49 protein-coding genes and 9 pseudogenes (1 of these 58 running past the window's edge) are annotated in these 57671 nt (G+C 61.1%); 28 read left to right on the top strand and 30 right to left on the bottom strand.

What is annotated here, in order from left to right; all coding sequences use genetic code 11:
• Nucleotides 1-140: 140 nt before the first annotated feature.
• The 3 genes from P0D73_RS37070 to P0D73_RS37080 all read right to left on the bottom strand — a co-directional run bounded on the left by P0D73_RS37070 (nt 141) and on the right by P0D73_RS37080 (nt 1905).
• Nucleotides 141-539 (bottom strand): hypothetical protein, encoded by a 399-nt coding sequence (locus tag P0D73_RS37070; protein ID WP_408319045.1) that lies wholly within the window; start codon nt 537-539, stop codon nt 141-143.
• A 426-nt stretch (nt 540-965) separates the two neighbouring features.
• Nucleotides 966-1151, bottom strand: a complete 186-nt coding sequence (locus P0D73_RS37075; protein WP_408435125.1) for a DUF3563 family protein — start codon at nt 1149-1151, stop codon at nt 966-968.
• Nucleotides 1132-1905: a 3-oxoacyl-ACP reductase family protein gene (locus P0D73_RS37080; protein ID WP_408319041.1), complete on the bottom strand. Its 774-nt coding sequence runs from the start codon at nt 1903-1905 to the stop codon at nt 1132-1134. The genes P0D73_RS37075 and P0D73_RS37080 overlap by 20 nt, the downstream gene beginning before the upstream one ends.
• A 232-nt stretch (nt 1906-2137) precedes the next feature.
• On the opposite strand from P0D73_RS37080, the gene P0D73_RS37085 reads away from it, so the two are divergent.
• Both P0D73_RS37085 and P0D73_RS37090 read left to right on the top strand, forming a co-directional pair.
• Nucleotides 2138-2608 carry an Lrp/AsnC family transcriptional regulator gene (locus P0D73_RS37085; protein WP_408319039.1) on the top strand — a complete coding sequence of 157 codons (471 nt, stop codon included), beginning with the start codon at nt 2138-2140 and terminating at the stop codon, nt 2606-2608.
• Nucleotides 2609-2709: 101 nt separating this feature from the next.
• Nucleotides 2710-2985, top strand: a pseudogene (locus P0D73_RS37090) (IS6 family transposase); the annotation flags it as partial.
• A gap of 1 nt (nt 2986) precedes the next feature.
• On the opposite strand, the pseudogene P0D73_RS47030 reads toward P0D73_RS37090, so the two are convergent.
• A pseudogene (locus tag P0D73_RS47030) lies at nt 2987-3332 on the bottom strand (DDE-type integrase/transposase/recombinase); the annotation flags it as partial.
• A gap of 130 nt (nt 3333-3462) precedes the next feature.
• Here P0D73_RS47030 and P0D73_RS37100 point away from each other — a divergent pair.
• Nucleotides 3463-3942 carry a glycosyltransferase family 9 protein gene (locus tag P0D73_RS37100; RefSeq protein ID WP_408435146.1) on the top strand — a complete coding sequence of 160 codons (480 nt, stop codon included), beginning with the start codon at nt 3463-3465 and terminating at the stop codon, nt 3940-3942.
• A 19-nt stretch (nt 3943-3961) separates the two neighbouring features.
• Here P0D73_RS37100 and P0D73_RS37105 read toward each other — a convergent pair whose 3' ends face one another.
• Nucleotides 3962-4660: a response regulator gene (locus P0D73_RS37105; RefSeq protein WP_408319035.1), complete on the bottom strand. Its 699-nt coding sequence runs from the start codon at nt 4658-4660 to the stop codon at nt 3962-3964.
• A gap of 4 nt (nt 4661-4664) precedes the next feature.
• Nucleotides 4665-6287: an ATP-binding protein gene (locus P0D73_RS37110; protein WP_408319033.1), complete on the bottom strand. Its 1623-nt coding sequence runs from the start codon at nt 6285-6287 to the stop codon at nt 4665-4667.
• Between the two features lie 247 nt (nt 6288-6534).
• Between P0D73_RS37110 and P0D73_RS37115 the strand changes: the two genes are divergently transcribed.
• Nucleotides 6535-6903: a DUF2866 domain-containing protein gene (locus P0D73_RS37115; RefSeq protein ID WP_408319031.1), complete on the top strand. Its 369-nt coding sequence runs from the start codon at nt 6535-6537 to the stop codon at nt 6901-6903.
• A gap of 20 nt (nt 6904-6923) precedes the next feature.
• On the opposite strand, the gene P0D73_RS37120 is transcribed toward P0D73_RS37115, so the two are convergent.
• The 4 genes and pseudogenes from P0D73_RS37120 to P0D73_RS37135 form a co-directional block, all read right to left on the bottom strand.
• Nucleotides 6924-7850 (bottom strand): winged helix-turn-helix domain-containing protein, encoded by a 927-nt coding sequence (locus P0D73_RS37120; protein ID WP_408435127.1) that lies wholly within the window; start codon nt 7848-7850, stop codon nt 6924-6926.
• 951 nt (nt 7851-8801) lie between these two features.
• Nucleotides 8802-9240: pseudogene (locus tag P0D73_RS37125) on the bottom strand (transposase); the annotation flags it as partial.
• 102 nt (nt 9241-9342) lie between these two features.
• On the bottom strand, nt 9343-9768 hold the full coding sequence (locus P0D73_RS37130; protein ID WP_408319029.1) for a hypothetical protein: 426 nt from the start codon (nt 9766-9768) through the stop codon (nt 9343-9345).
• Nucleotides 9769-10525: 757 nt separating this feature from the next.
• The gene (locus P0D73_RS37135; RefSeq protein ID WP_408319027.1) at nt 10526-10912 is read right to left on the bottom strand and encodes an integrase core domain-containing protein; all 387 of its coding nucleotides are present in this window, start codon (nt 10910-10912) and stop codon (nt 10526-10528) included.
• 1143 nt (nt 10913-12055) lie between these two features.
• Between P0D73_RS37135 and P0D73_RS37140 the strand changes: the two genes are divergently transcribed.
• The 8 genes and pseudogenes from P0D73_RS37140 to P0D73_RS37175 all read left to right on the top strand — a co-directional run bounded on the left by P0D73_RS37140 (nt 12056) and on the right by P0D73_RS37175 (nt 22232).
• Entirely contained in the window at nt 12056-12424 is a 369-nt protein-coding gene (locus P0D73_RS37140; RefSeq protein ID WP_408319025.1) for a hypothetical protein, read from the top strand.
• A 276-nt stretch (nt 12425-12700) separates the two neighbouring features.
• A complete protein-coding gene (locus P0D73_RS37145; RefSeq protein ID WP_408319023.1) occupies nt 12701-13048 on the top strand; it encodes a hypothetical protein in 348 nt (115 codons plus the stop codon).
• An 80-nt stretch (nt 13049-13128) separates the two neighbouring features.
• Nucleotides 13129-15369, top strand: a pseudogene (gene bamA, locus P0D73_RS37150) (outer membrane protein assembly factor BamA); the annotation flags it as partial.
• A 164-nt stretch (nt 15370-15533) separates the two neighbouring features.
• The gene (locus P0D73_RS37155; protein ID WP_408435129.1) at nt 15534-17786 is read left to right on the top strand and encodes an LPS-assembly protein LptD; all 2253 of its coding nucleotides are present in this window, start codon (nt 15534-15536) and stop codon (nt 17784-17786) included.
• Nucleotides 17787-18325: 539 nt separating this feature from the next.
• A complete protein-coding gene (locus tag P0D73_RS37160) occupies nt 18326-19468 on the top strand; it encodes a porin (RefSeq protein WP_408319021.1) in 1143 nt (380 codons plus the stop codon).
• A 260-nt stretch (nt 19469-19728) separates the two neighbouring features.
• Nucleotides 19729-19971, top strand: a pseudogene (locus P0D73_RS37165) (IS110 family transposase); the annotation flags it as partial.
• Nucleotides 19972-20303: 332 nt separating this feature from the next.
• A pseudogene (locus P0D73_RS37170) lies at nt 20304-20620 on the top strand (IS6 family transposase); the annotation flags it as partial.
• A gap of 310 nt (nt 20621-20930) precedes the next feature.
• Entirely contained in the window at nt 20931-22232 is a 1302-nt protein-coding gene (locus P0D73_RS37175; protein ID WP_408435131.1) for an MFS transporter, read from the top strand.
• A gap of 634 nt (nt 22233-22866) precedes the next feature.
• Here the strand turns inward: P0D73_RS37175 and P0D73_RS37180 are convergent.
• Nucleotides 22867-23895 carry a bile acid:sodium symporter family protein gene (locus tag P0D73_RS37180; protein ID WP_408435133.1) on the bottom strand — a complete coding sequence of 343 codons (1029 nt, stop codon included), beginning with the start codon at nt 23893-23895 and terminating at the stop codon, nt 22867-22869.
• A 584-nt stretch (nt 23896-24479) separates the two neighbouring features.
• Between P0D73_RS37180 and P0D73_RS37185 the strand changes: the two genes are divergently transcribed.
• From P0D73_RS37185 to P0D73_RS37215, 7 genes are all read left to right on the top strand, one after another.
• A complete protein-coding gene (locus P0D73_RS37185; protein WP_408435135.1) occupies nt 24480-25334 on the top strand; it encodes an ABC transporter ATP-binding protein in 855 nt (284 codons plus the stop codon).
• Complete coding sequence (locus P0D73_RS37190; RefSeq protein ID WP_408319016.1) at nt 25331-26149, top strand: ABC transporter permease; 819 nt, start codon at nt 25331-25333, stop codon at nt 26147-26149. Before P0D73_RS37185 ends, P0D73_RS37190 begins: the two co-directional genes overlap by 4 nt.
• Entirely contained in the window at nt 26131-27108 is a 978-nt protein-coding gene (locus P0D73_RS37195; RefSeq protein ID WP_408319014.1) for an ABC transporter substrate-binding protein, read from the top strand. Before P0D73_RS37190 ends, P0D73_RS37195 begins: the two co-directional genes overlap by 19 nt.
• Nucleotides 27109-27211: 103 nt before the next feature.
• Nucleotides 27212-28540, top strand: a complete 1329-nt coding sequence (locus P0D73_RS37200) for an amidase (RefSeq protein ID WP_408319012.1) — start codon at nt 27212-27214, stop codon at nt 28538-28540.
• Nucleotides 28541-28616: 76 nt separating this feature from the next.
• The gene (locus P0D73_RS37205) at nt 28617-29285 is read left to right on the top strand and encodes a GntR family transcriptional regulator (RefSeq protein ID WP_408319010.1); all 669 of its coding nucleotides are present in this window, start codon (nt 28617-28619) and stop codon (nt 29283-29285) included.
• A 143-nt stretch (nt 29286-29428) separates the two neighbouring features.
• A complete protein-coding gene (locus P0D73_RS37210) occupies nt 29429-30925 on the top strand; it encodes an amidase (protein ID WP_408319007.1) in 1497 nt (498 codons plus the stop codon).
• A gap of 304 nt (nt 30926-31229) precedes the next feature.
• A complete protein-coding gene (locus P0D73_RS37215) occupies nt 31230-31469 on the top strand; it encodes a hypothetical protein (protein ID WP_408435137.1) in 240 nt (79 codons plus the stop codon).
• A gap of 30 nt (nt 31470-31499) precedes the next feature.
• On the opposite strand, the gene P0D73_RS37220 is transcribed toward P0D73_RS37215, so the two are convergent.
• From P0D73_RS37220 to P0D73_RS37260, 9 genes are all read right to left on the bottom strand, one after another.
• Nucleotides 31500-32999: an amidohydrolase family protein gene (locus P0D73_RS37220; protein ID WP_408319004.1), complete on the bottom strand. Its 1500-nt coding sequence runs from the start codon at nt 32997-32999 to the stop codon at nt 31500-31502.
• A gap of 39 nt (nt 33000-33038) precedes the next feature.
• Nucleotides 33039-33887, bottom strand: a complete 849-nt coding sequence (locus tag P0D73_RS37225; RefSeq protein ID WP_408319002.1) for an ABC transporter permease — start codon at nt 33885-33887, stop codon at nt 33039-33041.
• Nucleotides 33880-34734, bottom strand: coding sequence for an ABC transporter permease (locus P0D73_RS37230; RefSeq protein WP_408319000.1), 855 nt, complete (start codon nt 34732-34734; stop codon nt 33880-33882). The genes P0D73_RS37225 and P0D73_RS37230 overlap by 8 nt, the downstream gene beginning before the upstream one ends.
• Nucleotides 34735-34737: 3 nt before the next feature.
• On the bottom strand, nt 34738-35796 hold the full coding sequence (locus P0D73_RS37235; RefSeq protein ID WP_408318998.1) for an ABC transporter substrate-binding protein: 1059 nt from the start codon (nt 35794-35796) through the stop codon (nt 34738-34740).
• An 86-nt stretch (nt 35797-35882) separates the two neighbouring features.
• Nucleotides 35883-37079, bottom strand: a complete 1197-nt coding sequence (locus P0D73_RS37240; RefSeq protein ID WP_408318996.1) for an ABC transporter ATP-binding protein — start codon at nt 37077-37079, stop codon at nt 35883-35885.
• On the bottom strand, nt 37076-38434 hold the full coding sequence (locus tag P0D73_RS37245; RefSeq protein ID WP_408318994.1) for an amidohydrolase family protein: 1359 nt from the start codon (nt 38432-38434) through the stop codon (nt 37076-37078). Before P0D73_RS37245 ends, P0D73_RS37240 begins: the two co-directional genes overlap by 4 nt.
• A gap of 22 nt (nt 38435-38456) precedes the next feature.
• Nucleotides 38457-39290 (bottom strand): amino acid ABC transporter ATP-binding protein, encoded by an 834-nt coding sequence (locus P0D73_RS37250; RefSeq protein WP_408318992.1) that lies wholly within the window; start codon nt 39288-39290, stop codon nt 38457-38459.
• Between the two features lie 22 nt (nt 39291-39312).
• Nucleotides 39313-39960: an amino acid ABC transporter permease gene (locus tag P0D73_RS37255; RefSeq protein ID WP_408182492.1), complete on the bottom strand. Its 648-nt coding sequence runs from the start codon at nt 39958-39960 to the stop codon at nt 39313-39315.
• A 13-nt stretch (nt 39961-39973) separates the two neighbouring features.
• The gene (locus P0D73_RS37260) at nt 39974-40831 is read right to left on the bottom strand and encodes a transporter substrate-binding domain-containing protein (protein ID WP_408318989.1); all 858 of its coding nucleotides are present in this window, start codon (nt 40829-40831) and stop codon (nt 39974-39976) included.
• Nucleotides 40832-41258: 427 nt separating this feature from the next.
• Here P0D73_RS37260 and P0D73_RS37265 point away from each other — a divergent pair, with 427 nt between their 5' ends.
• From P0D73_RS37265 to P0D73_RS37275, 3 genes are all read left to right on the top strand, one after another.
• Complete coding sequence (locus P0D73_RS37265; protein WP_408318987.1) at nt 41259-42065, top strand: GntR family transcriptional regulator; 807 nt, start codon at nt 41259-41261, stop codon at nt 42063-42065.
• Nucleotides 42066-42572: 507 nt separating this feature from the next.
• Nucleotides 42573-43262, top strand: coding sequence for a hypothetical protein (locus P0D73_RS37270; protein ID WP_408318985.1), 690 nt, complete (start codon nt 42573-42575; stop codon nt 43260-43262).
• Complete coding sequence (locus tag P0D73_RS37275) at nt 43259-43885, top strand: hypothetical protein (RefSeq protein ID WP_408318983.1); 627 nt, start codon at nt 43259-43261, stop codon at nt 43883-43885. Before P0D73_RS37270 ends, P0D73_RS37275 begins: the two co-directional genes overlap by 4 nt.
• Before the next feature lie 340 nt (nt 43886-44225).
• On the opposite strand, the gene hydA is transcribed toward P0D73_RS37275, so the two are convergent.
• The 8 genes from hydA to P0D73_RS37315 are packed head-to-tail and all read right to left on the bottom strand — an operon-like array spanning nt 44226 to nt 52259.
• Nucleotides 44226-45665, bottom strand: coding sequence for a dihydropyrimidinase (gene hydA / locus P0D73_RS37280; RefSeq protein WP_408318981.1), 1440 nt, complete (start codon nt 45663-45665; stop codon nt 44226-44228).
• Nucleotide 45666: 1 nt separating this feature from the next.
• Nucleotides 45667-46392 carry a maleate cis-trans isomerase family protein gene (locus tag P0D73_RS37285; RefSeq protein ID WP_408318980.1) on the bottom strand — a complete coding sequence of 242 codons (726 nt, stop codon included), beginning with the start codon at nt 46390-46392 and terminating at the stop codon, nt 45667-45669.
• Nucleotides 46389-47771, bottom strand: coding sequence for an amidohydrolase family protein (locus P0D73_RS37290; protein ID WP_408318978.1), 1383 nt, complete (start codon nt 47769-47771; stop codon nt 46389-46391). Before P0D73_RS37290 ends, P0D73_RS37285 begins: the two co-directional genes overlap by 4 nt.
• Nucleotides 47768-48598 (bottom strand): SDR family NAD(P)-dependent oxidoreductase, encoded by an 831-nt coding sequence (locus P0D73_RS37295; protein WP_408318976.1) that lies wholly within the window; start codon nt 48596-48598, stop codon nt 47768-47770. The genes P0D73_RS37290 and P0D73_RS37295 overlap by 4 nt, the downstream gene beginning before the upstream one ends.
• A 31-nt stretch (nt 48599-48629) precedes the next feature.
• The gene (locus tag P0D73_RS37300) at nt 48630-49607 is read right to left on the bottom strand and encodes an NAD-dependent epimerase/dehydratase family protein (protein ID WP_408318974.1); all 978 of its coding nucleotides are present in this window, start codon (nt 49605-49607) and stop codon (nt 48630-48632) included.
• A gap of 1 nt (nt 49608) precedes the next feature.
• Nucleotides 49609-50379 carry an ABC transporter ATP-binding protein gene (locus P0D73_RS37305; protein ID WP_408318972.1) on the bottom strand — a complete coding sequence of 257 codons (771 nt, stop codon included), beginning with the start codon at nt 50377-50379 and terminating at the stop codon, nt 49609-49611.
• A gap of 4 nt (nt 50380-50383) precedes the next feature.
• A complete protein-coding gene (locus P0D73_RS37310) occupies nt 50384-51205 on the bottom strand; it encodes an ABC transporter permease (protein WP_408318970.1) in 822 nt (273 codons plus the stop codon).
• A 13-nt stretch (nt 51206-51218) separates the two neighbouring features.
• Nucleotides 51219-52259, bottom strand: a complete 1041-nt coding sequence (locus P0D73_RS37315) for an ABC transporter substrate-binding protein (RefSeq protein WP_408318968.1) — start codon at nt 52257-52259, stop codon at nt 51219-51221.
• 128 nt (nt 52260-52387) lie between these two features.
• Between P0D73_RS37315 and P0D73_RS37320 the strand changes: the two genes are divergently transcribed.
• Together P0D73_RS37320 and P0D73_RS37325 are read left to right on the top strand one after the other, a co-directional pair.
• On the top strand, nt 52388-53350 hold the full coding sequence (locus P0D73_RS37320) for a GntR family transcriptional regulator (RefSeq protein ID WP_408318966.1): 963 nt from the start codon (nt 52388-52390) through the stop codon (nt 53348-53350).
• Between the two features lie 61 nt (nt 53351-53411).
• Entirely contained in the window at nt 53412-54155 is a 744-nt protein-coding gene (locus P0D73_RS37325; protein WP_408318965.1) for an aspartate/glutamate racemase family protein, read from the top strand.
• 194 nt (nt 54156-54349) lie between these two features.
• Here P0D73_RS37325 and P0D73_RS37330 read toward each other — a convergent pair.
• Nucleotides 54350-54439 (bottom strand): annotated as a pseudogene (locus P0D73_RS37330) (chromosome partitioning protein ParB); the annotation flags it as partial.
• 197 nt (nt 54440-54636) lie between these two features.
• Here P0D73_RS37330 and P0D73_RS37335 point away from each other — a divergent pair.
• Nucleotides 54637-55326 (top strand): annotated as a pseudogene (locus P0D73_RS37335) (IS3 family transposase); the annotation flags it as partial.
• A gap of 18 nt (nt 55327-55344) precedes the next feature.
• Here P0D73_RS37335 and P0D73_RS37340 read toward each other — a convergent pair.
• The gene (locus tag P0D73_RS37340; RefSeq protein WP_408180527.1) at nt 55345-55644 is read right to left on the bottom strand and encodes a helix-turn-helix domain-containing protein; all 300 of its coding nucleotides are present in this window, start codon (nt 55642-55644) and stop codon (nt 55345-55347) included.
• 57 nt (nt 55645-55701) lie between these two features.
• Between P0D73_RS37340 and P0D73_RS47035 the strand changes: the two are divergent.
• The 3 genes and pseudogenes from P0D73_RS47035 to P0D73_RS37350 all read left to right on the top strand — a co-directional run.
• Nucleotides 55702-56163, top strand: a pseudogene (locus tag P0D73_RS47035) (IS5/IS1182 family transposase); the annotation flags it as partial.
• Between the two features lie 243 nt (nt 56164-56406).
• Nucleotides 56407-57066 carry a winged helix-turn-helix domain-containing protein gene (locus P0D73_RS37345; protein ID WP_408318962.1) on the top strand — a complete coding sequence of 220 codons (660 nt, stop codon included), beginning with the start codon at nt 56407-56409 and terminating at the stop codon, nt 57064-57066.
• Between the two features lie 115 nt (nt 57067-57181).
• Nucleotides 57182-57671 carry the 5' portion of a YncE family protein gene (locus P0D73_RS37350; protein ID WP_408318960.1) on the top strand. Its footprint extends 533 nt past the window's final position, so only the first 490 of its 1023 coding nucleotides appear in the window; its start codon is at nt 57182-57184; its stop codon lies beyond the right edge, outside the window.

Below are 57671 nucleotides of genomic sequence, written 5' to 3' on the forward strand. Positions count from 1 at the left end.
AATGAGTTGCCATTTGACGAAGCGACGGCGACCGACGATTTGTCGGACGAGCCAGCTTCATTTTCAAGCGCTGTTTCGGCAGTGGGCAGCAGGCAATTCGCACCATACCTGGAGAATTCCCGGTGCGATTCATCGATCAGTTAAATCGAGTAACACCTGTAATCCAGCATGAAACCTTCTTCTCCATAACTCGGACTAGACTGGTCCGGTCTGGCCTTTTCCGCCGCAGCGCTTTGCATTTCTCCCCGCTTGCCCGGCACCTCCAACGCTGGTTCAATTTTTTGAGCCAGCGTACCCAGCGGTAAAACGGCTGCCCGCTGCAAGCGGTTGCGAACCGCACGTACATTGAAGGAGACGTAGTTGAAAGCACGTCCGACAGCCCGTAGTGCCGGTGCGCTCGTGCACATTATTGCCGTGAGTGCGGCGGTGGGCGCAGCCATGATGTCGATCGGACCGACGGCTTTTGCGCAAGCCAGTTCACCCGTTAGTAGCAGTGTGTTCGTCCACCGGTCGTTCGACACGGGCAATAGCGCGGTCAATGAAAACTTTCAGTACATCGCGCATCCGCCAATGCACCCGGTGGGGGCGAGCGAGCCCACCGTGGCACGCGGTGGGCGCCGAGGCCGTCGCGGGCAAACGGGAACAACGGGCAGCGGCACGAACGACGCAGGGGCAGCTCCGCTACCGCAGATGCCGACGGACGTATCATCCAACGCGTCGGTGTCGCAATAGCGCCTTTTCATCAGATCAGGCCGGGCACCGTGCCTGGCGATCGATCGTGGGCTATTCTCGCGTGAGATACCCGATGATGAAGAGGTGGCTGAGGGGCAACTGCGAATGTTTGCCGTCCAGCCGGGTTGTGGGCTCGACGACGCATTGTCCTCAGAAGAGTCGCCCTCGCGGCGGGCATAGAGCGGGGCATTGGCGCTGTTATCGTGAATCGCTCGCGCTGGCGTCGGCCCGAGCTAACCGTCGCACTCTTTCATCCGACGCTCAAGCTCGGCAATATCCTTCGAAGCTGCGAGGTATCCATCACTGCGGGTCCGCTGGGTACTCCGCAGCCAGCGGTCGAGACGTTCTAATAGGAGAGTGAAAAGCATACGTATACCCGGTTCGTTCGACCTGAGCCGCTCAAGCACTGGTGCCCCCATCGACCTTCAGACTGGTGCCCGTTACGAACGCCGCATCGGGGCTTGCCAGCCAGGCGACAAGTCCCGCAATATCGTCGCCTGATCCGTACCGGCCCAGTGCAATTGAGCCCCGGATCTGGTCGGCCATCGGACCGTTGGCCGGGTTCATCACGGTATCGATCCGTCCGGGCTGGACGTTATTGATCGTAATTTCCCGACCGCCAAGATCCCTTGCCAGCGCACGCGTCATGCTGGTTACCGCACCTTTCGTCGCGGCGTAGACGGACACGCCCGGAATCGGCATGTAGTCGCTGCTGATGCTACCGATATTGATGATCCTCCCGCCTCTTTCCATGAAGCGCAGCGATTCCTGAATGGCAACAAGCAGGCTCCTGACGTTGATGGCCAGCATCCGGTCGATATCTTCCAGTGGGAAGTCGTCGATCAGACCGCGGCGGAACATCGCGGCGTTGTTCACGAGAATATCCAGTCCCCCGAAGCGTTTCGAGGTCGATCCGACCGCGGCTTTTACCGCTTCCGCGTCGGCGCAATCCGCGCGAATTGCCACGCCCCGCCCCCCGGCGCGTTCGATGTCCTCGATGACGCGATCCGCGTCGGCACTCGAGTTCGAATAGGTTATCGACACGGCCGCGCCATCGCTTGCGAGCCGTCTTGCGATGGCCGCGCCTATCCCGCGCGAGCCCCCGGTCACGAGCGCCACTTTGCCAGCCAGTTGTCCCTCAGAAAAAGTCACGTTTGCTCCTTTCAATTGCATTCTCTGCTCGTTTCAGATCGGCCACGCTTGCCTCGTATATCAGCACGCGGGAAGCATGTGCGAGCGCCGCATACCGAACCCGGTAACGCCGCGCTGCTGCGACAGGACAGGATTTGTCGTGTGAGAAATTTTAGGCAGTCTGCGCCGATCGTACGTGCCAAAATGAGCCAACGGATCAACCAGATGTGGCAACATTAGGCACATTTCTGCGTTTATTTGAGACGATGAGCCAATGAAATTGGACCGGATCGATATTGACATCTTGCAGGCGCTACAGCGGGACGCTCATGTCAAGGCTGCGGACCTCGCTGAATCGCTGGGCATTTCGCTTTCGCCGCTCTACCGGCGCATTCGTCTGCTCGAAGAGGCGGGCGTCATTACAAAATATGTGTCACTACTGGACCAGGAGAAGGTGGGATTTCCAGTCACCGCCTACGTATCGGTGGCAATTGAAAAATCCGCGGCAAAGCTGGCTGCTTTCGAGCGCGCCCTGCTGGGTTGCGAGGAGGTGATGGAGTGCTATCTGATGACGGGCGCGTTCGATTACATCGTGCGGGTGGTGGCCAGCGACATGGCGGGAATCGAGCGTTTCGTGATGACACGGCTCGCGACCATCGAGGGTGTGCGCGACGTCAGCACGTCGATCACCTTGCGGCGCGTCCAGTACAAGACCGTGCTACCGGTTCGCGAGGGCGGAGAGTAAATATCCGATCGCACCGGAACTACCCGGAGCAGACCGCTCAGGGTGCAGGCCGCATTGCGTACCTCGATTGGCTGCGGGCCTGACCGCTTTTAGGACCCGCGATCAGCAAGCTCAAGAGTCTGGACGGGCTGTTCGCCGTCCGTCACTTTGACCGTGACGTGACCATTCTTTGTGTGCGCTGGTATCTGCGCTACAAGTTCAGGCTGCCCGGTCCCGTCGAGATGACGGCTGAGCGAGGGTTGTCGCCTACTCATACGACAATCCTACGTTGGGTGCAGCACTATACGTCCGAGTTCGTCAAGCGCTGGGGCCGTCTCGCAATGCCTGTGGGGCAGTCGTGGCCGGTTGACGAGACGTGCCTGAAGATCCGTGGTAGATGACGACCGCATTCTCGACGGCGGGCGTGGTGGTATCTTTGAGGCGCAAGCGGTCCAGACCAAATTGACCTTGCGAATGCGGTTCATCAACTCAATACCGCAACGGTGATTGCGGCCTTCCCTGAAACGTTTGAAACCGAGCATCGCGTTCGCTCTTGACTTGAGATTGCGATGGTCCTGCTCGATCAGGTTATTGAATATTTCGAGGGGCGAACCATTGTATCGACTGGCGGCACGCCGCCGGCCTTCATCTCGCGCACTGCGCGATGCGTAGCCGCATGGCCATCGAGCGTGATGGTCTTCGGCGACTGGCCCTGATGCTTGGACTTGCGGAAAAACGCTTCGGCGAGGGTCTATCTTTATCGGACGGTTGATCGGGCCGGCCAGACGGTAGATTTCGCGCTTCGCGCAAAGCGTGATGTGAAGGCGTTGCTCAATGGGGTCTCGTGATCTGCTGGCATCAGCTCCGAGCTATCTATTCGCACCAGAGCCTCGCGGTGTCATCCGACCGGTAACCACGATCGGAAATTGTGGCCACGCGCGAAATTTGCCGCGCTTGCCGGAAAGCTCACGCGCCGCGGCTTCGAGCCGACCTTCCTGGTTGCGCCGGACGAAAAGCCGGCACGGCTGATGGACGAGGACATCGCGCCGTATCTGCTCTCGTTCGACAAACTCGTCGACGTGGCAGCGTGGATTGCGGAATCTGGATGCTTCATCGGCAACGACTCGGGTCTGGGGCATCTCGCGTCTGAAGTCGGCATGCCGACGCTGTCGCTATTCATGCGTCGCGGCCTCGCGCGTACGTGGCGGCCGAACTGGGGACGCGGCGCGATCGTGCTGCCGCGTAATCTGTTCGTCGTCGGCGCGTTGAAGGAGCGGTCCTGGAAGCAGGCCTTGAGCGCGAGCCGCGTGATGCACTCGTTCGAACGGTTGAGCGTCGAACTGGAGATGCGATGAGCGCTGGTTGCGCCTCCCTTCAGATTTCCAGCCGGTATCCGACGCCGTACACCGAGACGATTGGCTCGCTCTCAGGTCGCACGGTCTGCAGTTTGCGGCGCAGGTTCTTGATATGGCTGTCGACGGTGCGGTCGATGACCACGCGGTGGTCTTCGTACAGATTGTTCAGCAGGTAGTCGCGGGGAAAGATGCGTCCGGGCGATTTCATAAGCAGCACCAGAAGACGCAATTCGAGCGGCGTGAGCTTGAGTTCCTTGCCGTCGAGCAGTGCATGATGAAACTGCTCGTCGACATCGAGCCCGTGCGGTACTTGCTGCGCGCCAGGCCGGGAAGCAACTGCGGGCGCCGCGCGCCGCAGGATCGCCTTCACGCGGGCCACCACTTCGCGTGGGCTGAACGGCTTGCAGACATAATCGTCGGCGCCGATTTCGAGGCCCAGCAGCCGGTCGATTTCGTCGATGCGCGCGGTCAGGATGATCACCGGCAGCGGCGAAAATTGCCGTAGCTCGCGGCAGATATCCATGCCGTTGCGCCCCGGCAGCATGAGGTCGAGCAGCATCAGCGACGGCGGCGTCACGCGAATGAACGGCATCACGGCCTGTCCTTCGGCGATGATCGTAGTCGTGAAGCCGTCCAGATGCAGATAGTCTTCGAGTACCGCGGCGAGCTTGGGTTCGTCCTCAACGATCAGGATGTGTGAACTGTGCGCTTCGGTCATCACATCAGTCTCCTTCCGGCGGAAAGTGCGCGGTGATCCAGACGCCGCCGAGCGGCGAAGGCCTGGCGTGGATCGTACCGCCATGGGCCGTCGCGATAGCGCGGCACAGTGACAGGCCGAGACCCGCGCCGCCGCTCTGACGGCTGCGCGATTCGTCCACGCGGTAAAAGCGATCGAACAGATGGGCGAGCGCGGCCTCCGGCACGCCGGGCAGCGAGTCCTGCACTTCGAGTTGCCAGCCCTGGCCGCTCTCTGAGAGCGATACGCGCACATGGCCGCCGGGGTCGGTATAACGCAGCGAGTTTTGCAGCAGATTCTTCAGCAACTGGACGAAGCGCGCGGAATCGACCGCAAACGTCGCGTCGGCGATGGCCTGCATACAGCTGAATTCGACCGCGATCTGTTTTGCCTTGAACGATTCGCGCATGGCGTCGAGCGATGCGCGGGCAAGCTCCGCAACGTGCGTGGGCGTCTTGTAATAGCTGAGCGCGCCAACGTCGCTCAGGGAAAGCTCGTACAGGTCCTGAATGAGCTTGTTGAGCATATTGACTTCGGTTTGCAGGGACTTGAGCGAGTCGCGATCGAATTCATGCACGCCGTCTTCAATCGCTTCGAGCTCGCCGCGCAGCACGGCAAGCGGCGTGCGCAGCTCGTGCGAAATGTCCGCGATCAGGTTGCGTCGCGAGCGTTCGGCTTGTTGCAGCGAATCCGCCAATAAGTTGAAGTCCGACGCGAGCCGGCCCAGTTCATCGCGCCGGCCGGCCGAAACCCGCGCGCTGTAGTCGCCGCCGGCAAGGCTATGGGTCGCGTTCATCAGGCGCTTGACCGGCGCAAGAATGATGCGGGCGAGCATTAGCGCGACGATCGCCGCGAGCACGACGGCAACGCCCGCGATCTGCCACGTGGCGCGCATCTGCTGCGCCTGGAAGGCAATGTCTGCGGCATCCGAAAGGGTATCCGGTCCGTTGATGGCGAGCCAGCCGACTATCTTTCCGTTATAGACGACGGGCTTCATGCCGGTGTCCGGCGCGGGCTCGCGTGCGCTGCTCGCCACCAGTTCGTGATTGGAGTCGAACAGCGCGACTGGCGGACCGCTGGGCGGAAGGCTGCCGCTCATGCCGTCGTACGGCCGCGGAAGCCGCGATCTTGCATAGGCGCTGTCACTGTCGCTCGCGCGAGGGCGGTCGCGCTCTCCCATGATGGCGGAGTCCGCCGGCGGCGCGGGTGGCAACCGCATGCCCCAGTGAGGACCTTCCGATGGGCCAGTCAGCGGCCCGAGCAGTTGCTGCACGCTGCCGCTGCCGGGAAACGTCTGCCAGCTCGGCCTCTTGCCGATTTGCGCGGCTTCGATTTCCTCGCGTAAGGCATCATGGATCGCCGCGTTCAGCAGCGCGCGCCATGCATCCGGATGATCGTGCAGGAAATTCCAATTGCCGTGCGTGGCATATTCATTCGTCACTTTTGCCATCACGGCCTTGATGCGTCCTGCGTCGCGCTCGCGAACATAGTGCAAAAAGCCGTTCTCGAAGCTCACGCGTACCGCGTAGCCCATCGTCAGTGAGATGACGAGGCAGGCGATCAAGACTGCAAGAAACATTTTCCACGTGATGCCGAAGCGCATCTTCATCGGGCCGTGCCGTGCGCGCGACAACGACGTGTGTAACCGACCGACAGGTTGGGTGTGAAGAGGGGCGCTTTGCATGGGCGAATTCTAGATGATTGGCGTATGGCGTTACATGTGCCGGGAAATCTCCACAACTTCTCCATTCTTTCTTCGTCGTGGCTGCGCGATTGATACTTACGATCGTGTGGCCCTGATATGAACCCCGCAAAAAGGCGGCAAAGGGCACTTCATTCACTAGTGGGGACGTTCCATGCAACTCTCGTCAAACGTGAGCGGCGCCGCTTCATGCGATTTCCAGTCCGGCCGGAAGACGGCCGCCGACACGGCAATTGGCAGAACGCCCGCGAAACGCGTCAACGCACCGGCGGATGCCGGCAGGAACGTGATGAAGGTGCGTGGCTGCCGCATTTCGGCGCCGATCGTGGCGTTGTGGGGCGAGTCGTGCAGGATTGTCGAGTGGATCAACGCGAACGACGAATATTCGTGCATGGCCGTGCCGGGCGACGCGACCGAAGCCGAGATCCGGCAGCGGGTGCGCACGCATCGCAACGGCCAGCGTCACACGTTGACGGACGATCCGGGTTTGCCTCAGCAACGCGTGCGTCTACGGCGTGCGTGAGCGCCGCCGCGTTTTCGATTTCATGCGAGGCCAGCTCTTTGCAGGAGATAGAGTGAGGACGCGGCACAACCCCGGCTGTCGCGGTCGCGGATGTTTACCGGCCGTTCTTTGTCCTGCTTCGGCGACGGCACGAACATGTAGCCGCGTCCGCGCAATGTCTGGATAAACTTCGGGCTCGACGGGTTGTCCTCGATCAGAGTACGCAGGCGGCAGACCGCAACGTCGAGGCTGTTGTTCTGGTTCTCGGATCTTCCCAGCTGACTATTGACCATCGGGCGCGTCAGCAGGCGCATCGGGTTGCTCGCGAAAAGCTTGAGTAACGCGAACTCGCTGGAGCGCAGCGCGATTTCAGCGCCGTTCCTGATCAGACGCCGTGTCGCGAAGTCTATTTCGTAGTCGCCGAACGACATTTTCTCGCGCATCTCGGGGGCGTCGCACAGCGTTCGGTTGCCGCGTTGGACGGCACGCTTGATCCGGGCGGTCAGTTCATGAAGATCGACCGGGTCGACGATGTAATCGTCTGCGCCCAGTTCGAACAGAACGATTTTATCGACCACTTCGTCAGATTTGCTCAGCACGAAAACGGGCATGTCGTAGCCGGCTTGTCGCAAGCGCCGCAGCGCGTCGCGTTCGCCCTGCATCGGTGCTTCGGCGCGTATGAGAATCGCTGACGGACATTCGAGCTCCAGGCGGTTCATCAATTGCGCCGCGCTATACAGCACCGACATCCCGATCTGGCTCATTTGCAGCTGAGCGCGCAATTGATCCCGGACCGTCTGGTCCGGCTCAACGACAAGAAGACTGATAGTCATGAACCTGTTTCCCCTCAACTGAAATCGACGGACGCGCTGTTTGCGGCGCTTGCATCGAGAATGCTCGGACGTCGCGCGCGCCGCGGAGCCGATGCCTCGATGATGAGTCGATGATAGGGAGGAAGGGCGCAGCAATGATTGTGAAATTAAGGAAATTGTGTGGAGGCGTGTGAAGGATGGCTAAAAAGTCTCCCAAGCGGCGAGGGCGAAGCTTCCCCATTTGAGCGCCAGCTTCGCGGCCGCTACAATATGCGCGCGCAGGGGCTCGGCCAGCACCAGTGACATGAGCGAACCTGGCAGCGGGTAATGCCTGGGGGGACGCGTCGAGCGTTGCGCTGAGGCCGGTTTCGTGGCGCCAACGCAGGGCGGCAACGCCCGGCACGATGAACCTGAACCAGTTGGGATGCGTGATCGCGTGACGTAGCCCGGTGGCGGTCCGAACGAGTTCCGCCCGAGATTCGCGCCCACCATCAGCAGTTCCTTACGCAGCGGCCTGAGTTCTGGCGCATTCAGGTCCCTGCCGGCGGCATCAGCGTGACGCTCATGCGTCAGCCGGCCCGACGTCTGCGAAATATTCTGCGATCCTTGTCGAAGCCTGCCAGCCTGCCAGCGTGGCTTCGAAGACCAAACGGTGCGCGATCCATGGCATGGCGGGCCCGCACCACGCAGACGATGGCCGAGAGCGCACGGATTGCCGGGGTGCCCGCGAGCACCCACCATCGACGCGTGTCCCGGAAAACGATTGCGACGGGCGTGATCAACCATCTGGGCCATCATAGCGAGCATCGTCGCCGCAAGTCCGGGAGGCCGTCAGCGAGGTGGTCTTTTCTTCGCGCGGTTCGACGCCTAGCCGTTAAGGCCACGTCAGCAGGATCGCAAGCGCTGAGCCGGCAATGCGGCGCAGTTGACCGTGATTTGCGTGCAAGGCGTGAGTGTCGAATGTCATGATTCAGGGCTAGGTTGAAGAAGCCACCGTTTTCGCCGACGGGCTTGAGGCTGAAATCGGAACGGGAAATCACCAACGCGACTAGTTCGATTTGCCGGCCTGAAGGGACTGGCAAGCGCGTGTCGCCCCACTTCGGCTGCTTATGGACGCAGCTGTGCCGTCAGCCGCGTGCGGCTCATACAGATGTTGGGCAGCGCGAGTCCAGTGAAGGCGCGCATGGCGTTCTTCGCAAGGCCGCGATAGCGCACCTTGCCGAAGCCCCACAGCCGCTTGACTCTCGCAAAGACGTGTTCAACCCGGGCCCAAATCTTCGACTTGTTGCGGTTTTTCGAGCTCATGGATTCATCGACTTCACCACTGCGATTGCGCACACGCTGGTTGTGTAAAGTCCCTTGCGTGGGTGGTCTTGCGGGCGATGAGTTCCTTCCGGCTCGCATAGGCGCTGTCACCGTAGACACGCCGCTCGTCGCCGTGCAGCAGCGCCGGCAGCGGATGCTTGTCATGCACATTCGCAGCCGTCACTACCGCGCTGTGTGCCAGACCCGTCTGGCTATCCACACCGACGTGAAGCTCCATGCCTAAGATCGTCGGTCACGTATGCGTCCTGTTTGCCTTTCTCGATCATGGCAACGTGCCACTGCGAGCCGGGGAAAACGCTGGCCATCGCCCCTGCGCTGCGCGTCAATGATTTCGCAGCGAGTCGATGTAGCGGCTGCGGCCTTCCTGTCTCATCCCTGCCTGCATCTGCTGCACCTTCACGAGCTGCTGGTCGGTAAGCAAGGCGTTGATCTGGCGGTGCGTATCGTCACTGATCGAATGGATCCGCTCGCGAAGAAATTCGTCCGGTGCATTCGGATTGCCGTCGAGCAGCGCCTGGATCGTGTCGTGGTGCTGCTGCAGCAGCACTTTGACCTCGCTGCACTGCTGCTGCGACAGCTGCAGTGTCGCGGTGAGACGATCCAGCTCGTTGTCGATCGAATGCGCGCTGTGGATATTTTGCAGCCGATTTCGCAAGGTGGCCACCGGCGACGACGCCTGCTGCGCGAACACGCAGTTCGCCGCGCCCACGATCAGCGCAATTGCCCCACACCTGCGGACGACGCTCATAAAACGATATCCCCGATCCAGAATGTCGTCAAACCGATTCGACGGCCCCATCGAATCTATTGATGAATTGCGCGCGGGTCAATATCGCCCGCGCCGCAGTACATTACAACGTCTTATCGGGTCACGCGTTCGTCAGTCCCCCGACCGATAGCGTTACGATCCACGCCTTGAGCGGCCTCCGCGCGAATGCCACGGCCGGCGGTTTGAGTTTCCGCCGGCCGCTCGACCAGGATGGCCAGAATCGGCTCGATAACACTGGGGGCGGGCCGTTACCGGAGGTGAGTGTAATTTTCTTGTCCATCTCCGCGCAAAGCAGTGGCAATTTAGCCGGCACGTATCCATTCCGAGCCGCAGACCGATAGGCAGGCATAAGCCGCGCGTCGCGCTCAACAGGGCCTTGATCAACCGTCGGTGAACGTCCGGTCCACAAAAGGTACGCAACTGCGACAAGTCGGTTCTCGCGTAGCCGGCGGTCGTTTGCACCGACGCGTGCCCGAGCAGTGCCTGTGCGGCGGCAATGGCACCTGATGGTCTACCACGAGTTGCCTAACATAGCCATGGCGCGGCATCCGCCGTTCCGTCCGTACAGCACGACCCGGTTAGCCTGAAACTCAACTACTGCTCGACGCGATAGCAAGACGAGGTTCGGACCGAACGGCAGAAGAACCCGACGATTTTGTTTGCGAGTCGTCATCACAGGCGGCGCATCGCTGAGTGCCTGTTCCGCCGTTTCCAAAATAGCGTTCTCCTGGGCGGCTCATATCGTGGCCTGACGTTGACCCGGTTGGATGGACAGATTTGCAGTTGGGTTTAGTGTGCGGTTGATCCTCCATGGAGTGTTGGATCTCGGGTTGTCACGGCCGGGCGGCGGGACTGTCACGACCGTGACGCTGCCCCGCGGTGGGCAACCCGCACTGCGATGGCGTTTGCTCCTGCGCATGCCGGCTTTCGAATTCGAGCGGCGCCCGGTACCGATGTTGCTTTTCAGGCGGCGTACGTTGTACCAGCCCTCCAGGAAGGAGAAGATGCGCCGCCCGGCCTCATCAAGGGTATCGAAGTGTTCGCGCATGAGCAACTCGGCTTCGAGCGTGCCGAAGAATGACTCGCACATCGCATTGTCATAAGCGTCTCCTGCGGTGCCCATCGATGACTGGTCACGTTCGGACTACGTTAGATAGCAACCCGATCGTGGCGCAAGTCGATTGCCGACATGCCGCCGGCCTCGCGAAACCATCGCGGGCCTAAGGGCTGCGATACGCCGCACAACAACGCGGCGCCACTCTCCATTCCCTCGGCAATGCACCTTGCGCGTCGCGTTCCTGCCGGCACTTCAGCGCGTCATTCCGCTATTGCCGCCAATGCATTGCTTTCGGGTACCACAGCGCTCTCTACCGGATAGAGAGGTTTGTCGTTTGCCCCGCGCATTCGTTGCCCCTTGATACAGCTTGCGGAGCTGCGGGTATGAGGCGCCGTATATGTTAAGCGAGCGGCTTCTCGAGACGCCTTATCGATGAGCAAACCGTGGGGCACGGTACGGCACCAAAAAATGGTCACGGCGCATGCGGCTTTACATCGAGCGGGGGTTTACTGTAGCGCGGCGGAAGCGCGCTTCGACGCCTTCGCTTCGTGCCGGGGCCACGCTCACGCCCAAGGGAACTTCGGCTGTCAACGCGCTCGTCGCGGGCGGCGCCGCCGCCGCTTCGCTTGCCGAGACGGTGACGCTTTCGCGTCGGTCTACGCTATGGGAAATCAGCGTTCCGGAAGATATGCCTGTACTGGGCACTGCGGGATGGATACTTTTCCCGGCGATTTCGCATTCGGACCACCTGCCGTCATCAAGACGCGCGAGCGTCACGAATCGCCGCAGTAGCTGTATGGAATTCGGTCCTGTCCTCGATAAGGCCTCCTTTATACAGGAAGATTCTCGACCGGATCAGCTATTGCACCCCAACCGCTTCCAAAGGGAGGGGCATCACGGGTGTCATATCGCCGCTCATTTCTGCTTAGGCAGGGCCCGTTGCGTAACGCAAAGAAACGAAGTGGAATTAGATTCATTCTGTCCATGAGCTAGACTGCCTGTGTGTGGCATGCCCATCGTCCGCTCATAGGCACAGTGGTATTTGTTCGTTTGAAAGCTGTATGGCGGTGGTAATGAACATGAGCGGACAAACAAATAGCGCCATGCCGCACTAGTGCGATGTGACGAACCGCATCTGCAGACACTGTCCGTGTCAGGTCGAATACCCTCGCGCAACACCGAGTAGATTCATTAAATAAGGGAAATACCGTGTTCGAATCGATGACATTGGACCTTTTCGACTATGCAGATGTACCGGTGCTCCGTTTCACCATTGCAGATAGATCCTGTCTGCTACAAACATCCGCCGTGGACGAGCTGATTCAACAGTTGATTGCCTTGCGCGGCCTTCTTGATCCACCGCAGCCTCGGGAACCAGTCAAATCATCAAACTATCCTCTCGAGATGGACCCATGCTGGTATGTCGAATATTCGCCGCTACTGGGGCCCGTCCTTCTCCTGCGGCACCGGGGAGTGGGATGGATGGCCTATTCGTTGCCGACGGAGAGTGTCGAACGGCTTTGTAAGGCGTTAACGGTAAAACCGCCCAGTGTCGTCGCCGGCTCCATGATCAACTAATGGTATTGCCATTGCGACTTTCAGTTACTCGCTATGGGCGTGTACTCTGCTTGTACGATCGAGCCGCCAAACCCCGTTGCTATCTTTCGGATCCTTTCGGTGTCAAATGACATGCCGGACCAGCGTGCAATGATTGACACGTGGTTTGAGGCCACGAACTTCGTCTGATCAGGAGTCCCAAGCGGGTGAGTAAGACGGGGTAAACAACCGGTAACTCGTAGAGTGTCCGCGCCGTATATCTTGACCTCATCTTCCGTCGAGCAGCAGGAGCACATCATGGTGAGAGTCGTCTTTCCCGGTTTCTACGCTGCATTGCTTCAAGCAGCTTCATATATCTCCGTTGATAAAGGGCAGAGTGGCAACGAAGAGCGCGGATCCGAGAATGTGTGCCTGCATGTCGCCCTGTGCGACCCAGGCGATTGGTCAGGCCTCGAATGGCATACGGATGGATTGCTACCTCAAGGCCCGTACGCACCTCGCGCGATGACGCATCCGCCCGCATTTACTGGCTACGCAGAGGTTCGTCAAACGGTGGGCTACGCCGAAAATCCCGTGTCCGGGCTCGCATCGTGGGAGCGAGGCGGCAGCGTTGCACAGAGCGACGTGATTCGGGAGAGGGGCTGATGACGATCGTGAGGCGGATCTTTAGGCTCGCGTTGAAGAGTTGGACTCCCATCATGTTGAATGCGCTGATCATGCCTCTTTCGCATGCGGCCACGCCATTCGTCGTCCGCGATATTCGTGTCGAGGGACTGCAGCACATCGAAACGAGTACGGTCTACTCCTATATATCCATCAAGCGTGGCGACAGATTCACAGATGAATCGGCTTCGGATATTGTCCGTCAACTCTACGCAACGGGATTCTTTGCGGACGTGAAGGTTTCCGCTGACGGAGACGTGGTCGTCGTGCAAGTGGCGGAGCGGCCAGCTATCGTTACGATTGATTTTGCCGGCGTACATGAATTCGATAAAGACAATCTGACCAAGGCGCTCAAGAGCGTCAGGCTGTCCGCTGGCGCGTATTACGACAAGGCGTTGATCGATAAGGCCGAGCAGGAACTAAAACGTCAATACCTGACACGCGGCTACTACGCGGCCGACGTGACGACGACGATTTCGCCAATCGACCGGAATCGCGTTGGCTTATTGTTCTCGGTTGTCGAAGGCCCGAGCGCAAAAATTCGCCAGATCAACTTCGTCGGCAATCAGGTGTTTGACGATCGCACGTTGAACGATGAGATGCAGGAGTCGGCACCGAACTGGTTCTCTTGGTACACGAAGAACGACCTCTATACGAAGGAAAAACTGGCCGGCGACTTCGACAATATCCGCAATTTCTATCTTGACCGTGGGTACCTCGAATTCAGCATCGAGTCGACACAGGTTCAGCTCACGCCCGACAGGAAGGAGATGTACCTCACTGTCTCCGTGCATGAGGGTCAGCCATACACCGTTTCCAGCATCCGGCTCGACGGCAATCTTCTGGACCGAAAAGCGGAACTGGAGAAGCTTGTCACAATCAAGGCAGGTGACCTCTTTTCGGCACAAAAACTTCAGGCGACAACGAAAGCCATCGTGCAGAAGCTGGGGGATTATGGTTACGCGTTCGCGACGGTCAATGCCGTGCCGCAAATCGATCAGGAGCATCACCGGGTCGACCTGACACTGAAGATCGATCCGAGTCGTCGCGTGTATATTCGCAATGTCACCATTGAAGGCAACACGCGTACACGCGATGAAGTCGTGCGGCGTGAGATGCGTCAGATGGAGGATGCCTGGTTCGACTCGTCCCGTCTTGTTCTTTCGAAAGACAGGATCAACCGGCTTGGCTATTTCACCGACGTCGAAGTGACGACCGTGCCGGTTGAAGGGACACCGGACCAGGCCGACATCATTGTAAAAGTCACTGAAAAGCCAACGGGCAGTTTGACGCTGGGATTGGGCTACGGTTCGGGTGAAGGACCGATCATTTCGGCGGGTGTGTCTCAGGACAATGTGTTTGGTTCCGGCACCAGCCTGGCGCTGAATGTGAACACGTCCTCGACCGCGCGAGCGCTCTCCGTTTCCCAGACCGATCCTTACTTTACGATCGACGGCATCAAACGCATCACCGACGCCTACTACCGGACCTCTTATCCGCTGTACTACTCGTCGACCACGGACACGAGTTTTCGCGTTATTACGTTTGGTGCGGACACTAAATTCGGCATTCCTTTCTCCGAATCCGACATGGTTTATTTCGGCCTCGGGTTGGAGCAAAACCGGCTCGACGTCGATTCAACCACGCCGCAAAGCTACATCGACTACGTTAACCAGTTTGGTCGCGTGTCGAACAATGTGCCGGTGAGCGTCGGCTGGTCGCGCGACAACCGGGATAGCGCGCTCGTGCCAAGCCGCGGCTACTATATGCAGGCCAACGCCGAGTACGGTACGCCGATAGCCACGACGACATACTACAAGGGGGACATTCAGGCCCAATACTATTACTCGTTTGCACGTGGGTTTGTCCTTGGCCTCAATTTTCAGGGTGGCTATGGAAACGGACTGGACGGCAAACCGTACCCGATCTTCAAGAACTACTATGCGGGCGGGATCGGTTCAGTCAGAGGCTTCGAACCGGGCTCGCTCGGGCCTCGCGACGTGACGACCGGCGATCCGATCGGCGGATCGAGGATGCTCGTCGGCAATATCGAAACGACGTTCCCGCTGCCCGGCACGGGATATGACCGTACGTTGCGCGTATTTGCGTTCGTTGACGGCGGCAATGTCTGGGGCAACGAGGGCAGCAGTGTGGGCGCGAATGGCTTGCGCTACAGCTATGGGGTAGGTCTCGAGTGGATCTCGCCGATTGGCCCGCTCAAGCTCGACTATGCGCTTCCGATTGTCCGGCATGCCGGCGACCAGTATCAGAAGTTCCAGTTTCAGATCGGAACGTCCTTCTAGTAACGCGGGTGGCTGTGCGCTCCATATCCGGAAGGGCAGTCGTTTCCGCGCTCAGGCCCCTTTGCTGCGCCGTGTCGCTGGTCCATTGTGTTCCAGTCGTGCGTCGGGTGCGCTCGTGGATACTCAGATGGTCGCTCGATGTCCTGTTCCTGCTGCCTGTATGCATGAGTCATGTGTATGCGCAATCCAGCAGCGTAGCCGCGCAGCCGGAACAGACGAACGACCCATGGAGCCTGTCGCTCGCGCCGCAGCTTTACGAGCATCCGCTCGCGCCAGGCATGTCGGCCGCGACTTTCGGTCTCGGTAGCGAAGTCACGGGTACATACGATGCGGATCTGTCACTGAAGGGCAGTGCTGAGTTGCGTCGTGCCACTTCTATCGTACAGGCTGACGCGATCCATTACGACGTCGACCAGGACGTCGCGGATACGTTCGGCAACGTGGTGCTGACTCGCGACGGTAATCGGTTTGTCGGACCCTACGCGCATCTCCGTGTCGATGCGAACGAAGGCATGATGACGACGCCGCGATACTATTTCATTCTGAGCGACGGCAACGGCAGCGGTTCCCTCGTTGAACTGCACGACGATCAGCAAGAAACGCTTTACGACGGCACGTATACGACGTGCCAGTGTGTCGACCATCCAACGTGGTATGTGCGTGCGTCGCGGCTCGAGCTCGACAATGCACAAAACAGCGGCGTTGCGCATAACGGCGTTCTGTTTTTCCTCGGCGTACCGATCTTCGCGTCGCCGTGGTTGTCGTTTCCCCTCGACGGGACGCGTCGAAGCGGCATTCTGCCGCCTACTTTCTCGCTTAGCTCGACGAACGGCTACGATATCGCGGTGCCCGTCTACTTCAATCTCGCGCCGAACTATGACCTGACACTCACACCACGCTTGATGTCGAAACGCGGCGTGATGCTGACGACTGAGTATCGTTATCTGACGCCGTCGTATTCTGGGTCGCTGTCATTAGCCTATCTTCCGCACGATGCATTGACGAACACCGACCGTTACTCGATTTCCTTTCAGCATCAACAGACACTGGGTGTAGGTTTCTCTGCTTACGTGAACTACCATCGCGTTTCAGATGCGAACGTGACGACGGACCTCGCGAATTCGAGCTCGTTGGTGGTCGGCGGCCAAAGCCTGTTCCAGCAGGAAGCGGGTGTTGCTTTCAACCAGGGACCTTGGTCCGTGCTGACGCGCGTGCAGTACTGGCAGTCGTTCTCCGATACGACTCCGCCGTATAACCGGGAGCCTGAAGTGAACGTCAAGTACGCGCGCTACGATGTCGAGGGCTTCGACTTCGGCGCGACATGGAACGCAACGCGTTTCACAATCCCGGTTGCAAATTCGACGCAAGGCGAGCGGCTTCTGTTCGACCCCTATGTCAGCTATGAGTTCGGGCGGCCCAGCTGGTATGCGATACCCAAACTGCAGTGGCATGTTGCTTCGTACGACCTGAGTTCGATCGGCGCGGATGCGCCGTCGGGCCAACCGAAGACCTTTAGCTTCAACGTGCCGACGCTATCTTTCGATTCCGGTATGACGTTCGAGCGTAATGTGAATCTCTTCGGTGTCGGTCTGATGCAGACGCTGGAACCTCGACTCTATTACGTTTACACGCCGTACCGAAACCAGAATTACGCGGCCATCTTCGACACCGCGCCGCTCGACTTCGGCCTCGCTGAGGTTTTCACAAGCAATCGCTTTGTCGGCGGCGACCGCGTATCGGATATGAACCGCATCACGGCGGGACTCACCACGCGCTTCGTCGATGCCGCGAACGGCAATGAGTTGGCGCGCTTTGTACTCGCGCAGGAATACTACTTCCGGAACACGCAGGTGACTATGGCAGGCGATTCGCCGCCGACGGTTGGCCCGTCGAATCTTATCGTTGGCGACTCGTTGAACATCGGCACTGTGTCGGTTCAGCAAGGGATCGAATACAACCAGTCCAGCGATGAGTTCACGCAAGCGACGATAGGCATTGGGTGGAAGCGCGCCGATGGGAAGATCCTCAACGCGGCGTACCTGTACGCGAGAGCCAACGCGACACTCGACAACGAGACGGAGAATCAGGTTCTGCTCTCGGGGGAGTGGCCATTGACGCGGCGCCTATCTGGTGTCGGCCAGATCGACTACGACATTGTCAGTCATCGGGTACTCGCCGGGTTGATTGGCCTGCAATACCCGGCTGACTGTTGGGGCGTTAGCCTTGCCTTTCAAAAGTACACGAACATCAGTTCGACAACGACACCCGCTACAGGCACGCGCGTCCTGATGCAACTGCAACTTAATGGTTTGAGCCACATTGATAATGCATTGCAGCAACAATTCCGTGCAAGTATTCCGGGCTATTCGGTCGCGCCGGCCGCATTGCCTGAATCGCGCTTCTCGAACTATCCATAATCTGCGAAATGACCGTTCGAGCGACTTTTAAGATCGCGCCCAACTCAATTCCGGACGAGACCGGCCTGTGTGTGCGGCGAGGAAATCGTTCCCGCATCACATACGAGGCGCCAGATACATTGCAGACGTCATCAACAGAGTCGCGGTGCATCCATTGATTGCTCTCGGGTCAACGGCTCATCTTGCATGGCTATCAGTAGCTGACAGTCCTTCCTGGACCTTATCTTGAGTTTCGGCGCGTGACGATCTCATTGACGGCTGCGCGAGGTTTCTCGCATCGATGCATGACGTCAGCCCGTACCGCAAGGATTTCTGGCTGGCATGAACGAACAGCCAGCGGGGAGCCATTGTTACAAGCATCGGCTTGCGAAACAGCCGGTAAGCGCAGGCGTTGTCAACACCCCACAGCGCGCGTTCTTCATTCGGTTCTAATCGCTGACCAACGGGTGCAGTGCCATCAGCCCGTTGCCTTGCTGCGTATAGGCCGCGCCGAAATGACATTTTTCATGCGCGGTAAATTTTCTCTGAAGGAGATTACGATGAAAAGAACTCTTATGATGCTCGGAGCATCGAGCGCATTTGCCCTCGCAGCCACTGCTCACGCGCAAAGCAGCGTGACACTCTACGGCCTTATCGATGCCGGCCTGACGTACACGAATAACCAGGGCGGTAGCAGCAACTTTCAGGAGACGAGTGGATCGGTCAATGGCAGTCGATTCGGTCTGCGCGGAAGCGAAGACCTGGGCGGAGGTCTTAAAGCGGTCTTCGTGCTTGAAAACGGCTTCAATATCGCCAATGGAAAACTGGGTCAGAATGGCCTCGAATTTGGACGACAGGCGTTCGTTGGTCTGTCAAGCGAGCAATATGGCGCTGTCACGCTGGGCCGTCAGTACGATTCAGTGGTCGACTACCTTGCACCTCTTTCGCTCACGGGTACGGGATACGGGGGAACACAAGCTGCTCATCCGTTTGATAACGACAACCTCGACAATTCTTTCCGCATCAACAATTCGATCAAGTACGCAAGCGTGAACTATGGCGGGCTCAAATTCGGCGGCCTGTATGGTTTCTCAAATAGCGCGGGCAACTTCGCGACAAACCGTGCGTACAGCATGGGCGCGTCGTACAACTATGGTGCTCTCAACTTTGCTGCTGGCTATTTACAGCTGAACAACAGCGGGACGGACCTGAACTCGGGCGGAGCGGTGACTAACGATGTGACCTTTACATCTGGTGTGCAGCGCACATGGGGCGCGGGAGCTAACTACACGTTTGCTAACGCAACGGTGGGTCTCGTGTTCACGCAATCGATCATTGGTAATCTGACCGGAATCGGAGCCTCAGCGTCCGGCACGTCGAATGGACTTTCCTTTGTCAATAATAGTGCGCGCTTTAGCAACTATGAACTGAATGGACGCTACAACTTGACTCCGGCGGTCTCGGTTTCCGCGGCTTATACCTTTACCGATAGTCGCATCGACGGCGTAGCGCCGAAGTGGAACCAGTTCACGCTGCAGACGGACTATGCGCTGTCCAAACGCACTGACGTTTATCTTCAAGGTGTGTACCAGCATGTCAGCGACACTGGCGACAGTGGCATCCATGCGGTGATCAATGGGCTATCGATGTCGAGCTCGAATGAGCAGGTGGCCGTCACTGCGGGCATACGCGTGCGATTCTGATCGAGTTCATTTGCTACCTGAAAGTCGATGCGCTCGCGAGGGTGCGGGCGCGTCGATCAGCAGCTAGCGTCGTTAAATGCACCATCTAATTTTGGCTCTGATGTGATGGACGACTCCCGCCCTTCGGGGCTCGGCATATGCCAAAGTGGAGAAGTCGTGACTTCCACGGCAAAGGAGCGTTCATCATGAAGATAGCCGCTGTCGGACTGGACCTTGCAAAGGCTCTATTCCAGGATCATGGAGTGGAACGGGAGTCATATCAGCGTGGTGACACAGCACTACGAACACTTCTGATTCACGGCGCTCGCGCTGTTATTCGTATGGCAGCCAATAAGCCTGAAATGAACGATTCGTGGGTCATGAAACTATGTCGACGTCGGCACAAAAACATCGCTGCCGTCGCGCTTGCAGCAAAGAACGCCCGACCGGCGTGGGCCTTGCTAATACGCAAGCAGGTCTACCAGGTTAGCCATGTTCCCGTGCGAACTGACGTGACGGTTTAACAGGCCCAGGTTCTAAGCGTAAGAGCAACACCTACCTTCCAGAGGTTGCTTGAGCAGACTTCAATTCGATGACAGAACGGTCGGACTGTGGTGGGCCAAACCCGCTTTGCACCAAGGGCAATCAAGCCCGTGGCTCTGATGGGGTACCCACTCGCGGATATTCATCGTGGGCCTGCAGCGAGCGCTGCGAATCGAGCCCGGATACATGGCCGCAACCTCGACCCAATGCCAGAGAGTCAGACTGCTTGACAACTGGGAGTCGTCCATACATGGTGCAAATAGGAAGGCGAAATCGGTTAGAGTTGTCGAAACAAACGAACTGATGGCTGGTGATGAGCAAGCTGAAGACGACGGGTGGGTTGTTCGATGGGCGGCATTGTGATCGTGAGATCATCATTCTGTGTGTGCGCTGGTACCTTCGCTACAAGCTTAGTTTGCGTGATCTGGTCGAGATGATAGCGGAGCGGGGTTGGCGCTGGCACACACCACGATCCTGCGTTGGGTGAAGCGTTTCACGCCGGAGTTCGTCAAAAGGTGGAACCATTTTGGGACGCCCGCAGGGCGGTCATGGCGTGTTGACGAAACCTATCTGGAGATTCGCGGCAAATGGGTTTATCTGTATCGGGCAGTGGATCGGGCCGGCCAGACTAATACCGGCCACCGGGATTGGCGACCAGATGCCGCGGCCGAACTCGTCGGCGAGTTTCAGAATCCTTTCCGCCTGCGCCAGAGTTCCTGAATGCGGGCGTAGATCGTCGGATACGTCAAATGCTGGTGCGCCGCTGCATGAAAGCCGCCTCGCCGGGCGGTCCAGTAGAACGTTTCGATTTGCTGCAGGGAATGGCCCATGATCGGGAATTTCTATCAGACGGTGAGCTCACTTTCGATTATCGCTTATTAATATTGGCCTTCTACATTCGGTTCATTAGATGGATACCATGCGATAGCGAGGAGTCGGAATGATCAGACCAATAGATTCGGCAGCAGCGTACGCCGAGCCGAAGACGTCAGTGCGCTGGAACATCTTTCTGGTCATGCTGCTGCTCGTGACGGTGAACTATATCGACCGTGCCTCCCTATCGGTCGCGATGCCGCTGCTCACGAAGGAATTCTCGCTGTCACCCGTGATGCAGGGCTTCATTCTCAGTTCGTTCTTCTGGTCGTACACGTTGATGCAGATCCCGGGCGGCCAACTCGTCGATCGCTTCAAGCCGCGTGCCGTCCTTGCGCTTTGTACGCTGTTCTGGGGCGGCTTTCAGGCGCTGGCGGCCATTGCGACCAGCTCGTCGGGTCTGCTGATGACGCGGATCGGTCTCGGCGTTGCCGAGGCCCCCGTTGCCTCGGCGGGCGGCGCGCTCAACGCCGCATGGCTTACGCAACACGAGCGTGTACGCGGCGCTTCGCTGATGGACGGCGGCTCGCCGCTCGGTGCGGCATTTGGTTCGGTACTGATCGCATGGCTGATTCTGGTCATGCACTCGTGGCGCTCCGCGTTCGCGATCGCTGGTATCGGCACGATCCTGTGCGGCATGGTTGCATGGCGGTATATCAGGAATCAGCCGCGCGAGCATGCGGGCGTCAACGAGGCCGAAGCGCTCCATATTGAGCGAGCTCAGGCGCTGGAGCATGCCAAGGAGGCCAAGGAGCTGTCAGGCCGATCGATTGATTTCTTCAGGTTCCGGTCGGTGTGGCTGATGTTTTTCGGCTTTATGTGCTGCACGACACTTTACTATGGGCTCCTTACCTGGATGCCGACCTATCTGCACAAGGTCCATGGTTTCGACCTGCAGCAAATGGGCAATGCGAGCTTCCTGATATTTATGTGCGGCTTCGTCGGCGAAGTGGTGGGCGGCTTTATCGCCGATAAATGGCTTGCGAGCGGTGCAGCGCTCAACCTGGTGATGCGCGTCATGTTCGGCATTGCCGGGGTGGTGGCCACGATCTCGGTGTTTTGCGTGGCCTATGCGACGAATCCAAGGATGGTTGTCATCCTGCTGTCGGCGACCTTGTTCTTCCTGCGCTGGGGCGGGCTGTACTGGTCGATTCCCGCGATGCTCGCTACGCGCAACAAGGTCGGCGCGCTCGGCGGCTTGCTAAATTTCGGCGGAAACCTCGGCGGCATGGCGATTCCGATCGTGGTCGGCGCAATCGTTCAATACACCGGCTCATATTTCCTCGCGTTGATGTGCTTCGTCGCGATGGGGGTGGGTCTCCTGGTGTGTTTGATTGGCATCGACTACGAACACAAGATTCCGGTGTGAGTGCGAATTTCGCACTCCATCAATTCAACACGAAGTGCAGGCAATGCATTCAAGTCCGTCGTACAGACGGCGTTCGCGTCGCGACCGTGGACCACGGGATGGTGTGGATCTTCTCGGCCGGTCGCGCCGGCCGCATCGCCTGAATCGCGCTTCTCGAACTATCCATAACCTGGGAAGCGACCGTTCGGGCGATTTTCAGGGTCGCGCCCAACTCCATTCCGGACGAGACCGGCTTGTGCGTGCGGCGAGGAAATCGTTCGCGGGATCACATACGAGGCGCCTGATTCATTGCACACATCGTCGACAGAGTCGCGGTGCATCCAGTGATTGCTCGTGGGTCAACGGCTCATCTTGCATGGCTATCAGTAGCTGACAGTCATTTCTGGACCTTGTCTTGAGTTTCGGCGCGTGACGATCTTAATGACGGCTACGGCAGGTTTCTCGCATCGCTGTATGACGTTAGCCCATATCGCAAGGACTTCTGGCTGGCATGAACGAACGGTCAGCAAGGAGCCATTGTTACAAGCATCGGCTTGCGAAAAAGCCGGTAAGCGCAGCCGTCGTCAACGCGGTACCGGTTCACGCACCCTCCCTCTTATTCCAATAGGCTTATGCTGTTTTGCCGCTGGCAAAATTAGCGAACATCAACAGCGGCAGGTTTGCTCGCGGCCTGTGGCTTGGCTTCACCACACGTGTAGCGTGTATGCCAGCGCTGGGCGAGGACGGCGCAGACCATCAACTGGATCTGGTGGAACAGCATCAGCGGCAGCACGACGGCCCCGACCGTGGGGCCCGAGAAGAGCACCTTCGCCATCGATATGCCGGAAGCCAGGCCTTTTTTCGATCCGCAGAACACAATCGCAACCTGGTCTGCCTTGTTGAATCCGAGCCGCTTGGCGGTAAAGCCCGTGACCAGCAGCGCCACCATCAGCAGCACGGCGTCGACCACAACCAGGCCGCCGAGTGCCGCCACGGGTGTCCGGTGCCACAAGCCCTCGGTCACGGCCTCGCTAAAAGCCGTGTAGACGATCAGCAGGATCGAGCCCTGATCGACATACCGCAGCACCGGCATGCCGCGTTCGAGCGAAGTGGCGATCCAAGGCCGCAGCAACTGGCCTGCGATGAACGGCATGAGGATCTGCAGCACGATATCCCAGATGCCATTCAGCGACGCGCTCGAGCCCGCGTTCTGCTTCGTAAGCGTGACGCTCACGAGCAGCGGCGTGATGAAAATCCCAATTAGGCTGGAGGCCGACGCGCTGCACACGGCAGCCGGCACGTTGCCTTTGGCGATCGACGTGAAGGCGATCGAAGATTGCACGGTGGAAGGCAGCGTGCACAGGAACAGGACGCCCATGTACAGTGCCGGCGTGACGAGCGGCGCCAGTACCGGCCTCAGCGCGAGACCGAGCAGCGGAAACAGCACAAACGTGCTGAGCAGGACGACAAGGTGCAGACGCCAATGCCTCGCACCGTCCACGATTGCTCCGCGCGGCAGCTTGGCGCCATGCAGGAAGAACAGCAGGCCAATTGCAATGTTTGCGATCAGGTTGACGGAGACGGCGGTGTGCCCGCGGCAGGGCAGCAAGCTGGCGGCGATCACGGTGGCGACGAGCGCCAACGTGAAGTTGCCGGGCAATCGTTTGGGTTTGGCTCGAGGCATGGGTTTCACACGGTGCAACTTCGGAGAGGACAAAGCCGACACTTTCTATACAGGTGCGCTAAAAAACCAATTCATGTGGACGGGCGTTAGGATCGCATAGAACATCGCGAATATCAGCATGCTGCTGGGTGGTCGCGGCCGTCATCGTAAGCTGGCAGCGCGCAAGGTGGAGGGGTCAAGTGGCATTTGGGTCACTTACAGCGGGATTGAGTATGACGGCGTTGGGCGATGTTCCGTTACGCGAGCAGATGCGAAATCGCGTCCCGTCGTGTCGTCATGCTGAGTCGTCTCGTCATAAGTCGCTTCTGCCAGCCGTCTGACAGTCGAGCAAATTACATGAGGCAACGTCCCTCGACTCGGTAACAAATAATTTGAGTCAATGCGCACTTGCGACCGGCAAGGCGTCCTGCTTTTTTGATTCGTTGGCGTCTTTTTTTGAAGTGTGCATTATGCATTATTCCTGATGCACAGTTTTCCGTGTCGGCGCCGCACCGGTCTTTGAGGACCGCAGCGGCGAGGGCAGGAAGGAGGGTGGTCTTGCTGCATCACGCTTGCAATTGCGTTTCTTCCAAGGATGTCTGTCCATGAGTTCACCCAATTTTTCTTCGCCGCACCGGGCGGAGGTCTCAGCGCCTGCGGCCAAGCGCAGTGAGCGCTTGCGGGTTTGCGAGCTGAGTCATGCGTTCCAGACCGCCGACGGTGACAGCGTGCCCATTTTCGATAGGCTGGATTTCAGCGTCGGTAGTGGCGAAATCGTGTCGATCGTCGGGCGCAGCGGGGCCGGCAAGAGCACGCTCTTCAATCTCATTTCGGGGCTGCTCACGCCGCAATCCGGGCGCGTGGAAGTCGGCCGACGCGCCGATGGCGGCGAGGGGCGCATCGCCTACATGCTGCAAAAGGACTTGCTGCTGCCATGGCGCACGGTGCTGGAAAACGCGGTGCTGGGCATCGAGCTTTACCGCAAGGTTCGGCGCGAGGACATCGAGCGCGCGAGACAAATGCTGGCGCGTTACGGCCTCGATTCCTTCGCCGACGCGCATCCGCACGCGCTTTCGGGCGGCATGCGCCAGCGCGTAGCGCTCACCCGCACGCTGCTCGTCGATCCGACGCTCGTGCTCCTCGATGAGCCGTTTTCGGCGCTCGACTACGAAACCCGCCTGACGCTGGAGGACGACGTCATGGAATTGCGCAAGCAAAACGGCACCAGCGTAATTCTCGTGACGCACGACATCGAGGAGGCAATCGCGATGAGCGACCGCGTCATTCTCCTTGGCGGACGCCCGGCGTGCATCGAAGACAACATCGACGTTCGACTCTCCACCTCGGGGCCCCGTACGGCGGTATCGGCGCGCGAAGCGCCCGAGTTCCGTGCCTACCACTCGCGCATTTGGAACGGATTGCGCGGGTACTCAATCCAGCACGCGGGAGCCTCGGCATGAGCGACGTCGCGATCTCACCAACGGTCACGAGCAAGCGCGCAGCAAGCGGCCGTTCCAAAACGCTTGGCACGACCGGCATTGTCGTCGCGATCGTCGTCGTGATTGTGGCTGGCTGGCAATTGGCGGTTACGCTTGGCTGGGTCAACGGCCGCCTTTTCGGCTCGCCCGAGGGAATCTACCGGGCTGCGGTGTTGGGCCTTTCGCCGCAGGGCACACTCGTCCCAGACACGCTGGCGACGCTTTTCGAAACGCTGATGGGCCTCGTGGTCGGCAGCGGACTCGGTATCGGCCTCGGGCTGCTGCTCTGGTTCGTGCCGAGGGTCTCAGGCGTGGCCGAAGGTCTGTCGGTCATTCTGAACAGCATTCCGAAGATTGCGCTCGGTCCGCTGATTGTCATCTGGTTCGGCTCGGACATGGCCTCGAAGATCTGGCTGGCCGGCATCTCCACGTTCGCGGTTGCGATGATTTCCGCGTGCGCCGCGGCGCGCGAGGTGGATCAGGACCTGCTGAATCTGTTCCGCTCGTTCAAGGCGAAGCCGGGCATGATCTTCAGCAAACTGATCGTGCCTAGCGCACTGCCGTGGATCTTCTCGACACTGCGCGTGAACATCGGCTTCGCGCTGATCGGCGCGGTAGTGGGCGAATACATCGCTTCGCAGGCGGGAGTGGGTCACGAAGTGTTCGTCGCTGGCTCTTTGTTTGACCTCAATACTGTTTGGCTGGGCATTATCGTTCTCACGTTGATGGCATCGATTCTGAGCTGGATTGTTCAATTTACGGAAGCAAAGGTGATTACATGGAAAAGAAAACGGTGAAGTTTCTGGGCACTTGCCTTGTGGCGGCGCTCGCCGCTTCCGGGGCCCGCATGGCGGTTGCTGCCGAGCCGGTAGTCGTCTATCAGGCTTTTCAGTCGATTCAGTATCTGCCGCTTTACGTAGCGCTCGACAAAGGTTTGTTTGCAAAGAACGGTCTCACGGTGCAGAAAGTGACGGCCGGCGGCGGCGCAGCCGGAGTGGCTGCGGTGATCGGCGGTCACGCGGACTTTTCGCTGCAGGACCCGATGACGGCGATGCTTGCCAACCTCAAGGGCGCGTCGCTCGTCAATGTGGCGAACGTGGTTGCAGGCGTGCCCGTCTGGATCATCGCGCCGCCGGGCTCGTCGGTTAAGGAGGTGTCCGATCTCGCCGGCAAGAGCGTGGCCACTGCGCTGCCGCCGACGACAAGTACCTATCTTCTGCAGCGCCTCGTCAGCGAGCGAAAGCTCGCTAACGTGAAGCTCGACACCGTGCAGATCGGCACGGAGCTCGCACCGGTCAGCGCGGGGCGCGACGAAGCGGCGGCGCTTTACGAGCCGCAGGTCGATACCGGGCTGTCACAGGGCTACCGGATCGTCTACGGGTTCCCCAGGGCCTATCCGGGCGGCTATGCGTTCTCCAGCATGGACACGCTCGCTTCCACGATCAAAGCCAAGCCGCAGATGGTCGCTGCGTTTGTGAAATCGATCGGCGAGGCCGAGGCGCTGATCCAGCACTCGCCCGATACGGCGAAGGCTGTTGCGCGGACCGAGTTTCCGACGCTTGACCCGAAGGTGGTCGACAGCGCTGTACAGCGCCTGATCGATCAGGAGATCTACGCAGCGACGCCCGAGATTTCCGAGCCGGCGTTCCGTAACGCGCTGGCCCTGCAGGAGTCCCTCGGCAACATCAAGCCGGGCAGCGTGACATATGCTGGCGCGGTGGACAATTCGTTTGCGGCGGCAGCAGCGCGCAAATAGGCACGGGGGACGGGAGAGGGCGCTCGCGCAAAGCCGGCGCCCGCTCGAATCGATCCGGATTCCTCGCGCAATTCGCGCAATCAACAGTAAAGCTATCACCAGAATGCAAAAACAATCGTTGCTGAATACCCTCCTTGCCAGCCGCGGCGACGCCCAAGCTGCCCGCGCGCGGCTCTCGGCCGCAAAGGCGCGTGCTAACGAGCTCGAGCCCTGGCTCCGCGCGTTCACATCGCGAGCCGACACCTATGACGTGGATGCCGCAGTCAACGGACCGCTCGCCGGCCTGCCGGTCGGTATCAAGGATCTGATCGATACACGCGACATGCCGACCGCCTACGGGTCGCCGGTCTATCGCGGACACCAGCCTTCGGCGGACGCGCGTATCGTCGAGTCCATCCGACAGGCGGGCGGGGTGATCTTCGGGAAGACGGTGACGACCGAGTTCGCCTGGCGTGAGCCAGGACCCACGGTCAATCCGTGGAACCGACTGCACACGCCGGGCGGGTCGTCGAGCGGCTCAGCGGCCGCCGTGGCCGCCGGCATAGTGCCGCTTGCACTCGGTACGCAGACCGTCGGCTCGGTCATCCGGCCGGCCGCTTATTGCGGAGTCGTCGGCTACAAGCCCAGTTTCGGCAAGGTGTCCCGCGACGGTGTGCATCCGCTGTCCGGCTCGCTCGATCACGTCGGCTTTTTCGCGCAGACGGTGGAGGGTGTGGCGCTCGCGCATGCACTCTTCGTCGAGCACCGGCCGGAGGTGTTGGCGAGCCTCGATACATGGGCTGCATGGTTTCCAGCCAATCCTCCAGCCCAGCTGGGCGTGTTACACACGCCCTTCTGGGACCGGGTGCAGCCGGCGCAGAAGGAGAACTTCGAAACCTCGCTCGAGCGTCTGCGCGCCGCCGGCGCCACGCTCGTCGAGCTTGAATACGGCGCGGATATGCAGGCTATGGTCGACGCGGTGCAGGTCATTGCGTGCGTCGAGGCGCAGCGCACGATCGGCCCCACCGCCGCCAGGCATCCTGAGCTCGTCAGTGAGCACATGCATACGCTGATCGCGGCGGGCGCGGCAACGCCTGCCGCTGAGTACGAGGCTGCCATTGCGCTGCAGGCGCGGTTGCGTCGCGAATCGAAGCCGCTGCTCGCCGGATGCGACGCGCTCGTGACCCTGTCGGCGCCCGGCGAGGCGCCCGCAGGGCTCTCGGACACAGGCGACGGGATCTTCTGCGCACCATGGAGCCTTACAGGCAGCCCAGCCGTGACTGTGCCGTCGGGCCGCACCGCAAATGGTTTGCCGCTTGCGTTCCAGGTGGTCGGCGAGTTCGGGGCGGATCTGCGCACGCTGCAGATCGCGGCCTGGGTCGAAAGCCAGCTGCAGGCGCAATGGCCAGCCTCGTCCGTATCGGCCGGGTATCCCGAAGTGGCATCCGCCTGAGGGGCCGCGAGCGCGCCAGTGTCGGTTATAGTGCGCGGCATGCACTAACACGGCGACGCGGCAAAAGGAGGATACGTTGAGCAGGCCCTATCGAACCATCCAGGAATACGTCCTCGGAACATTGAGGGCGGAGATCCTGAAGGGAGTGTATCCGCCGAATACCCGACTCAGACAGGAAGAGGTGGCCAAGCGCCTGGAAGTCAGCACGACACCCGTGCGCGAGGCGTTTCGCGATCTGCGTGCCGAGGGGTTGGTGTCGATCGACCCGAACCGGGGCGTCGTCATACGCGGCCTCACTGCGGAAGACGTGAGCGAGATTTATGAACTGCGCATGCTGCTCGAGCCCATGCTCGCGGAGCGGGCCTGCCGGCAACTCGCGCCCGCCGATCTCGCGGCGGCCACTGTGTGTCACGCAACCATGAGCGCGACCCCGTCGTCCGAAAAATGGGCTTTGCTCAACGTGGAATTCCACCGGCACCTGATAGGGAGTCAGGAGAAAACACGCCTGTTCGAGATCGTCGAAAACCTCTCGGGTGTCGCTCGTCCCTATGTGTCGCTGGCGATGCACATCAAGCAAGACCTCATGGAGAGTAATAACCGCGAGCACGCGCAGTTGTTGGACGCCTTCCGGGCGGGCGATGCGCTGTCCGTGCGCGAGCAGAGCCGGATACACCTCGAAAACACGCGCAACGCGATCGTCGCCTGTGTCGCCCAGTGGGCGCCGACGGAGGTCGCCCACGGCTGAAGCGACCCAGGCGGGGCGCCTGGCGTGCGCTCGCTTGTGGGCGCAGGTAGGGCCAACCGGTTGGTCGCATCGCGTAGGCCGTTCCTGTCGCCGTGAACGGGACGCCCAGCCAAGCCAACGCTTATTCCAGGAACACACAAGATATGGACAATTCGCTGGTTTCCCTGTCGGCGGTGACAGCCCGTGAACTCATCGGGCGCCGCGAGCTTTCCCCGGTCGAACTGCTCGACGCCTGCATCGCTCAGATCGAGGCGATCAACCCGGCCGTCAACGCCGTGGCGGCGACCTGCTTCGAGCGCGCGCGCGAGGAAGCGCGGCGCGCGGAGTCGGCCGTTGCGCGCGGCGAGCCGCTCGGCCCGTTGCACGGGTTGCCGCTCGGTGTCAAGGATCTGGAGGAAACGGCAGGCCTTTTAACCACCTACGGTTCGCCGCTTTTTCGCGCCAACGTGCCGGCGCGCGATAACGCCTTCGTGGCTCGCCTGCGCGCCGCGGGCGCTATCGTGACCGCCAAGACCAACACACCCGAGATGGGCGCGGGAGCCAACACGCGCAATGTGGTCTGGGGCGCTACCGGCAATCCGTTCAATCCGTTGTTGAACGCTGGCGGCTCTTCGGGCGGCTCGGCCGCCGCGCTCGCCACCAGCATGCTACCGCTCTGCACGGGCACGGATACGGGCGGCTCGCTGCGTATTCCCGCGGCGCTTTGCGGCGTGGTCGGGTTCCGGCCCTCGCCGGGACTCGTGCCGATCGACCGCAAGGTGCTCGGTTGGACGCCGATTGACGTGAGTGGTCCGATGGGGCGCACCGTCGCGGACACCCGGCTGCAACTGGCCGCCCAGGCCGGCTTGCATCACACCGATCCGCTCGGGTATCCCATCACCGGGGCAGCGTTCGGGCATGGCGCGCCGCTCGACGTCAGCGAACTGCGTATCGGCTATACGGAAGACTTCGGCGTGTGCGCTGTCGACAATGCGACGCGCGCGACCCTCCGCGCGAAGATGGCGGCGATCGCAGGCTACGTCAAGCTGTGCGAGCCGGTGGATCTCGACATGGGCGAGGCCGACCGCACTTTCGACGTGATCCGCGCGCAGAACTTCCTCGCCAGTTTCAGGGAGACCTACGAGCGCGACCCATCTCTGCTCGGCCCGAACACGCGCGCCAACTACGAAATGGCGCAGGCGATGTCGCTTCGCGACGCAGTGTGGGCGCATGCGGAGCAGACGAAGATTTTCCGTCGCTTCCAGGCGAAGTTCGACGACTACGACCTGATAGTCTCGCCTACCTCGTCGATCTCACCGTTTCCCTGGTCCCAGTGGCATCTCGCCGAGGTCAATGGCCGCCCGCTCGACAATTATTACCGCTGGGTCGCGCTCACCTATGTCGTCACGCTGCTCACGAACCCGGCCCTGTCGCTACCTTGTGGTACCGATCACGCGGGCATGCCATTCGGCCTGCAACTCGTCGGTCCGTTTCGCGGCGACGCGCGGCTGCTTGACATGGCCGAGTCGCTTGAAACCGCGCTGCGCAATGACGCGGTACTGAACCGTCCGCTCCCCGATCTTCGCGCGCTCTCGTATACGGTAAGCGAACTCAAGTCGATCGTGACCGATCCGCCCGTGCTGACGGTGACGGAAGGCTAGGCAAAACCCACATCGGCCCTTCGATCCGCCATGACTTTAATGGCAGCTTCAAGATCGCGGCCATTCAAGGACACGTGCCTGTCGATGGCTCCTCGGCCACACCCGCCATTCAAGCTGTTACAGAAATTCCATGCCTCGAATGACATTTTCGAATCATAGTGGTGTTCATAGCTTGGAACGACGCCGACTCGGGGTGCGGGCCTCGCGTGAGCATTCGCGGCGCGCTTCGCTGACCTACGCTGCTAATAGCGGGGCAGGAACAGTGCTTGCATGTCGCAAGACAGATCAACCGAAGGAGCGTGACATGGCCGAACAGCACAAACCCGGCGAGAAGGTTCAGACGTCTGGGATCTACGAGGTGGTGAAAGAAGGCGACGGCGGCTCCGGCTTCCAAGCGACGTGTGTCGAAGGCGAGCATTTTCCCCCAACGCGCAGCGGCAAGGGTGCGCGCTACGAGCCGGTCACATGGGGCGCGCAGTTATGCGGTGAAAGTGGGATCCCTTTTGCGGATCGGCTGCCTCGAGAATCGCGCCGCGATCCATGAACAGGCACTCCGCCAACCGCAAGCGCACCGTCAACCGGGCAGCTTCGCTGGATGAGGTTGCCAGTTGGCCTGCAGTGCCTGGGCGCGCGCGTAGACCTTCTCCATCTCCGCGCGCAGCGGCGCGACGGATTCATCCGCGAGGTCGAACTCCGCGCCGAGTGCCTGATAAGCGGCGTTGATCTCCCGCAGCAGCGCGCCTTCATCGACGCACGTGAGTCGGCCGTTCCGCATGACTGTTTCGCCCGCGACAAACACACTATCGATCGCGGCGCCGCGCTCGGCATACACCAGTTGCCGTACCGGATCGGCTAACGGCGTGAAGCTGATCGCGTCAGTCCGGTAAGCGACCAGGTCGGCTCTATATCCCGGCTCGATTGCACCTAGCTCGCTGCCTAGTCCGAGCGCCGTCGCACCGCCAATCGTCCCTGCATGCAGCGCTTCAGTTGCGGACAACCAGCGCGAATAATCGTCGCCGCGGATCTTCGACACAGCTGCGGCGCTGCCGAGTACGTTGAGCATATTGACGGTGACCGTCGACGCGCAGCCGTCGGAGCCGAGACTCACGTTGACGCCAGCATCGAGCAGCGCTCGCACAGGTTGAATGCCCGAGCCGAGCATCAGATTGCTCCATGGATTGTGCTGCACGCTCGCACCCGATTGAGCCAGACACGCGATCTCCGCATCCGACAACCAGACCGCGTGGATCAGCGACGTGCCTGGCCGCAGAAATCCCAGTTCGGCAAGGCGCATCACCATGGACTTGCCGTAGAAGGCTTGCGCCGTTACCACCTGCAAGCGGGTTTCCTGAACGTGGGTGATGACTGGCAGGTCATGCGTGTCGGCGAATTCGCGGCAACGCGCGAGAAATTCTGGCGTGCAGCGCTGCGGTGCGGAAGGGGCGATGAGTATGCTCACCCGGTCATGCTGGGGATGGTGATCCGCCAACTCGCTTTCGAGCAGCGCGAAGAACGCATCGGGAGAGGGCCGTGGCTGCGCACGCAGTTGCGCAAGCAGCGCGGGCGGGAAAATGCTGTCGACCTGCGGGAAGTTATCGACGATCGCGCGATCCATCATCGAGAACCCGACGAGCGCGCGGATTCCCGCGTCCCCGTAGGCCTGGAAGATAGCGTCGACGGCGGCGGGGTCAATGGCCTGACCGAGGCTCACGTCGTCGACGAGCGTGGTTGCGCCGCTGCGCAGCGATTCGAGTGCGCCAATCAAGGTTCGCAGATAGATCTGGCGCGGCGTCAGCTTCACGGGGCGAGGCGCGCGCACGTAGTGCATCCACAACTCGAGCGGCAGGTTTTCGAGCCGTCCCTTGTGAAAATGCTCGTGTGAATGTTGATGGCCGTTGATGAGCCCCGGCACCAGCAGGCAGTCGTCGAGCGCTATGCATTCGCCGTCGGTCGCGCTGCCGCCTGGCACGATGGCGGCGATGCGCTCGCCTTCGATCACGACGTCGACGCGCCTCGGCTCATAACGCTGTTCGGTGCCGTGTAATGCCCTGACATTGGAGAGTATCTTGCGCACGTTTTTTGCCTCATCGAAGGACGGTGTGGACTGTGGCGGCTAGCGAAACTGCCGCGACAAGCCGGCAAGCCGTTCCATCAGCAGCATGGAAATCAAGGTGGCGATAATCAGCACGCCCGAGGCCGCGGCCGCCCGCACGTCGAGGCTGTCCTCGATGATATGCCACAGGTGGATGGGCAACACTTCGGAACGCGCATCGGACAGGAACAGCGACAGCGCAACGTTATCGAACGAATTCATAAACGCAATGAACGCCCCCGACGCAATGCCCGGCACCAGCGCCGGCAATACCACGCGGCGGAAGGTGAACCAGCCGCCCGCGCCGAGGCATGTTGAACTGTCCAGCAGCGCAGGATCGAGCTGTGCATAACTGGCCGAGGTTGTGTACAGCACGTACGGTGCGCACAGCACGATATGTCCGGCGAGCAGACTGTAGAACGAGAGCCCCGCGCTTTCGAGGTTGAACAGGATCAGGATACCCAATCCCAGCGCGAGCGACGGAATGGTCAGCGGCGCCATGAAAAACGAATCGAGCAGTCGCGCGGCGAAGCTGCGGCGGCGCGCGAGCGTCACCGCGGCGGCGACCGCCAGCACGGTCGCGCAGGCGGTCGCGGCGGCAGCGAGCTTCAGACTCAACAGCAGGTCGTCGATGATCTCCGGCGAATCGAAGATCAGCGCCTGATACCAGCGCAATGACAGCCCCGGCGGCGGAAACTTCAGCGAGTAGCCCGACGTGAGCGACGTCACCAGCACGATCAACGTGGGCCCGATCAGCATCAGTAGACCGATACCGCCCATCAGGCCCATCACCGCATTGAAAGACAGGCGACCCGGTTGGGTGCGACGCGCCGGCATGATGGCCGGTGTGGCAAGCGTGGATCTAGCCATGGACAAACCCTCTGGTCTTGCGGCCGAAATAATTGAGCAGGGTCACCACGAGCAGCACGCTCACCAGCAGAATCACGGCAAGCGTCGCGGCAAACGGATAGTTCTGAGTCTGGATGGCCTGTTCGTAGATGTAGAACGGCATGTACATCAACTGGCCGCCGCCCACTAGGGTTTGAACCACGAACGCGCTGACCGCGCCGGTAAACACCAGCAAGGTTCCGCTGAGCAAACCCGGCATCGCAAGCGGCACGGTGATCTTCCACCACGTGCGCCAGCTGCTGGCGCCCAGCGCATGCGACGCCTCGGGCAAGCGCGTATCGAGTGAAGCGAGCGTGGTGGCGAGCGGCAACACCATCAATGGCAATTCGATCTGCGCAAGCGAGAGAATCACCGCCAGCGGCGTGTACAGGAGCTTGACCGGCTGGCCCGTGTGTCCGAGCGCTATCAGAAGCGCGTTGACCAGCCCTTCATTGCCGAGAATCACGACCCACGCAAACGTGCGCACCACCGAACTGGTCAGAAGCGGCAGCAGGATCAGCACGATCAGCACACGCCGCCAGCGCGGCGGGCTCACCACGTACAGATGCGCAACCGGATAGCCGAGCACGATCGTCACCAGTGTGGTCGCCACGCCTAGCCAGAGCGTTTGCCAGAGGATGCCGCGGTTATAGCTGTCGCCAAAGAACACCAGGTATTGGCGAATGCCGACATGCGTCATGTTCGTGTCGTTGTGCAGGCTGATCAGCGTGACCAGCAAGAGCGGCACGCCCACAAACGCGATGAAGAACAGGCCCAGCGGCAGTACGAGCAGCCAGTCGTGGGGAATCCGGTGGTTCGCGTTCGTCATGCGTCAGACCTTGACCAGACGGTTGAAGCGGTCAATGTATTCCGCCCGGCGCGGATTGATACGTGCCCAGTCGACCTGCACGAACGACGTCAAGTCATTGGCGTTACGAGCGACAGCGGCGAGCGCCGCACCGAACGGCACCTTCGTGTTGGTCGGTGCCACGTAGTAGGGCGCGCTCGTCATCTGCTGCTGCACTTCGACGCTCAACGCGGTGTTGATATACGCGGCGGCGAGATCCGCCGCCCGGGTGTTCTTCACGATATTCATCGTGCTGCGCACCATGCCCCAGTTGCTCTCGGGGCGCGCGAGCGCCACCGGTACGCCTTTTGCCTTGAGCGATTCCACGTTGTTGATGTAATGGCAGGCAATATCCACCTGACCTTGCTGGAACAGTGTGCCGAGTGCGCCCGGATTGGCGGCAACCGCGGCGACGTTCGGCATCAGACGCTTGATGTAGTCGAACGCCGGTTCCATGTGATCTTCGTCGCCGCCCAGCATTTTGGCGAGCGCCACCATCCATACCGTGCCCAGGGTGGAGTCGAGACTCACCAGGCCGACGCGGCCCTTGAATTCCGGTTTGAGCAGATCGTTCCAGGATTTCGGCGTGGTCTTCACGCGCTCAGTGTTGTAAGCAATGCCATAGACCTGCGCGGAGACGTAAGCGCCCAGACCCTTCGGATCCACGAAGTGCGCAGGCAGATTCGCGAGGTTCGGCACGCGGGCTGCCGGAATGGGTTCGAACACGCCTTGCGCGATGCCCTGCAGGTAAGGCCCTTCGTCCATCATGACTACGTCGAACGGCGGGTTGTTACGCGCGGCCACCAGCTTGGTCAGCGTGTCGACTGCCTGCGAGGCGGTGAGCACCGCGCTCATGTTGGTGGCCTTGCGGAACGCAGGCAAGAGGATCTTGCGTTGTGACTCTTCCCAGGCGCCCGGAAACGTCGTAGCGGCGACGGATTCAGCTGCGGCCATGGCAAGCGGGCTGCCGAGCGACAGGCCGAAGGCCCCGGCCGCCCCCATCAGGTGCAGGAGCTTGCGACGTTGGTGATCGATCAGCGACATAGGACCTCTGGATGGATAGTTAAACAGAATGAACTGGCGATAACGAAGCGGGCGGCAGGTTGGGCCAGAGCGATCTGGACCGCGTGCTAGACACCTGCGGTACTGTGTTGCGCCGCCTTGAACGTGCGTACTCGCGCACCCGGCTTGAAATCGAGCGCGACGCGCAAGCCCGGGCGCAAGTCGGCACCTTCGGCGCGCGGCACGGAAATCTTCACGGTCTGTCCGGCATCGGTCTGCAGATCGACCACCAGCGTGGGACCGATCGGCATCGCCAGTTGCACGGTAGCCAGCAGCTGACGCGCGCCGGCGCCGGGCCGCGGCAACTGCCACGCCCACTGCTCGGGGCGAACCGCGAGCAGCGCCGCGCCGGCGTCGCGCCACGGGCCGGGCTGGGCAACGGCCACCTCGGCGCCGCCGTCGAAGTTTGCCAGGCACTGGTTGCCGTGTACGCGCAAGGTGACCGGCAGCAGATTCGCCGTGCCGACGAAGGTGGCGACGAAGGGGGTTGCGGGCTGATCGTAGATCGCGACCGCCGAGTCGTATTGTTCGAGCCGCCCGTGATTGAGCACCGCGACCCGGTCGGCCATGCTCATCGCCTCTTCCTGGTCGTGCGTTACCATCACGGTCGTGATGCTCAGTTCGCGCTGCAGACGGCGGATTTCGATCTGCATATCGAGCCGCAGGTTTTTGTCGAGCGCAGCGAAAGGCTCGTCGAGCAGCAGGATGCGCGGCTCGACGGCGAGCGTGCGGGCCAGTGCCACGCGTTGTTGCTGACCGCCCGACAACTCGCGCGGATAGCGCTTCGCGAATGCTTCCATGCGCACCATTTCGAGCATCTGCAGCGCCTTGCGAGCGGCATTACGACGCGCGACGCCGTTGGCTTCCAGACCGTAGGCGACGTTGGCGGCGACCGTCATGTGTGGAAACAGCGCGTAGTTCTGGAAGACGATGCCCACGCCGCGTTGGCGAGGCGCCAGGCCGTCCACGCATTGCCCGCCAATATGCACTTCGCCCTCGGACTGCACCTGCAGACCGGCGAGAATGCGTAGTAGGGTACTTTTGCCGCAGCCCGATGGGCCCAGCAACGCAACCAGCTCCCCTGCGGCAATATCGAGCGAGACTTCTTCAATCACCGGCACGGCGCCGAAACGATGCCGGATGTCGCGCATCCGCACGGCGGCACCGGTTTGCGTGGCGCGTGCTTGCGACACTGCCGGGGCGACGTTCCCGGCGCCCGCTGTGTCGTGCGTCGACTGCGAATCGATACTATGCGGGGTGCTCATGCGCGAGCCCTTTTCCATAGTTGCGTGGCGGCGTGCTTTCCAGCGGCGATGACCGCGTCGACGTCGCAGCGGGTGGGGGCGCCGCCGTCCACCACAATCTCTCCGTCCACGATGACCATTTCGACATCGCGCCCAAGGCCGGTGTGCACGAGCGTGCCCAATGGATTGGGATGCGGCGTCAGATGCGCGCGCCGGAAATCGAACACGGCGAGGTCTGCGAGCCAGCCCGTCTTGAGGCAACCGAGTTCGTCGCCGAGGCCCATGGCCTGCGCGCCGTTGCGCGTCGCCATGGCGAGCGCGTCAGCGGGCTGCCAGTCCGCAGCGACTTCGCCCAACTGGATGCGCGCAATCGCCAGCGCCCAGCGCATAACCTCGGTCATATCGGCGTGCATGTTGTCGGTGCCCAATGCAATGCGTGCGCCGGCGTTGCGCAAACGCGGCGTGGGCGCCATCGTGCCACCCGTCGCGTTGCCCTTGGGGATGTGCGCCACCGTGATGCCAGCCCGTCCGACACGGGCGATGTCATCATCGTCCAGATACAGACAGTGCGCCGCCACGAGCCTTTCGTTGAGTAGTCCGACCTCGTCAAGCAACTGCGCGGGGCTCTTGCCCGAACGCTGCTTCACCACGCTAACTTCGGTACGGCTTTGCGCGAGATGAGTCGTCACGCCCAGATCATGCGTGCGTGCTGCGTCGGCAATCAGACGCAGAAAATCGTCGGAGCAGGTGTCGGGCGCATGAACGGCGAGTTGGACGCCGGTGCGCCCGTTGTGCTTGCGATGCCAGCGGTCAGCGAGCGCCAGCGCGTCGTTGAGCGTGCGCTCGCCGGTCGCGGCGTGGTACTCCCAGCGCCCGTCCGCGACGCCGGAAAAATCGACGTCGTGCAGGCGGCCGCATGAGTACACACGCAGGCCGAGATCGGCCATGGCGTCCATCGTCAGGTCGGCATGGACGTAGGTGTCGTTGATCAGCGTGGAGCCGAACAGCATCGCTTCGAGTGCGCCGAGACGCGCCAGCGCGATGGCTTCGTCCGGGCGCACGTCATGGCCGTGCGGAATTCCGGGCGTGTAGGCCGGCGCGAAGCCCAGATCTTCGGCGACGCCGCGCACCATCGTCAGAATGGCGTGGGTATGCACGTTTACATAGCCCGGCACGATGACGCGTCCGTCAAGCCGGCGCGTCGTCTGCACGCGTGTGCCCACCGGCAGATCCTGTGCGCGGCCGACGAAGGTGAGACGGTTGCCGCGTATGCCGATGGCCGCGTCGTCCAGCAGTGGTTGAGCCGGGTCCATCGTCACGACGGTGGCGCCTAGCAGCAACAGGTCAAGGTCAAGCTCGATAGGGGGGGCAGTCATCAGTCAGGTGGTCCGGTTCAGTTCAGATGTGCAGGTGCTGCAGGAAACGCCGGGTGCGCTCTTCGCGCGGACGGCCGAACACGTCGCCGGGCGTGCCTTGTTCGACGATCGCGCCGGCATCCATGAAGACGACCCGATGCGCGACGTTGCGCGCGAAGCTCATTTCGTGTGTCACGACCATCATCGTCATCCGGGCTGCGGCGAGATCGCGCATCACGTCGAGCACTTCGTTGACGAGTTCCGGGTCGAGCGCCGAGGTCGGCTCGTCGAACAGGATCATCTGCGGCTCCATCGCGAGCGCGCGGGCAATCGCCACGCGTTGCTGCTGGCCGCCCGAGAGTTGCGAGGGCCGCTTGCTGATGTGCTGCGCGAGGTGGACTTTTTCCAACGCAATGCGTGCGCGAGCGCGGGCCGCATCGCGCGAGAGGCCCAATACACGCTGTGGGCCGGCCGCGACGTTATCCAGCGCGCTCAGATGCGCGAACAGGTTGAAGCGCTGAAACACGAAACCGAAGCGGCTGCGTTGCCGCGCCAGTTCGGCTTCGGGCAGCGCGCGCTCGTGCTCCGACAGCCCGATACGCTGGCCGCCGAGCCGAATCGTGCCACCGTCCGGTTTCTCCAGAAAGTTGATGCAGCGCAGTAGCGTGGTCTTGCCTGAACCCGACGGGCCGATCAGCACCACCGTCTCGCCGCGTGCGATGTCCAGCGAGACGGAGGGCAGGATGACCTTGTCGCCGAAACGCTTGTGCAACCCTTCAATCGACAGAAGCGTTGCAGCGCCGCTTTCATGGGTGCGCGCGGCGGCGTCCATGGAGGTCGCCGCGGGCAGGTCGGAGGCGGTGACGATGGAAGACATGCTGGGGCTCGAGTTCATGAAGTCAGTATTGCGGCAGCCGCCGTTCGAGGTAGCGCGACAGCCACGCCAACGCCGAGATCAATGCGTAGTAGTACAGGGCGATCAGCATGAAAATTTCGAACGGGGAAAAATACGTCGCGATGATTTCCTGTCCGGCGTGCGTCAGTTCATACACGGAGATTGCGGACAGCAGCGCCGAACCCTTGATCAGCGAGATCAGTTCGTTGGTGAGCGGCGGCAGGATGCGCCGCCACGCTTGTGGAAAGAGCACGTGCAGAACGATCTGGCCATGACGCATGCCGATGGATTGCGCGGCTTCAGTCTGGCCGCGATCGACGGACTGCATGCTGGCGCGCACGATCTCGCAGATGAAACCGCCTGCATTCAGGCTGAGCGCGATGACGCCGGCCCAATACTCATTGAAGTTGATGCCGATGACGGGCAGCGCGAAATAGACGAGAAAGATCTGCACCAGCAACGGTGTGCCGCGCACGAAATCGACGTACGCCAGCACGGCAATGCGAACCGCCTTGAAGCGGCTGAGCGCGCCGAAACCCAGCACGAAGCCGAGCACGATACCAATCGCGATGGCCGCGAGGCAAACCTTCAGCGTGGCGAGCAGGCCGACCGCGAGGATCGGCAACGCCATGACGATAATGCTCCAGTCCATGGACGCCGCGCTCTCAGGACAGCGCCGGAATTGCATCCGGCAAGTTCATGTCGAAACCAAACCACTTCTGCTGTAGCTTATGCAACGTGCCGTCTGCTTTGAACTTGTGCAGTTGCTGGTCGATAAAGCCGATCAGCGCGGTGTCATCCGTACGTGCTGCGATGCCCGCCCAGTTATCCGCGCCGATGCCCTTGACGATGGCGTATTTGCCTGGCGCATTCTTCAGGACGAGCGCAAGCGTCGGCAATGTGTTGAGCACGCCGTCCACTTTGCCTTCTGCCAGCGCGATATAGGCGGCCGGATGGTCGTCGAAAGTTTTCACTTCCTTGAAACCCTCGCCGCCCGCTGCTTTCAACTGGGCATCGAGCTTCGGTTCGAGCGTCTGACCCGGTGAGCCGAGCTTGAGTCCGAGCACCTTGCCGTTCATGCCGTTGAGGCTGGTGACGCTCTTCTGATCCATCGCACGAATCAGCAGCGCCTGCGAGGCTTCGACATAAGGTACGGAGAAGTCCACGTGCTTTTCGCGCTCGGCCGTATAGCTCAGGCTGCTCATGACCAGATCGAACTTCTTCGTATAGAGCGACGGAATCACGCCAGACCAGACCGTGTCGATGAACTGCGCCTTGACGCCGAGATTACGGCAAAACGCGTTGGCGAGATCCACGTCGTAGCCGATCATCGTGCCGGTCGCGTCGCGATAGGTCAGCGGCGGATAGGTCGCTTCGCAGCCGATGCGCAGCGTGCCTGCCTTCCTGATGTCGTCAAGCGTGAGCCCGGCGGCCATCGCAAAACGGGGCAGGCCAATCGACACCAGGGCTACACCCGCGCCGGCACGTTGGAGGAATTGGCGACGCGAAAATCGTTCGGACATCAGGCTCTCTCCAGAGAAAGTCACAGAACATGCAAGGTAAGACAGCGTATAAAGCGGCGCGGAACGTGCCGGAAAAAGATGCTTGCTGGATTCTCCTGACGCAAACTTTATGCCAACATAAATCGACACTTTTGTACGCAATAAAAATGAAATTGTATGCAATGTTGGATGCGCTTTCGATAGCGCAAACGGCGGCTTCCTGAGCACCTTCTCTGTAATGAACGTCAATGATTCATGCGGAAATTACGATAAGCACACTCGCATGAAGATGGTGCGCTGGCGCACCATGATCGATTCATTGGCACCAAACGAGGTCGCTACACGGCAAAAAAACGTGCCTCCCAAAAAACGTCTTCGGCTTGCCAGGCTCGATGAGCGTGGATGAAATTTGTATTCATAAAAAAGTTATCGTTTCCTCCGCTAAAGCATGGCTTGGATACGTGATCTTTATAGAATTTTTGTGTACAAAAATGCTCGTGATTGCTCTATCATCAATCCATTCCGCGTTGCGAGAAACCCTTTGAGCCGAGCCTCCTCCATGCCTGCCAGTAAAACTGCCGCACCCAAGGCGCCGTTTACGAACGAGGAAATCTACGGCCGCATCCAGAAGGCGGTGCTGGAGCATCGCCTTGCACCCGGTACAAAATTGATTGAGGAGCGGCTCGCGGAAGTCTCGGGTGTAAGCCGGACCAAGATTCGCGAAGTGCTCAACAAGCTTGCCCATGAGGGGCTGGTCGAACTGGTGCCGAATCGCGGAGCCTTCATCGCCAGCCCGAGCGTCCGACAGGCGCGAGATGTATTTGTCACGCGGCGCATGATCGAGCCGGAAATGGCCAGACTGCTGAGCCGCACCGCGACGTCGGCGCACGTGCGTGCGTTACGCAAGCATGTGCGGCAGGAAAGCGAAGCGCGCAAGCAGAATGACCGGCCCGCCATCATCCGGCTGTCAGGTGAGTTTCATGTGCTGATCGCGGAGATCATCGGCAACGAAATCCTCTTGCGTATGATGCGAGAACTCGCGCCGTTGACGTGCCTCGTCATCACGCTGTACGACAAGCCCAACGCCCCTGCGTGCCCGCATCACGAGCACGGCGATCTAATCGATGCAATCGAAGCGCATGACGAAGCAAAGGCTGCGGCGTGCATGCTGGAACACCTGCAGCATATCGAAGCGACACTGAACTTCGAGGAGGTGAAAGACGCGTCGCCAGATATTGAAGCGATCTTTTCCTGAGTTGGCCCAGCTTCACTCCGTCACGCCCGCCGGTTGCGTCGCGGTAAGGAGGAGCCGACGAGTTAGGACGAAGTCCGTAGGAGTGCTTACATCAAAAGGTCATAGAACTGCTCTGCGCGTGGGCGTTGCGGACCATGGCCAGTCTCCATCTGTCCTTATATGAACGCCTCCCGTTTGCGACGGTTTTTCGTGTGTTACGACTGCGACAGGATGGGCTGCAGCTTTATATCCGGGCTTATTGCGGCCTGATACGCTGCGGCCCACTAGGAAATCCGCTGACCCGCGCCATGGCTTCACGTGCTATCTGGTCTCCTACCGACACCAATGCCGGATAGCGGCGATAACGAAACAGACTCTATCAAGCATCGATCACTAGATCGCAGCAGCGACCGCCGGAGTGTGCGCAAAAGTTGGGGAGGCTTCCAAGGAGCGCCGGTTGTGGTTCCTGTCGCGGCGCCGGTTTCGTCTGGGGTAGGCTGATCGGTCTCGTAACGCTGGGAGCAAGCCATGCGGTTGATCATCGAAGCAAGGTTGGTCGATGGTGAGACTGACACGTTCGAGGAGTGCGATGGAGTTCTGGCCGTCGTTGTGCGCCCCGACCGTAGTCTTGCTGAACTGGGTCTGACTCTCGCGGAAGGGCGGTCGCTGCTGGCAAAGGTGCAGACCGAACTGATTTCGAAACAAGTACAGCGATGGCTCTCAGGCCAGACCCATTGTCAGAACTGTGGTGCGGCCTTGAGCCACAAGGACAGTCGCTCGACGGTGCTGTGCACCGTCTACGGCAAAGTGCCCGTGAAGAGTCCGCAGCTATGGTCGTGTGCGTGTCAAGGGGCTGCGCAAACGCCGCAGCGTGTGGTGCATCCCTTGTCCAGAACGCTAACCAGACGAGTCACTCCGGAGCTGGAATACCTCCAGGCGAAGTGGGCGGTTCATTTGCCCTACCGCCAGGCGGCCGTCATGCTCAAGGAAGTGCTGCCGCTGGACAAGGGCACCTCGTCAAGCGGCATCCGGGATCGGATTCTCGACCTTGGAAAACAGCTCGACGCTGAAATAGAGCGTGACATCGCGCGTCTGCCCCAGTCTGTTGCAGACGAACAGATTCCCGAATGCAGCCATGTCGCCATGTCGCCGCCGTGGGCGTCGACTCGGCGTGGCCGCGCAATTGCGACGCCGGGAGAGACCGTGGTCGCCACGTGAACATCGTCGCCGGACGGGCGACGTTCACCGACGGTCCTCCAAAACTGTATGCGTATGTGCACAGGGAAGTGACTTCGGCTGCAGCGCGACTCGATCAGTTCCTCTGGCGGAACGGTGTGGCGATCAATGAGCGCGTGACCGTGATCAGCGACGACGCAGGTGAATTTGCGAAGACCGTCGAGGGCAGTCAGCTGGCTCGCGGCCGGATCCTCGACTGGTTTCACATCGCGATGAAGTTCCAGGCGGCGCAGCGGTCCGTGTTCGGCAGCAAGATGATCGACTCGATGGAACGGGAATTGGTGGAGACCGAAATCACCCACGCGAAACAAGGCTTTGGAGCGGATCAAGGCACTGGACAGTCGACTGCTGGCCAAGGAGGGATACGAATTCAAAACCCTGTGGTGGAATCTGAATACTGCCTCCAGTCACCTGGGGAACAACGCGCGCACGTTGGTCAACTGGTCAACTACAGCGCACGGCATCGCAAGGGCCTGCCGATCAGCAGCAGCATCGCCGAGTCCGCGGTGAACCAGGTTGTTAGCTACCGTATGGCCAAGAAGCGACAGATGCGCTGGACTGATGAGGGGCGCACTGCATGGCGCAGGTCAGGGTTGCGGTTTTGAACGGGGAGTTCTCGCCGCGTCGCATCACGGCGTTCAAGATTGCCGGCACGTGTTATGGCAAAGGCATTGGGCCAGCGTCGGCGGGCAGGCAGGCAGCCGCCGACCGACAGAACAGACCGTACAACCATGCCGTAAGCCATGGATTCCTCACGAAATCTGCCTCCCCAACTTCTGCACGCTCTCGTGTAAATGACTATGACCTCCCGGTCGAAGTGGCGGCCATTAAACAACCAGTCGATGTCTTTTCAGATGACTCTTTGCGGGTCCACGCTCGTCAAAATCCGAGCGTAATGCCGGCGCATCCGATTTGCACCGAAACCCTCACACGCTCTCAACGAGACTACAGCGGCAGTTCGGTCTTGCGGCGGCGCGGCTTGGCCGGATCGGGCCGTGCGCACGGCACGAATTCGCCGCGTCCGGCATCGCCGCACGGCTTTTCGCCGTCCCACACCACGTCGCCGCGCGACATCGTCAACGCGGGCCACGCGCTCAGATGCATGCCTTCGTACGGCGTGTAATCGACGTTGTGATGCAGCTTCGCGTTTTCCACATGGAACGTGCGGCTCTCGTCCCAGATGACGAGGTCGGCGTCCGCGCCAATCGCGATGCTGCCCTTGCGCGGATAAAGACCGTAGAGCTTCGCCGCGTTTGTCGAGGTCAGCGCAACGAAGCTTTGTGGTGTGATGCGGCCGGTGCGCACGCCTTCGGACCACAGCAAAGCCATGCGCGTCTCCACGCCGGGAATGCCGTTGGCGATCTGGTCGAACGAGACAGCTTCGCCATGCGCTTTCTTGCCGTCCGGACCGTCGTAGCGGAACGGCGCGTGATCGGACGAGAACACTTCGAACGCGCCGTTTTCAAGTCCGTCCCAGATCACCTGCTGGTTGGCCTTGTCGCGCGGCGGCGGGCTGCAGATGCACTTCGCGCCTTCGAAGCTGTCGTCACAGCCGAGCGAATCTGCGGTCAGAAAGAGATACTGCGGGCAGGTTTCGCCGTACACCTTGAGACCGTGGCTTTGCGCCCAGCGGATCTGCTCGACCGCTTCGCGGCCCGACACGTGCACGATCAGGATCGGCACGTCCACCAGTTCGGCGAACGCGATCGCCCGATGCGTCGCCTCGCGCTCCACCAGCATGGGCCGTGACGTCGCGTGATAGCGGGGCGCGGTATGACCGGCGGCGAGCAGCCGCTCGGTCAGCCACGCGATGCAGTCTGCGTTCTCCGCATGGATCATCACCATCGCGCCCTCGCTGCGCGCGACCGAGAGCGTGTCGAGCATTTCGCGATCACTCAGCTTGAGCGCGTCGTAGGTCATGTAGACCTTGAACGACGTGTAGCCTTCGGCGATCAACGCCGGCAACTCGTCGCGCAGAATCTCCGGCGTCGGGTCGGTGACGATCAGGTGGAACGCGTAGTCGATCACGGGCTTCCTGTGCGCGCGGCGATGGTAGTCGTCGATTGCTTCGCGCAGCGTGTGGCCTTTCTGCTGGCACGCGAACGGAATCACGGTCGTGGTGCCGCCGCAGGCTGCGGACGTGGTGCCGGAGAGGAAGTCGTCGGCCATGATCGAGCCGTCGCCGGTGGGCTGATCGAAGTGAACGTGGCCGTCGACGCCGCCGGGCGTCACGTGCCGTCCAGCCGCGTCGATTTCGCGCGCGCCGGCTTCGAGATGCAGGCCGAGCGCGACGATGCGGCCATCGAGAATGCCGATGTCGCTGGTGAAGATGTCCGCGGCCGTGACCACGCGGGCGTTGCGAATGACGGTATCGAAGGGTTGCATGTCAAATTTCCTGAACGAGCCGGCCCCAGCCGGCGATGCGGCGTGTATCGACACCGCAGCGGCGCAGCATGTCCCATACGACGGTGGTGACGGTGTCGAACACCGGCACGCCGTGTTGCGCTTCCCAGTGCGCAACACGGTGCGCGGCATAAAGATTGGTGCAGAAGGTCGTAACCGCTTGCGCGCCGGCGGCCACCACGTCGGCCACTTGACGGTCGAGCGTCGCTTCGTCGACCAGCGCAAAGGCGAAGTTTTCCTGAAGATCCAGATGGCTTTCGCGGCTCGCATCGATGCCGAGCGCGGCGTAGTTTGCGACAATCTTCTGCTGCACGTCCGCGAGATACGGCGAGACGAGGCCGAGCCGGCGAATGCCGAACGCCTCCAGCGCGCGATTGAGCGCGAGTACGGACGTGCTGGCGGGAATTCCCGTCGTCTCCGTGATCGCGGCGCACAATGCTTCGTCCTGATCGAAGCCGAGCCAGCCGGCGGACGTGCCGCTCCAGCCAATCATGTCGACATGCGCATCGGCGAGCAGGCGCGCGGCGTCGAGAATGCGTTCGCGCTGGAACTGACCGAGCGCGTCGGGACTGAGCGCGATCTGCGTGACGGAAAAACGCGCGAAATGTACGCTGACTTCAGGCAGCCCGGCTATCAGCGCCTGCGTCAGCGGTTCGAGAGAAGTATTGGATGAGGGCGTCAGAATGCCCAGACGGATGCGTCGGCTCATGAACGGATAGTGGAAAGGGAGGGATAAGGGCGAAGCGGATTCGGGCAGCGCCGCCAGACGGCATCGACGGCGCGTTGAGCGTCGGCGCGAATCTGGTGTTCGTCGACACATAGCGCGCGGCCTTGCTCGATCACGAGCCGGCCGTCGACGATCACACATTCCACGTCCGAGCCGGTGGCGTTGTGCACGAGATTGCCGAGCGGATCGATGCGCGGCGTGAGATGCAGTTGGCGAAAATCGATGATTGCCAGATCGGCGAGCCGGCCGACCTCGAGTGTACCGAGGCGCGCGTCCCAGCCGAGCGCGGCGGCGCCATGGCGCGTGGCCATCGCGAAGACGTCGGACGGTTGCCAGTCGTTGCCCACCGCGCCGGCTTGCAGACGGCCCATCGCGAGCGCCCAGCGCATCACTTCGATCATGTCGCCGTGCATGGTGTCGGTGGCGAGGCACAGCGGCGCGCCGGCGTCGAGCAGGCGGCGCGTCGGTGCGATACGCCCGGATATCGCGTTGCCGAGCGGAATGTGCACCACGTGCGCGCCGCTTCGGCCCAGACGCGCGATGTCGGCGTCGTCGACGTGAATGCAGTGACCTGCGAGCAGCCGGCCGTCGAGCAGCCCGATTTCGTCGAGCAATTCTACCGGCGAGCGCCCATGCTGCTGACGAACCCAGTCGACTTCATCCGTGCTTTGCGCGAGGTGCGTGCTGATCGGCAGATCGTGACGGCGGGCTAGCGTGGCGATGTCTTCGAGCAGCGCGACTGAACAGGTGTCCGGCGCATGCGCGGTGAGGTGCGCCTGGATGCGGCCGTTCGCCTGACCGGCCCAACGCGCGACGAACGCGGCGGCACGTTCCAGCTGGCGCTCGCCGCGGGCGCGGTCAAAGCGCCGTTCGCCAGCCAGCACCGACGCGAAATCCACGTCCGCGAGCCGCTGGCTGGCGAACACCCGCACGCCTGTCTGCGCGATACCTTCGACGGTCGCCTCGGCATGCACGAAACTGTCCGCAAGCGTCGTGCAGCCGGCGCGCAACGCTTCGAGCGCGCCGAGCCGCGACAGCGCGAGGGCTTCTTCGGCGTCAAGCCACGACGCTTGGGGCAACCCCGGCGTATAGGACGGCGCGAAGCCGCAATCCGGCGCCACGCCACGCACAAAGTTCAGGCCCGCGTGATAGTGCGCGTTGGCGAATCCCGGCGTCACAACGCGTCCCGGCAGCGACAGCGTGCGCGTCGCCGCGGGCCGCGCGTCGCCGATATAGGCGATGTGCGCGCCGCGAATGCCGAGTTGCGCCGCGCGGGCCGAGCCGTCGGCGAAAATCAGCGTCGCATCCGCGATCAGCAGATCGAGCGGGCCGTTCGAGACTGGCGCGTCGTGCATGCTCATGCCGCCATCCAGCCGCCGTCCACCATCAGCGTGGTGCCGGTCGTGAAAGTCGAGAGGTCGCTGCACAGAAACAGCACCGCGCGCGCAATGTCGTCCGGGTGTCCGAGACGCGGCCAGGGCGTGCGCCGGTTGGCGCGTTCGAGCACGGCGGGGTCGACCGCACGGCCGCCGGCGCCGGTCTGGATCTTGCCCGGCGCGACCGCGTTGCAGACGACGCCGTGCGGCGCGTATTCGGTGGCGATCTGGCGCGCCATATAGTCGATCGCGGCCTTGGTCGTGCCGTAGCCGAGGTCGCCTGGCGCAGCGATCATGCCGTGCTGGGACGACAGATTGACGATCCGCCCGCGCACGTCGCCTTCAGGCGCTTGCTGAATCATCTGCCGGACGGCGGCGCGGCAGCAGCGGAATACCCCTGTCAGATTGACGTCGAGAAGACGTTGCCAGTGTGCATCTTCGAATTCCAGCAGCGACCGTGCATGACGAACACAGGCATTGTTGACCAGCACGTCGAGCCGCCCGAAGCGCTCGACCGCGTGCGCCACCAGCGCATCGACCTGTGCCGTGTCGGCGACGTCGGTCGCGGCGAAATGTGCGTGGCCGCCATCGCGCGCAAAATGTGCGTGGCCGCCATCGCGCGCAATCAGTGCTGCGGTCGGCATGCCGCCTTCGATCACGTCCGTCGTGACGTCGGCGATCACGACCGTCGCGCCGTTGGCGGCGAGCTGGCGCGCAATCGCCCGGCCGATGCCCGACGCGGCGCCAGTGACGATGCATACCTTGTCGGCCATGTTCAGGCTTGCGGCCGAATAGGGTGAGGGTAGGGTCATGACGTTACTCGTACGATCGCGGGGCAGGCGTTCACGCGCCCAGCGCGGTTATCCAGTGATGGAAGTCGGCTTCCGCTTCGGCCAGATCGAACAGTGGCGCAAAGCCGGTATCGGCGACCAGCCGCGTGTTGTCCATCGACGCGCGGTCGTAATCGGCGAAGTAATCAATATTCGGCGCCTCGTCATGCTGCGCAATGCGCCACGTGAACGCGGGATAACGCCGCGCGAGCCGTTCGCACAGGTCGGCGACGCTCCACTCGAAACCCGCGGCGAGGTTGTAGACGGAGCGAGACAGGTGCGGCGCTTCGAGCAAGGCAAGCAGTGCCGAGACCGCATCGCGCACGTAGAGCCAGTCGCGGCGGCCGGCGCGTGGCAGCACGGCGGTTTCGCCCCGGCGCGCTTTCGAGAGCACCTGCAGCGGCGCACTCAAGGTGTCGCGCACGCCCGAGTCGGCTTCCCATGGGCCGAAGCACGTGCCGAGCCGTCCGATCACGAGCGGCACGCCGTGCAACGCGGAAAGACGTAATGCAGCTTCTTCGGCGGCGCGTTTGGAGATGCCGTAGAGGCCTTCAGGCAGTAGCGGCGTGATGTCTTCGACGAGCTGGTGCGGCGCGCGACCGCTCAGTCCGTACGCCGAGCCGGAACTGCCATGCAGAATGCGTTCGACACCCGCATCGGCGGCCGCGGCAATGGCGGCGAGCACACCGCCGACGTTAACCTCGAAGATGGTCTGCGGCATTTGCCGTTCGCGCTGCGCATCCGCGGTGATCGCGGCCAGCGTGACGAGCCGCGACGGCCGATGCGTGCGCATTGCCTCTCGCAACGCGTTGCCATCGCGCACGTCGCCGGTCAGCGCAACGAAACGGCCCGGCAGCGCGGCAAATGCCTGCAACGCTTGCGCGCGCGGCGCGCTACGGTCGAAGCCGATGACCGTCTCGCCGGCGGCGAGCAGGCGCTCGACAAGCGCGAGACCGACGAAACCGCTGCTGCCCGTGATGAACGTGGTCATCTCAGGCAAGCTCCGTCACCGCTTCCGGGCGCAGCAGCGAGAGGATATGGCGCTTGTAGTCGTTGAATTCGGTGCTGGTCGGATCGCGCGGCCGGTCGAGTTCGATCGGCAACAGTTCGCGAATGCGGCCCGGACGCGCCGACATCACCGCGACATGCGTGCCGAGCGCAAGCGATTCGTCGATACCGTGCGTGACGAACACGATCGTGCTGCGACTCTCGCGCCAGATGCGGATCAGCTCGGCATGCATGTCCATCTTGGTCTGCTCGTCGAGCGCGCCGAACGGCTCGTCCATCAGAATCACTTCCGGGTTCATCAGCAGCGCGCGCGCAATGCCCACGCGCTGGTTCATACCGCCGGAGAGCTCGCTCGGGAAATGATTTTCGAAACCCTTGAGACCGACCATCTCGATGAAGCGCTGCGCCCGCTCGCGGCGTTCCGGTTTGGCGACGTTGCGCATCTTCAGATGAAACGCGACGTTCTCCCACACCGGCAGCCACGGCATCAGGTTGGCCTGCTGGAACACCACGCCGCGGTCCGCGCCCGGCGCGCTGACGATCGAGCCACCGACGCTCACCGTGCCCGACGAAGGATTGTCGAAGCCAGCGATCATGTTCAGCAGCGTGGACTTGCCGCAGCCGCTCGGGCCAAGCAGACAAAGAAAGTCGTTGCGCTCGACCTTGAGGCTCACGTTCTCGAGCGCGGTGACCACCTGTTTGCGCTTGGTGTCTTCGAACGTGCGCGAGACGCTATCGATTGTGATGAGGGCCATGCTGTCAACCTTCCCTTGCTTGCAGAGTGGAACCGCGTTGCCAGCGCAGAATGCGCCCGGCGATGCGCTTGATCATGTAGTCGCTCAGGAAGCCGAGCAGACCGATGCTCACCATCGACGCGATCACGATGTCGTAGCGCAGGAAGTAATATGAATCCCACAGTACGTAGCCCACGCCGCTCTTCACCGCGACCATCTCGGCTGTCACCGTCAGCATCCATGCGGAACCAATCGCAATGCGCAGCCCCGAGAAGATGCTCGGCAATGCAGCAGGAAATACGATGTGACGCAGCAACATCGACGACGTGCCGCCCGTCATCGCGCCGGCGCGCAGCAGGTTGCGGTCGCAGGTCTTCACGCCGTGAATCGTGCTAAGCAGCACCGGGAAGAACGACCCCATGAAGACGAGAAAGATCGCCGGCTTGTTGGCGATGCCGAACCAGATGATCGCGAGCGGAATCCACGAGACGGGCGGTACGGGGCGCAACGTCTGCAGTGTCGGCTCGACCAGCGATTCGATCGAGCGCGACCAGCCGATCGCCATGCCAACGGCGACGCCCAGCACCGTGGCGATCCCAAAGCCCGCGAACACGCGCGCGGAACTGGCCGCGATATCGAAGAGCCAGTGGCCGGAGTAGGTCTGTGTGTTGCCGTCGGTGCTGAAAATCCAGTCGGCCCAGGCGAGCACGACCTGCGACGGCGCCGGCAGCAGCGCGGCCGGCAGGATGCCCGAGCGGGAGAACGCCTCCCAGCCGGCCAGCAGCAGCACCGGCACGATGCCGCGCTCGATCCGCTTGTAGAAACGCGAGGAAAACAGGGTTGACATGGCGCGGTCCGGATCAGTAACCGAGTTCGGTCTTGGGTTTGCCGGTTACCTTCTCGAGGAAGCTGTAGTCGAGGTTCTTCTGCACGGCATCGCTGACATCCGAATTCACGTACTTCAGGTCGTGCATCATTTTTGCGATCGATACAGCGGAGGCGCGATACATCTTGTAGTCCGGATAGAGATTGTCGACCGCGCCGGCGGCGATGTTCTTGTCGAGGCCCGTCACTTTCTGGATCGTATCGACGAACAGCGGCTTGTTGGCGGCCATCATGTCGTCCACCTTGACGATCGAGCGCACGGTTTCCAGCACGCCTTGCGGATTGCTCTCGATGACATCCGGGCGCGTGACGATCAGGTTGGTCAGCTTGCCCGCCGCCTGGTCATACGGAAACGCGAAGAACTTGGCCGCCTTGACCTCGCGGATCTGGGTGGCGAACGGCTCGACCGAAGTGATCAGCTCGACTTCGCCACGGCGCAACGCCTGGACGTGGTCCGACGGGTTCGGAATGTTGACGAACTGCACATCCTTGTTGATGTCGATGCCGTGCGTGAGGAACGCGCCGCGCATGTGAATGTCCTGCGCGTTGCCGCGCGAGGCCGCCACGCGGAACGGCTTGCCGTCCTTCTTGTATTGCATGATGAGTTTCTTCAGGCCGTCCCAGTCGCCCGGCTGCACCGGCAAGTTGTTGGCGATCAGCACCTGCGAACCGCCATTGATCTGGCCGGAGATGGCGACCATCTTGAAGCCCTTGTCGAGCGCCGTGACATAGTGCAGATAGGTGACCTGCGCGACGTCGATGCTCTTCGAGAGCAACGCGGTCAGCACGTCGTTGGCCGTGTTGAACGAGGTCGTCGTGAGTTTGACGCCGGTGGCGTACTGCGGTGTCAGCGACAATGGCGTGCAGTGCGCGCACTTGGCGTAGCCCAGATTGATCGGATCGGCATCCTTGGCGTGGCCGAACGTCGGCGTGAGCGCGGCGGCGACCACGAGGGGCGCGAGCAGCACGCGGGCGGCGCGCTTCAGGGCGGCGAGAGACGGGCGGATAAATCGCATCAGAGAAGCTCCCTTGTTGTCACAAAATGAACTACGTTTGTGACAAACAAAGCAACAGACGTGCCAATAGACTGTCAGGACGTCTCCCGCGGCTTTGAGCGGTATTCTTGTGCATGGCTCGAGTCCGTATGTGTCCGCGCTATGAGTACTGCGAGGCAATTGGCGCAATCCGTACCGTCCGTCGGCCGGCGGGGCCGGTGTTTTGCTACGCCCCACACCCGGCACCGTTCGGGTGCCTTTTGGGATATGCAAGCGGTGCCGATGTGCGCCGATGGTGCAAGTTCGCGCAATTCCATTTATTTTTGTCACAATATAGAATTGTGCTGTCACAAAATCACTTTGGTCAGTTGAGGAAACCTGGCGTGCTAATTCACAAAGAATCCCTCCGCCCGCGTAAGGCGCGGCCGGCCGCCCGGATCCTGGACGCGGAAGACAACTCCGATACGATCTATGAGCGCATCCTGACCGCCGTGATGGAGCACCGGCTGATTCCGGGCACCAAACTCGTCGAGGAAAAGCTCGCCGCCGTGTTCAAGGTGAACCGCACGCGAATCCGCAAGGTGCTGGCGCGGCTCACGCACGAAGGCATCGTCACCACCATCCCGAATCGCGGGGCGTTCATCGCTAGTCCGTCGGTGCAGGACGCGCGTCATATCTTCCAGGCCCGGCGCATTCTGGAGCCGGCGCTAGTCCGCAGCCTGGTCGAACGTGGCAGCGCTGAAGATTTCCGGCGACTCCATGCGCACGTCGCCAAGGAGCGCGCCGCGCGCGAGAAGGGTGACAAGCACGCGGTGATTCGCCTCTCCGGTGAATTTCATCTACTGATCGCCGAGATGGTGGCAAGCCCGCCGCTCACCAAACTGATGCGCGAACTCGCTTCGCTGACCTGCCTCATCATCTTGCTGTTCGATTCACCGAACGTGCCGGCCTGCCCGAACCATGAACACACGGAAATCGTCGGACTGATGGAAAAGGGCGAACTGGAGGCGGCGATCGCGGCAGCGGTCGGACATCTCGATCACATCGAGGCGACGCTTGATCTGTCGTTGCCTGAAGACACCGAGGTCGATCTGAATGCCATCTTCGGATGAGCGCGCATCGCCTTCGCTTTTAAACATAGCAATTGCGCGATTGCGCCTGACCGGAACCGTGATGAAACTACTGATCGTCAACCCGAACATCTCGTCGAGCGTCACCGATCTAATTGAAGCCGAAGCGCGCCGTGTCGCTTTAGCCGATACACAGATCGAGATGGCGACGGCGGCGAGCGGCGTCGCCTACATTGAAACCCGTTTCGAGGCGCTGCTGGGCGCGCACGCGGTGGCGAACATCGCGGGCGAACGCAAGGGCGAATACGACGCGCTGCTGGTCGCGGCGTTCGGCGACCCCGGCCTGCTTGAGTTGCGCGAAGTGCTGGACGTGCCGGTTGTCGGCATGACCGAAGCGGCGCTGATGACCGCCGCCCAACTCGGTCAGCGGATCGGCATCATTGCGATTTCGCGGCGCATCACGGCCTGGTATCGCGAATGCGTGGACCGTTACGGCATGCTCGGCCGGCTGGCGGGCATCCGTCATCTCGACCAGCCGCTTCGCGATCCCGGTACCATTCAGGAAGATCATGGCGCGCACCTGATCGAACTGAGCCATCGTGCGGTGGAGGAAGATGGCGCTGACGTGCTGATTCTAGCCGGCGCGCCGCTAGCGGGATTGGCGCGCAGCGTGGCGGACCGGCTGCCGGTGCCGGTGGTCGATGGTGTATCGAGCGGAGTGTGCCAGGCGCAGGCGTTGACCCGGCTCGCCACGGCTCGCGCGCAGACCGGCAGTTTCGCGAAGCTGCCGGCAAAGCCCAATGCCGAGCTCTCGGGTGGCCTGGCCGCATTGCTATTACGTGAATGAGAGACGCTGGGGCGCGAATTCCAGTTGAATTCATGCGATAGCCTCTGCCGCAATGCTCGCGCTGGAAGGAGAGCGCGCCAAAGCCGGGGCTGGAGTCTAGCTTGTGGATACGGCCGAAGGCAGAAGCTGCAGCGGTTCGATTTGCGATTATTCCGAAGCCACTTCCGTACTCCGGTTGCGAATCAGTCTGCGTGGATGCTTTTGATGTTGCCTACGATTTCATCGAAGACGCGACCGTTGCGCTCGCGCGGATTGATGACCTCGATCTGGTAGACGGCAATCATTCCTGAACCAAGGCAAGGACAACGACCACCATGAAGAATGGAAGAGCGAGTACTGGGCGCAATCTAATTTGACATAATGTTCACCGCGGGAAAGGCGTTCAAGGATGCAGTGAACGGAGCCTGAGACCGCGTGCAAGCCGTCTTGCCAACGGTCTCCTGGTCGAATCGCCGCGGCCAGTCGGGCGGTTGTCACGTCGGAGTTCCCGTTTGCCGGTGCGCGAATGTTGGTTCGCCTGCTCAAGCGTGAAGCTATCAGGGTCGGGCGCAAACACGTCGGCACTCTGATGAAGCGCATGGGCATTGAAGCGCTGTACTGCAAGCCGAACACAAGCCGCCGTCATGCGAAGCACAAGATCTGGCCTTATCTGTTGCGGGGCATGACGATCAATCGGGCAAACCAGGTCTGGGCACTGGATACGAGCTATATCCCGATGGCGCGCGGCTTCGTCTATCTGACGGCCGTCGTGGACTGGGCGAGCCGCCGGGTGTTGGCACACCGGGTGGCGATCACGCTGGAGAGCTGCCATGCTGTCGAGGCGCTGGAGGAAGCGTTTGCGAAATACGGCCTGCCTGAGATCGTCAACACGGATCAAGGAAGCCAGTTCACCGCAACCGAATTCACCGACGCGGTTCTCAGCCGGAAGGTTCTCCTGTCGATGGATGGGAAAGGCGCCTGGCGTGACAACGTGTTCGTCGAACGGGTGTGGCGCAGCGTTAAATATGAAGAGGTTTATTTGAAAGCGTACGACTCGGTCGGCCACGCACGCCGCTCAATCGGCAATTACCTGAACTGGTACAACCAGAATCGGCCTCATTCGAGGTTGGCCGATCAGACACCGGATGAGGCATACTTCGCGACGCTGCCAGCGATCAAATCGGCAGCTTGATGACCCCGGCGCTTCCACTTATAAACTCGATCTGACTGTCCGAACCAACGGCGCCACCTCTTTGTAAATGGCAGCCAGCTCTCGACGGGAAAGGTTCTCGACCACGCCCCGGTGCAACACCTCAAGCTTGAACTCAAGGGTGTAAGCACAACGCTGCCGGATAAGCCCGGCGTTACCATGGTGACGATATGCCGCGACCCATCGCCTCACCATGCTTTCCGCAACACCGAATTTCCTGGCAAGGAGCTTATAGCCCCCTTTGCCAGCGAGGTACTCGCGAACCACTTTCCCCTTAAACCTTACATCGAATTTCCTCACGGAACCTCCAAGGTCGTGTCCAACTCTTGGGGGTCAGTTCAATCCCGGGGGCGGTTCACAACCTCTGGCAGTGACCGGGCACAGCTCAGTCCGATAGCTAAAGCTGCGCACGATGCTATGGGTAGGACCAGACTGCGGGGCGTCGCCGATCGTGGCTACTACAGTGGGCCTCAGATCAAGGAGTGTGCGGATGCGGGGATTGCGGTCATGCTGCCGAAGCCCGCAACATCAGGCGCAAGATACCAGGGCCGATTCGATAAGGCAGTCTTCATCTGTATTGCACGGGACGACGAATACCAATGTCCAGCTGGAGAACGGACAATTTACCGATACACCAGCGAGGAACACGGGATGCAGCTACATCGATACTGGAGCATCGCCTGTTAGCAACGCCAAATAAGGTAACAGTGCACTCCCAGCGGCCAACGACGGATAAGTCGATGGGAGCATGAGTCGGTACTGGAGGCAGTTCAACGTCGGCTGGACAAGACGCCTGATGCGATGACCGTGCGCAGGCGGTTCTCTTCGATCACGCGCTACATCCGCTGCATTCTCTTGGTTAGTTAGCAACGCTACGCTTCAGCCGACAAACATGACAAAAATGTAATCTGGCGGTCAGCGCGTGAATAAAGTGTGGTGGTGCACAATCGCTACGCGACATTTGAATTGTCGATCCACTCGCGGACTCGGAGGACCCATTTCGCTCGCCTTTAGCCAACCTTCGCTGCGCTCGCCCGATTCACTCGTTTTATCCAGCTGACCATGCGTATTCTTCTTGCCGAATCGGTCGAGCGGGATGCGAGGCGACTGTCGTCGATTCTGCGCGCCCAAGGCTATGCCGTCGACCGCGTCAAGTACGATCGCGAGGCGCAACTCGCACTCACCACCGCGCGATATGCGCTGATCGTCATGAACATGATGTTGCCTCGCGGGTCGAGTCTCGATCTTCTTGTCTGGCTGCGTCGCATCAATCGTGTGGTGCCGGTCTTCACCTTCAAGGAAAGTGACAGCTCCGTCGATTGTGTACGCGCCCTCGAGGCCGGCGCCGACGATCATCTGAACAAGCCCTTCGACTCGCGCGAACTGGTCGCTCGATGTCGCGCGTTGGTACGTCGTTCTCAGGGGCGCAGTACGGATCAGATCCGGCACCGCGAACTGCTTATCGACACGGCGTCCCGAGCCGTGACATGCGCAGGTGTACCGGTCACGATATCGGGACGCGAGTGGGCAATCCTGCTTCAGCTTATTGCCTATCGCGGCATACCTCAGTCGTCGTCGACGCTCGAAGATTGCATCTATGGATGGAAAGAGGAAGTAGAGAGCAATGCGATTCAGGTTCACATCTCGAACCTTCGCAGGAAGCTCGGCGCGGATACGATCGAAACGGTGCGGAGGGTCGGATATGTCATCAGAGACGAGTAGGGGAGAAGTGACGTCCAATCTGTAGTCGAATGTGATCCCGCAGCTTCACGAGACACACAACCGCGGTCACCAAACAATGTTTCAACTCTCCGGATTCTTTTTTGCGAGCAAGCTCATGAAGATTCGCTTCCGCCTGCTGGTCGCCGCCGGCCTTTGCATGGCATCGACTGCATTCGCAGCACAACCCGCCACAGCTCCACTCGCGCTCGTTTCCGTCACTCCGTTGCCGAAAGTGACCGGCGGCGACTTCGATCATTTCGCAGTCGATCTGTCCCGCTCGCGTCTTTACGTGTCGGCCGAGACATATGGGTCCATCGAAGCGTTCAGCCTGCCCGATGGTGCGCACATCGCGAGTATCAGGACGGTTGCGAAAGCGCCGCACAAGATTCTGCTGGCAAATGGAGGCAAGGAACTGCTGATAGCCGACGCGGGCGGTGCGGCCCTCCAGGTAGTCGACACGACGCGCTTCAAGGTCAGGAAAACCATCGCGCTCGCCCCCCAACCCGACTCCGGTACTGCGGACCGTAAAAACGGCATCTTCTATATCGGCAACGGCGGTGCGCAGTCACATCAGGATCATTCCTACATCAGTCTGATTTCGCTTA

Origin of the sequence: Paraburkholderia sp. RL18-101-BIB-B (genome assembly GCF_046026985.1) — a bacterium.
Classification (GTDB): Bacteria; Pseudomonadota; Gammaproteobacteria; order Burkholderiales; family Burkholderiaceae; genus Paraburkholderia.

Bases quoted from the DNA above. Each gene is read 5' to 3' on its own strand.
- P0D73_RS37345 (WP_408318962.1), top strand. From the start codon at position 56,407: ATGCGTATTCTTCTTGCCGAATCGGTCGAGCGGGATGCGAGGCGACTG.
- P0D73_RS37080 (WP_408319041.1), bottom strand. From the start codon at position 1,905: ATGCAATTGAAAGGAGCAAACGTGACTTTTTCTGAGGGACAACTGGCT.
- P0D73_RS37180 (WP_408435133.1), bottom strand. From the start codon at position 23,895: ATGCCTCGAGCCAAACCCAAACGATTGCCCGGCAACTTCACGTTGGCG.
- P0D73_RS37250 (WP_408318992.1), bottom strand. From the start codon at position 39,290: ATGTCTTCCATCGTCACCGCCTCCGACCTGCCCGCGGCGACCTCCATG.
- P0D73_RS37230 (WP_408319000.1), bottom strand. From the start codon at position 34,734: ATGACGAACGCGAACCACCGGATTCCCCACGACTGGCTGCTCGTACTG.
- P0D73_RS37305 (WP_408318972.1), bottom strand. From the start codon at position 50,379: ATGGCCCTCATCACAATCGATAGCGTCTCGCGCACGTTCGAAGACACC.
- P0D73_RS37270 (WP_408318985.1), top strand. From the start codon at position 42,573: ATGCGGTTGATCATCGAAGCAAGGTTGGTCGATGGTGAGACTGACACG.
- P0D73_RS37255 (WP_408182492.1), bottom strand. From the start codon at position 39,960: ATGGACTGGAGCATTATCGTCATGGCGTTGCCGATCCTCGCGGTCGGC.
- P0D73_RS37115 (WP_408319031.1), top strand. From the start codon at position 6,535: ATGCAACTCTCGTCAAACGTGAGCGGCGCCGCTTCATGCGATTTCCAG.
- P0D73_RS37145 (WP_408319023.1), top strand. From the start codon at position 12,701: ATGGTGAGAGTCGTCTTTCCCGGTTTCTACGCTGCATTGCTTCAAGCA.
- P0D73_RS37085 (WP_408319039.1), top strand. From the start codon at position 2,138: ATGAAATTGGACCGGATCGATATTGACATCTTGCAGGCGCTACAGCGG.
- P0D73_RS37130 (WP_408319029.1), bottom strand. From the start codon at position 9,768: ATGAGCGTCGTCCGCAGGTGTGGGGCAATTGCGCTGATCGTGGGCGCG.
- P0D73_RS37245 (WP_408318994.1), bottom strand. From the start codon at position 38,434: ATGACTGCCCCCCCTATCGAGCTTGACCTTGACCTGTTGCTGCTAGGC.
- P0D73_RS37160 (WP_408319021.1), top strand. From the start codon at position 18,326: ATGAAAAGAACTCTTATGATGCTCGGAGCATCGAGCGCATTTGCCCTC.
- P0D73_RS37105 (WP_408319035.1), bottom strand. From the start codon at position 4,660: ATGACCGAAGCGCACAGTTCACACATCCTGATCGTTGAGGACGAACCC.
- P0D73_RS37235 (WP_408318998.1), bottom strand. From the start codon at position 35,796: ATGTCGCTGATCGATCACCAACGTCGCAAGCTCCTGCACCTGATGGGG.
- P0D73_RS37110 (WP_408319033.1), bottom strand. From the start codon at position 6,287: ATGAAGATGCGCTTCGGCATCACGTGGAAAATGTTTCTTGCAGTCTTG.
- P0D73_RS37265 (WP_408318987.1), top strand. From the start codon at position 41,259: ATGGCTTGGATACGTGATCTTTATAGAATTTTTGTGTACAAAAATGCT.
- P0D73_RS37175 (WP_408435131.1), top strand. From the start codon at position 20,931: ATGATCAGACCAATAGATTCGGCAGCAGCGTACGCCGAGCCGAAGACG.
- P0D73_RS37195 (WP_408319014.1), top strand. From the start codon at position 26,131: ATGGAAAAGAAAACGGTGAAGTTTCTGGGCACTTGCCTTGTGGCGGCG.
- P0D73_RS37225 (WP_408319002.1), bottom strand. From the start codon at position 33,887: ATGGCTAGATCCACGCTTGCCACACCGGCCATCATGCCGGCGCGTCGC.
- P0D73_RS37190 (WP_408319016.1), top strand. From the start codon at position 25,331: ATGAGCGACGTCGCGATCTCACCAACGGTCACGAGCAAGCGCGCAGCA.
- P0D73_RS37310 (WP_408318970.1), bottom strand. From the start codon at position 51,205: ATGTCAACCCTGTTTTCCTCGCGTTTCTACAAGCGGATCGAGCGCGGC.
- P0D73_RS37295 (WP_408318976.1), bottom strand. From the start codon at position 48,598: ATGACCCTACCCTCACCCTATTCGGCCGCAAGCCTGAACATGGCCGAC.
- P0D73_RS37135 (WP_408319027.1), bottom strand. From the start codon at position 10,912: ATGGGCACCGCAGGAGACGCTTATGACAATGCGATGTGCGAGTCATTC.
- P0D73_RS37285 (WP_408318980.1), bottom strand. From the start codon at position 46,392: ATGAGCCGACGCATCCGTCTGGGCATTCTGACGCCCTCATCCAATACT.
- hydA (WP_408318981.1), bottom strand. From the start codon at position 45,665: ATGCAACCCTTCGATACCGTCATTCGCAACGCCCGCGTGGTCACGGCC.
- P0D73_RS37290 (WP_408318978.1), bottom strand. From the start codon at position 47,771: ATGAGCATGCACGACGCGCCAGTCTCGAACGGCCCGCTCGATCTGCTG.
- P0D73_RS37210 (WP_408319007.1), top strand. From the start codon at position 29,429: ATGGACAATTCGCTGGTTTCCCTGTCGGCGGTGACAGCCCGTGAACTC.
- P0D73_RS37320 (WP_408318966.1), top strand. From the start codon at position 52,388: ATGTGTCCGCGCTATGAGTACTGCGAGGCAATTGGCGCAATCCGTACC.
- P0D73_RS37075 (WP_408435125.1), bottom strand. From the start codon at position 1,151: ATGGGGGCACCAGTGCTTGAGCGGCTCAGGTCGAACGAACCGGGTATA.
- P0D73_RS37325 (WP_408318965.1), top strand. From the start codon at position 53,412: ATGAAACTACTGATCGTCAACCCGAACATCTCGTCGAGCGTCACCGAT.
- P0D73_RS37185 (WP_408435135.1), top strand. From the start codon at position 24,480: ATGAGTTCACCCAATTTTTCTTCGCCGCACCGGGCGGAGGTCTCAGCG.
- P0D73_RS37200 (WP_408319012.1), top strand. From the start codon at position 27,212: ATGCAAAAACAATCGTTGCTGAATACCCTCCTTGCCAGCCGCGGCGAC.
- P0D73_RS37240 (WP_408318996.1), bottom strand. From the start codon at position 37,079: ATGAGCACCCCGCATAGTATCGATTCGCAGTCGACGCACGACACAGCG.
- P0D73_RS37300 (WP_408318974.1), bottom strand. From the start codon at position 49,607: ATGACCACGTTCATCACGGGCAGCAGCGGTTTCGTCGGTCTCGCGCTT.
- P0D73_RS37260 (WP_408318989.1), bottom strand. From the start codon at position 40,831: ATGTCCGAACGATTTTCGCGTCGCCAATTCCTCCAACGTGCCGGCGCG.
- P0D73_RS37315 (WP_408318968.1), bottom strand. From the start codon at position 52,259: ATGCGATTTATCCGCCCGTCTCTCGCCGCCCTGAAGCGCGCCGCCCGC.
- P0D73_RS37215 (WP_408435137.1), top strand. From the start codon at position 31,230: ATGGCCGAACAGCACAAACCCGGCGAGAAGGTTCAGACGTCTGGGATC.
- P0D73_RS37155 (WP_408435129.1), top strand. From the start codon at position 15,534: ATGAGTCATGTGTATGCGCAATCCAGCAGCGTAGCCGCGCAGCCGGAA.